Annotated in this window: 55 protein-coding genes and 1 pseudogene (2 of these 56 running past the window's edge); 22 read left to right on the top strand and 34 right to left on the bottom strand. The window is 48.4% G+C overall.

Features of this window, described 5'->3' with window-relative positions; translation table 11 throughout:
- Both ACO0KW_RS11700 and ACO0KW_RS11695 read left to right on the top strand, forming a co-directional pair.
- A protein-coding gene (locus ACO0KW_RS11700) for an alpha/beta fold hydrolase (protein WP_423053250.1) crosses the window boundary here: on the top strand, positions 1–451 show its 3' portion. It extends 311 nt beyond the left edge of the window; only the last 451 of its 762 coding nucleotides appear in the window; its start codon lies beyond the left edge, outside the window; the stop codon is at positions 449–451.
- A gap of 31 nt (positions 452–482) precedes the next feature.
- On the top strand, positions 483–893 hold the full coding sequence (locus ACO0KW_RS11695; RefSeq protein WP_423053249.1) for a DUF1801 domain-containing protein: 411 nt from the start codon (positions 483–485) through the stop codon (positions 891–893).
- A 108-nt stretch (positions 894–1001) separates the two neighbouring features.
- On the opposite strand, the gene ACO0KW_RS11690 is transcribed toward ACO0KW_RS11695, so the two are convergent.
- Together ACO0KW_RS11690 and ACO0KW_RS11685 are read right to left on the bottom strand one after the other, a co-directional pair.
- The gene (locus ACO0KW_RS11690) at positions 1002–1274 is read right to left on the bottom strand and encodes a hypothetical protein (protein ID WP_423053248.1); all 273 of its coding nucleotides are present in this window, start codon (positions 1272–1274) and stop codon (positions 1002–1004) included.
- A gap of 127 nt (positions 1275–1401) precedes the next feature.
- A complete protein-coding gene (locus ACO0KW_RS11685) occupies positions 1402–2181 on the bottom strand; it encodes a DUF4349 domain-containing protein (RefSeq protein ID WP_423053247.1) in 780 nt (259 codons plus the stop codon).
- A gap of 310 nt (positions 2182–2491) precedes the next feature.
- Between ACO0KW_RS11685 and ACO0KW_RS11680 the strand changes: the two genes are divergently transcribed.
- Positions 2492–4234: a hypothetical protein gene (locus ACO0KW_RS11680; RefSeq protein ID WP_423053246.1), complete on the top strand. Its 1743-nt coding sequence runs from the start codon at positions 2492–2494 to the stop codon at positions 4232–4234.
- 14 nt (positions 4235–4248) lie between these two features.
- Here the strand turns inward: ACO0KW_RS11680 and ACO0KW_RS11675 are convergent, their stop codons facing one another.
- From ACO0KW_RS11675 to ACO0KW_RS11655, 5 genes are all read right to left on the bottom strand, one after another.
- Positions 4249–4806: a GNAT family N-acetyltransferase gene (locus tag ACO0KW_RS11675; protein ID WP_423053245.1), complete on the bottom strand. Its 558-nt coding sequence runs from the start codon at positions 4804–4806 to the stop codon at positions 4249–4251.
- Positions 4807–4982: 176 nt separating this feature from the next.
- Complete coding sequence (locus ACO0KW_RS11670; protein WP_423053244.1) at positions 4983–5417, bottom strand: hypothetical protein; 435 nt, start codon at positions 5415–5417, stop codon at positions 4983–4985.
- Between the two features lie 155 nt (positions 5418–5572).
- A complete protein-coding gene (locus ACO0KW_RS11665) occupies positions 5573–6820 on the bottom strand; it encodes a DUF1501 domain-containing protein (RefSeq protein WP_423053469.1) in 1248 nt (415 codons plus the stop codon).
- 38 nt (positions 6821–6858) lie between these two features.
- Positions 6859–8484 (bottom strand): DUF1800 domain-containing protein, encoded by a 1626-nt coding sequence (locus ACO0KW_RS11660; RefSeq protein ID WP_423053243.1) that lies wholly within the window; start codon positions 8482–8484, stop codon positions 6859–6861.
- 253 nt (positions 8485–8737) lie between these two features.
- Positions 8738–9598 carry a head GIN domain-containing protein gene (locus ACO0KW_RS11655; RefSeq protein WP_423053242.1) on the bottom strand — a complete coding sequence of 287 codons (861 nt, stop codon included), beginning with the start codon at positions 9596–9598 and terminating at the stop codon, positions 8738–8740.
- 288 nt (positions 9599–9886) lie between these two features.
- Between ACO0KW_RS11655 and ACO0KW_RS11650 the strand changes: the two genes are divergently transcribed.
- The 3 genes from ACO0KW_RS11650 (at position 9887) to ACO0KW_RS11640 (ending at position 13053) form a co-directional block, all read left to right on the top strand.
- Positions 9887–11194 carry a dicarboxylate/amino acid:cation symporter gene (locus ACO0KW_RS11650; RefSeq protein ID WP_423053241.1) on the top strand — a complete coding sequence of 436 codons (1308 nt, stop codon included), beginning with the start codon at positions 9887–9889 and terminating at the stop codon, positions 11192–11194.
- 174 nt (positions 11195–11368) lie between these two features.
- Positions 11369–11806: a helix-turn-helix domain-containing protein gene (locus ACO0KW_RS11645; protein WP_423053240.1), complete on the top strand. Its 438-nt coding sequence runs from the start codon at positions 11369–11371 to the stop codon at positions 11804–11806.
- Between the two features lie 2 nt (positions 11807–11808).
- A complete protein-coding gene (locus ACO0KW_RS11640; protein ID WP_423053239.1) occupies positions 11809–13053 on the top strand; it encodes a type II toxin-antitoxin system HipA family toxin in 1245 nt (414 codons plus the stop codon).
- 394 nt (positions 13054–13447) lie between these two features.
- Here the strand turns inward: ACO0KW_RS11640 and ACO0KW_RS11635 are convergent.
- Positions 13448–13729 (bottom strand): annotated as a pseudogene (locus ACO0KW_RS11635) (IS3 family transposase); the annotation flags it as partial.
- On the bottom strand, positions 13707–13985 hold the full coding sequence (locus tag ACO0KW_RS11630) for a transposase (RefSeq protein ID WP_423053238.1): 279 nt from the start codon (positions 13983–13985) through the stop codon (positions 13707–13709). The pseudogene ACO0KW_RS11635 and the gene ACO0KW_RS11630, both read right to left, overlap by 23 nt.
- A 155-nt stretch (positions 13986–14140) precedes the next feature.
- On the opposite strand from ACO0KW_RS11630, the gene ACO0KW_RS11625 reads away from it, so the two are divergent.
- The 4 genes from ACO0KW_RS11625 to ACO0KW_RS11610 all read left to right on the top strand — a co-directional run bounded on the left by ACO0KW_RS11625 (position 14141) and on the right by ACO0KW_RS11610 (position 18179).
- Positions 14141–14836 (top strand): helix-turn-helix transcriptional regulator, encoded by a 696-nt coding sequence (locus ACO0KW_RS11625; RefSeq protein WP_423053237.1) that lies wholly within the window; start codon positions 14141–14143, stop codon positions 14834–14836.
- A gap of 81 nt (positions 14837–14917) precedes the next feature.
- Complete coding sequence (locus ACO0KW_RS11620) at positions 14918–15289, top strand: VOC family protein (protein WP_423053236.1); 372 nt, start codon at positions 14918–14920, stop codon at positions 15287–15289.
- Positions 15290–15304: 15 nt separating this feature from the next.
- Positions 15305–15799: an EVE domain-containing protein gene (locus ACO0KW_RS11615; RefSeq protein ID WP_423053235.1), complete on the top strand. Its 495-nt coding sequence runs from the start codon at positions 15305–15307 to the stop codon at positions 15797–15799.
- Between the two features lie 70 nt (positions 15800–15869).
- Entirely contained in the window at positions 15870–18179 is a 2310-nt protein-coding gene (locus tag ACO0KW_RS11610; RefSeq protein ID WP_423053234.1) for a M28 family peptidase, read from the top strand.
- A 223-nt stretch (positions 18180–18402) separates the two neighbouring features.
- On the opposite strand, the gene ACO0KW_RS11605 is transcribed toward ACO0KW_RS11610, so the two are convergent.
- Positions 18403–18885, bottom strand: a complete 483-nt coding sequence (locus ACO0KW_RS11605) for a low molecular weight protein-tyrosine-phosphatase (protein ID WP_423053233.1) — start codon at positions 18883–18885, stop codon at positions 18403–18405.
- 120 nt (positions 18886–19005) lie between these two features.
- Here ACO0KW_RS11605 and ACO0KW_RS11600 point away from each other — a divergent pair, with 120 nt between their 5' ends.
- On the top strand, positions 19006–20520 hold the full coding sequence (locus ACO0KW_RS11600; protein WP_423053232.1) for a tetratricopeptide repeat protein: 1515 nt from the start codon (positions 19006–19008) through the stop codon (positions 20518–20520).
- Here the strand turns inward: ACO0KW_RS11600 and ACO0KW_RS11595 are convergent.
- The 4 genes from ACO0KW_RS11595 to ACO0KW_RS11580 form a co-directional block, all read right to left on the bottom strand.
- On the bottom strand, positions 20517–20801 hold the full coding sequence (locus tag ACO0KW_RS11595) for a hypothetical protein (RefSeq protein WP_423053231.1): 285 nt from the start codon (positions 20799–20801) through the stop codon (positions 20517–20519). The two genes, ACO0KW_RS11600 and ACO0KW_RS11595, sit on opposite strands and share 4 nt — an antisense overlap.
- A gap of 88 nt (positions 20802–20889) precedes the next feature.
- Positions 20890–21111, bottom strand: coding sequence for a DUF2798 domain-containing protein (locus tag ACO0KW_RS11590; protein ID WP_423053230.1), 222 nt, complete (start codon positions 21109–21111; stop codon positions 20890–20892).
- A 20-nt stretch (positions 21112–21131) separates the two neighbouring features.
- Positions 21132–21521, bottom strand: coding sequence for an MAPEG family protein (locus tag ACO0KW_RS11585; RefSeq protein WP_423053229.1), 390 nt, complete (start codon positions 21519–21521; stop codon positions 21132–21134).
- Between the two features lie 147 nt (positions 21522–21668).
- Positions 21669–21947, bottom strand: coding sequence for a hypothetical protein (locus ACO0KW_RS11580; RefSeq protein ID WP_423053228.1), 279 nt, complete (start codon positions 21945–21947; stop codon positions 21669–21671).
- A gap of 249 nt (positions 21948–22196) precedes the next feature.
- On the opposite strand from ACO0KW_RS11580, the gene creD reads away from it, so the two are divergent.
- A complete protein-coding gene (gene creD, locus ACO0KW_RS11575) occupies positions 22197–23630 on the top strand; it encodes a cell envelope integrity protein CreD (RefSeq protein ID WP_423053227.1) in 1434 nt (477 codons plus the stop codon).
- On the opposite strand, the gene ACO0KW_RS11570 is transcribed toward creD, so the two are convergent.
- Positions 23627–23779: a hypothetical protein gene (locus ACO0KW_RS11570; RefSeq protein WP_423053226.1), complete on the bottom strand. Its 153-nt coding sequence runs from the start codon at positions 23777–23779 to the stop codon at positions 23627–23629. The genes creD and ACO0KW_RS11570 overlap by 4 nt on opposite strands.
- A 168-nt stretch (positions 23780–23947) precedes the next feature.
- On the opposite strand from ACO0KW_RS11570, the gene ACO0KW_RS11565 reads away from it, so the two are divergent.
- Complete coding sequence (locus tag ACO0KW_RS11565) at positions 23948–27904, top strand: sensor histidine kinase (protein WP_423053225.1); 3957 nt, start codon at positions 23948–23950, stop codon at positions 27902–27904.
- A gap of 107 nt (positions 27905–28011) precedes the next feature.
- Here the strand turns inward: ACO0KW_RS11565 and ACO0KW_RS11560 are convergent, their stop codons facing one another.
- Both ACO0KW_RS11560 and ACO0KW_RS11555 read right to left on the bottom strand, forming a co-directional pair.
- Entirely contained in the window at positions 28012–29970 is a 1959-nt protein-coding gene (locus tag ACO0KW_RS11560; RefSeq protein WP_423053224.1) for a M56 family metallopeptidase, read from the bottom strand.
- On the bottom strand, positions 29967–30398 hold the full coding sequence (locus ACO0KW_RS11555; RefSeq protein ID WP_423053223.1) for a BlaI/MecI/CopY family transcriptional regulator: 432 nt from the start codon (positions 30396–30398) through the stop codon (positions 29967–29969). The genes ACO0KW_RS11560 and ACO0KW_RS11555 overlap by 4 nt, the downstream gene beginning before the upstream one ends.
- Before the next feature lie 232 nt (positions 30399–30630).
- Between ACO0KW_RS11555 and ACO0KW_RS11550 the strand changes: the two genes are divergently transcribed.
- Positions 30631–31818, top strand: coding sequence for a glycosyltransferase family 4 protein (locus ACO0KW_RS11550; RefSeq protein ID WP_423053222.1), 1188 nt, complete (start codon positions 30631–30633; stop codon positions 31816–31818).
- 37 nt (positions 31819–31855) lie between these two features.
- Here ACO0KW_RS11550 and ACO0KW_RS11545 read toward each other — a convergent pair whose 3' ends face one another.
- From ACO0KW_RS11545 to hemE, 8 genes are all read right to left on the bottom strand, one after another.
- Complete coding sequence (locus ACO0KW_RS11545; protein WP_423053221.1) at positions 31856–32716, bottom strand: hypothetical protein; 861 nt, start codon at positions 32714–32716, stop codon at positions 31856–31858.
- A gap of 162 nt (positions 32717–32878) precedes the next feature.
- Complete coding sequence (locus tag ACO0KW_RS11540) at positions 32879–33631, bottom strand: DNA alkylation repair protein (RefSeq protein ID WP_423053220.1); 753 nt, start codon at positions 33629–33631, stop codon at positions 32879–32881.
- Between the two features lie 46 nt (positions 33632–33677).
- Positions 33678–34118, bottom strand: a complete 441-nt coding sequence (locus tag ACO0KW_RS11535; RefSeq protein ID WP_423053219.1) for a GNAT family N-acetyltransferase — start codon at positions 34116–34118, stop codon at positions 33678–33680.
- 111 nt (positions 34119–34229) lie between these two features.
- Positions 34230–34727 carry a GNAT family N-acetyltransferase gene (locus tag ACO0KW_RS11530; protein ID WP_423053218.1) on the bottom strand — a complete coding sequence of 166 codons (498 nt, stop codon included), beginning with the start codon at positions 34725–34727 and terminating at the stop codon, positions 34230–34232.
- Positions 34728–34745: 18 nt separating this feature from the next.
- Positions 34746–35132 carry a VOC family protein gene (locus tag ACO0KW_RS11525; protein WP_423053217.1) on the bottom strand — a complete coding sequence of 129 codons (387 nt, stop codon included), beginning with the start codon at positions 35130–35132 and terminating at the stop codon, positions 34746–34748.
- An 82-nt stretch (positions 35133–35214) separates the two neighbouring features.
- The gene (locus tag ACO0KW_RS11520) at positions 35215–35664 is read right to left on the bottom strand and encodes a hypothetical protein (protein WP_423053216.1); all 450 of its coding nucleotides are present in this window, start codon (positions 35662–35664) and stop codon (positions 35215–35217) included.
- 122 nt (positions 35665–35786) lie between these two features.
- On the bottom strand, positions 35787–37811 hold the full coding sequence (locus tag ACO0KW_RS11515; protein ID WP_423053215.1) for a primosomal protein N': 2025 nt from the start codon (positions 37809–37811) through the stop codon (positions 35787–35789).
- A gap of 522 nt (positions 37812–38333) precedes the next feature.
- A complete protein-coding gene (gene hemE / locus ACO0KW_RS11510) occupies positions 38334–39419 on the bottom strand; it encodes a uroporphyrinogen decarboxylase (RefSeq protein WP_423053214.1) in 1086 nt (361 codons plus the stop codon).
- Between the two features lie 159 nt (positions 39420–39578).
- Here hemE and ACO0KW_RS11505 point away from each other — a divergent pair, with 159 nt between their 5' ends.
- From ACO0KW_RS11505 to ACO0KW_RS11485, 5 genes are all read left to right on the top strand, one after another.
- A complete protein-coding gene (locus ACO0KW_RS11505; RefSeq protein WP_423053213.1) occupies positions 39579–39740 on the top strand; it encodes a hypothetical protein in 162 nt (53 codons plus the stop codon).
- 65 nt (positions 39741–39805) lie between these two features.
- A complete protein-coding gene (locus ACO0KW_RS11500; RefSeq protein ID WP_423053212.1) occupies positions 39806–40306 on the top strand; it encodes a DUF3828 domain-containing protein in 501 nt (166 codons plus the stop codon).
- A 523-nt stretch (positions 40307–40829) separates the two neighbouring features.
- Positions 40830–41453: an FMN-binding negative transcriptional regulator gene (locus tag ACO0KW_RS11495; protein WP_423053211.1), complete on the top strand. Its 624-nt coding sequence runs from the start codon at positions 40830–40832 to the stop codon at positions 41451–41453.
- Between the two features lie 128 nt (positions 41454–41581).
- Positions 41582–42340, top strand: coding sequence for a hypothetical protein (locus tag ACO0KW_RS11490; protein WP_423053210.1), 759 nt, complete (start codon positions 41582–41584; stop codon positions 42338–42340).
- A 138-nt stretch (positions 42341–42478) separates the two neighbouring features.
- Entirely contained in the window at positions 42479–42871 is a 393-nt protein-coding gene (locus tag ACO0KW_RS11485) for an MAPEG family protein (protein ID WP_423053209.1), read from the top strand.
- Positions 42872–42971: 100 nt separating this feature from the next.
- On the opposite strand, the gene ACO0KW_RS11480 is transcribed toward ACO0KW_RS11485, so the two are convergent.
- On the bottom strand, positions 42972–43730 hold the full coding sequence (locus ACO0KW_RS11480) for a substrate-binding periplasmic protein (protein WP_423053208.1): 759 nt from the start codon (positions 43728–43730) through the stop codon (positions 42972–42974).
- Positions 43731–44252: 522 nt separating this feature from the next.
- On the opposite strand from ACO0KW_RS11480, the gene ACO0KW_RS11475 reads away from it, so the two are divergent.
- The 3 genes from ACO0KW_RS11475 (at position 44253) to ACO0KW_RS11465 (ending at position 46259) form a co-directional block, all read left to right on the top strand.
- Positions 44253–44744, top strand: coding sequence for a VOC family protein (locus ACO0KW_RS11475; RefSeq protein WP_423053207.1), 492 nt, complete (start codon positions 44253–44255; stop codon positions 44742–44744).
- Positions 44745–44801: 57 nt separating this feature from the next.
- A complete protein-coding gene (locus ACO0KW_RS11470; RefSeq protein WP_423053206.1) occupies positions 44802–45509 on the top strand; it encodes a hypothetical protein in 708 nt (235 codons plus the stop codon).
- Positions 45510–45734: 225 nt separating this feature from the next.
- Positions 45735–46259 carry a demethoxyubiquinone hydroxylase family protein gene (locus ACO0KW_RS11465; RefSeq protein ID WP_423053205.1) on the top strand — a complete coding sequence of 175 codons (525 nt, stop codon included), beginning with the start codon at positions 45735–45737 and terminating at the stop codon, positions 46257–46259.
- Between the two features lie 3 nt (positions 46260–46262).
- Here the strand turns inward: ACO0KW_RS11465 and ACO0KW_RS11460 are convergent, their stop codons facing one another.
- The 8 genes from ACO0KW_RS11460 to ACO0KW_RS11425 all read right to left on the bottom strand — a co-directional run.
- Complete coding sequence (locus ACO0KW_RS11460; RefSeq protein ID WP_423053204.1) at positions 46263–47612, bottom strand: GH1 family beta-glucosidase; 1350 nt, start codon at positions 47610–47612, stop codon at positions 46263–46265.
- A 21-nt stretch (positions 47613–47633) separates the two neighbouring features.
- The gene (locus ACO0KW_RS11455; protein WP_423053468.1) at positions 47634–48941 is read right to left on the bottom strand and encodes a sugar MFS transporter; all 1308 of its coding nucleotides are present in this window, start codon (positions 48939–48941) and stop codon (positions 47634–47636) included.
- A 247-nt stretch (positions 48942–49188) separates the two neighbouring features.
- Positions 49189–51744: a glycoside hydrolase family 3 N-terminal domain-containing protein gene (locus tag ACO0KW_RS11450; RefSeq protein ID WP_423053203.1), complete on the bottom strand. Its 2556-nt coding sequence runs from the start codon at positions 51742–51744 to the stop codon at positions 49189–49191.
- Positions 51745–52208: 464 nt separating this feature from the next.
- The gene (locus tag ACO0KW_RS11445; protein WP_423053202.1) at positions 52209–53606 is read right to left on the bottom strand and encodes a GH1 family beta-glucosidase; all 1398 of its coding nucleotides are present in this window, start codon (positions 53604–53606) and stop codon (positions 52209–52211) included.
- A 27-nt stretch (positions 53607–53633) separates the two neighbouring features.
- Positions 53634–55133: a glycoside hydrolase family 5 protein gene (locus ACO0KW_RS11440; protein ID WP_423053201.1), complete on the bottom strand. Its 1500-nt coding sequence runs from the start codon at positions 55131–55133 to the stop codon at positions 53634–53636.
- Between the two features lie 237 nt (positions 55134–55370).
- A complete protein-coding gene (locus ACO0KW_RS11435; protein ID WP_423053200.1) occupies positions 55371–55763 on the bottom strand; it encodes a hypothetical protein in 393 nt (130 codons plus the stop codon).
- Positions 55764–55794: 31 nt separating this feature from the next.
- A complete protein-coding gene (locus ACO0KW_RS11430; RefSeq protein ID WP_423053199.1) occupies positions 55795–56832 on the bottom strand; it encodes a LacI family DNA-binding transcriptional regulator in 1038 nt (345 codons plus the stop codon).
- 149 nt (positions 56833–56981) lie between these two features.
- Positions 56982–57671: the final stretch of a tryptophan halogenase family protein gene (locus ACO0KW_RS11425; protein ID WP_423053198.1), read on the bottom strand. Its footprint extends 876 nt past the window's final position; only the last 690 of its 1566 coding nucleotides appear in the window; the start codon falls outside the window, past its right edge; the stop codon is at positions 56982–56984.

Raw genomic sequence — 57671 nt, 5'->3', positions numbered from 1 at the left:
CAGTCTAGCGCCTCACAATCCATTTTATCAACGCCTACGTCCACAAAACTATCCACGTTTATTGCGTACCTTAATATTTGGAAACACCCACCACCGTGAAGCGCTGGTTTTCCAGCTCACCAGCCAGATGCACGACCCAATAAGCGCCCGTGCAATCGTTGATGAATGGATACACTATGCACGTGAGTGCCCGATCAAACGTCGCAATATTCTGCGCCAGTTACGGGCGGCATCGCAATTTCAAGCACCCGAACAGGCCCCGAAGACACCGACCTTACTATTGGCCAGCCAGCTCGACCAACTAGTTGACGTCCATTGTTCGCAGACCCTTGCTGAAAAATGGCAAGCAGAAATAAAAATACATGACCATGCCGGACATGATTTACCTTTAGACGACAGTGCATGGGTCATCAAGGCAATACAAGAATGGCGTCACGAGATTCTTGTATAAAGTCACGAATCAACACCAAGACGGCAAGGCGATGAGCAAAATCAAACACCAGACAAGCAATGACACCAGTGCAGCGGTGGATGTTTTTATGCTGAACTTGGCGCACCCACACAAAGAAGTGATCGCTTCTTTACGTGATCTATTCTTGTCATTGTCGGATCAAGTTGCGGAAGGTATCAAATGGAATGCGCCCAGCTTTCGTACCCAGGAATATTTTGCCACGATCAATCTGCGCGAAAAACAGGGCGTGGGTATCATTTTGCATTTGGGGGCGAAGCTAAAGTCACTCCCAGAAGCGGGGCTGCAAATTGACGACCCCCATTCTCTCTGTCGATGGCTCGCACCAGACCGTGCCAGTGTGGTACTGACGGGAATGGATGATTTAAGCGATAAACAGGCAGCTTTAAAGAAAGTACTGCAGCAATGGATTTTGATTGATTGACGATTATTGATGCGCTCAATAAGACGATGATTTTGCTTCGATCAGAACGTGCGGGGAGACTTGATTATGGCTCGACTAAGGCTCAACTAAGGCTCAACTAAGACTCAACTAAGGCTTGCCCAAGCGTTGACCAAGCGCAAAGCCAAGCGCCAAGATCAACAAACTGGGCAAAGCGAATAGTAATAGAGCGCCCCACAAATAGGTCAACTTTTCATCCCCCGCGTGCGCTGACACCAACAAGGCAAAGACGAGCAGTAACAACAATGCCAATCCACCCCATCCAAGCTGGCTTTTTTTGTACTTGCTACGAGCACGCGATCCCAAGTACAAACCGGTACCAAATACGATCGCGAAATAAACCAACATTAATAGAATCGTCATCGCTTTGTCACCGGTTTGTTGAACGCCAATTATTGCTACGACAAGTAAGTATTTTATGAATAGGCAATGTTGATGCTCTAGTGAATATTCCGACGGACATCATCAAAGCAAATAGCCTATCTAAATTCTATCCGCGCGGTGTGCGTCGACGCCAAACTTTTCGAATACCCCAAACAAGCAGCGCTAACATCAAAAGCCAAGGCACCAAATAGGCACATGCCGTAATGGTCATGGAAACGCCTTGCGACAAATTAAGCCCGAAATCGGAAATAGCCAGACGCACGGGTTTCCAGAAACCGCCTTGCCCCTGTGCGGTGATAGTCACCGTCAATAATTCTGTCTCGACTCTTTGCATCAGATGAGCTTTCTTAGCTTCCATCTCTTCCAACTCACTTTGCACCTGCGCCAACTCGCGATTTACTTTAATCAAAGCGTCGACATCATTGCTGGCACGTAAGCGCAGTGCCTCCAGTTTGCCGCGATAATCCAACAGCATCGCCAGTTTCTTCGCACTATCTTCAATCGGTGCAGCCAAATCTTCCGCCGTGGTCGATTGATCGACAACCGCCCCTTGCTGACGCAAAGCTGACATCAATTGTTGAATACCTTCGGGTTTTGCACGAAATTTAATCGTCGCAAAAACGGAGCGACCGCTATTCAATTTCGATTCCATTACTGTACAGGGCGAGGCAGGAGTATCACGACAGGCGGCGATCATGGCGGCGAATACGCCTGCGACCTTGTGCTCCTCAGTTTCTAGGTAAATTATGCGCTGGTAGGCCAGATAGCGCGCTGTTTGACTTGCTGACTTCGGCGTGAGTCCTGATGACATATCTGCTGCTAATTCCGGTTTTGAACAAGCGACGATCGCCAACACCATGCAAAGCAAACTTAAGTAACGTTTCATCTGAACTACCCTCATTGGTATCAATCAAAATAGATTTGGTCGAAGATCCTAACACACAGAAAAGCTATTTTTATGCTTAGGTTAAAAACAATGATTGACGGCGCTTGTGCGGGTTTAACGGCGATCTGACTTACTGAACCCTCAGGAGAATGAATATACGATGAAACAAATCAAACACCTGCCATTGAAAAAAGTCTTGGGTGGGGAACTTCGAATCAGGTATTCTTAAAGTCTAGTGCTTAACGGCTCATTGAGCATGTCAAACACGGCATCAGTTCACCCTCGTTTCAAAGTCACTACGCTATCCATCATGAATGCAACTACCGCGACACGCAAACAAAGAAGTCAATTGATCGAAGTGAATTTTCAAATGCAGGTCGTGCTTGATCTTGCGCAAACTGACCAATGGTTGACCAGTTTCCTCGATGTTGAGGCCTCTGAATTGCATGAAATGATTAGCCGCATCGCCGCTTCAGAATCGCGCCATGACTTCGCCTCGCGATCATGGTTAGCGCGAATTGTGCTGTGCGCGCAGCAACTGCTACAGCTTTGTCGTCTGCCAGTTTTTGATTCACCGATGATTATTCAACATGCGCACATTGATCCTGACAACCGAAAATCGAAGTCCTTGGTGGCGTTACCGTTAATTGAACATATACCGATCAAGCTCTACCAAATGAGTATCTCGGCGGCGATAGAGACGTGTAACAAATTTGCCAAGACGGAATTCAACGATGAGAATGCCGGATTGATTTTTGGTCGACTCCGGGAATCGTTTATCACGCCATTGCACGCGCAATTGAAAGTCGGCAAATCGACGATGCCTGTTCTACGCAAGGCTTATGAGCGTGATATCCCGTTTATGCATTTGAGCACCGGCATTTATCAACTAGGTTGGGGAAGTCGCTCTCGGCGACTTGATCGTAGTAGCACCGATCAAGATTCGGCTATTGGTGCTCGCTTGTCGCACAGTAAAACAGCAATCGCGCAAATATTGTTTTCTGCCGGTCTACCCGCTGCCAAGCACATAAAAATACAGCGTCAACAAGAACTTGCCGACGCCTGTCGTCAGCTCGATTGGCCGTTAGTGATCAAACCAAATGATAGAGAAGGTGGTGTAGGTGTTAGCGTCAACATCAACGATGAAGCGAGTGCCTTACGCGCTTTTGAAGTAGCACAGCAACAGTCAAAAAGTGGCGAAATTCTGGTAGAAAAACAAGTCAACGGCGTTTGCCATCGTCTCTTTATTTTGGGCGATCAACTCCTGTATGCCGTGAAACGCTGGCCTATTTCTATCAAAGGCGACGGCGTAAAGACAGTACAAGAATTAATCGAACAAGCACGGATGGATCAACAGAATAATCCTGTCTGGAATTCGCCGCCGTTTCCCACACTTGATGCGATTGCACTGGAATGTGTATATAAGGCGGGGTATCAGCCGGACTCTATTGTGGTATTGAATTGTGTCGTTCCCTTGCGCCCTATCGAGTCGACAGAATGGGGCGGCATAGATGAAGACGTGAGTCTTCGCATTCATCCCGAGAATAGGCGAATTGCGATCTTGGCAGCGCGTCTATTCGGATTACAGGTAGCGGGAGTCGATATTATTTCCGACGACATTACCCAGCCTTGGTATACCAATCATGCGATTCTCAATGAAATTAATTACTCCCCACTACTCGGTGGCGGCGAAATTTCATTGCGGCATCTCGATACTTACTTTGACTTTCTATTGAAAGATGAAGGGCGTATTCCGATTTGCATTTTTGTCGGTGATCTGAGTGCCCAAAAAGCAGCGCAAGAATGCTGGCAACAATATGTGTCGCAAGGAGCCCATGCTTACCTGACGGATGCCGAACAGACACGTGATTCTGCTGGCAATCTCGTACATATGCCTCTGCATTCGGGCTACGAACGCGCCATGGCGCTGTGCCACAATCCCATGGTAGACGCTATCGTGATGGTGTTGAGCCGACGTGCATATCGAGGTGAATATGAGGAGGCGCAGGTTCCGCTGGGGCCATCGGTTTCGGTAAATTTTATCGACGACTAAACTGGAGTGCGAACTTATTCTGCGAATGACAAACGCTTCAACAACACATAATCACGTTCAATAATATCGCCGAATTGGTAGTCCATCCATCCCACGTGTTGAAAACCCACTTTTTGGTAATATGCCAAGGCACGTGCATTATGTTCCCACATGCCTAGCCACAAATAGTCAGCACCGAAAGTCAGCGCTGCTTTCTCAGCTTCTGCTAACAAGGGTTGTGCGACCCCTTTGCCATGCCATTCTCGCTTGACGTAGTAACGATACAAGGCGACCGCATTTTCCGCATCAATTGATTCGGGCGCTGGTTTTTTTACGACTTGGGCGAAACCTATCAAATCTTGATCTTGATACGCCAAAATCACGGCGTAATCAGGATTGGCAATTTCTGCCGTTTGCTGGTCTAGTCCAAAATTTTGAGCACAATGTACGCGGATTTGCTCGGGCTCATTTTGCTCTGAATAGGTTTCGATGAAGGTCTGTTCAGCCAGAGCGGCCAGGGCGACGGCGTCAGCGCTAGTAGCGCGACGGAACTGCAGTGACAACTGTGGTGTTAGTGTTATAGAGGAAGACATAGGCAGATAGCTTTAAAAAGCACGGCAAAAAATCACAGTGACGAATGAATCATGCTTGCTATCTTACTGGATTCTCTGCCTTACATCTATGGCGCTCAGACCCACTATCGAAAAGCCGACGCTGACATCTGCAGGATGATGAGTCAGCCTATCGATTGCTTGTTGACGACAAGGGCTTATTTCTTAGTCGCCGTTTTTTTTGCTGGCTTCGCGCAATGCATTTTAGGATTCAGAGGACCAAATACTTTATGGGTCCCCGCAAAACCGCCAATTTGTACGATGTAAATTTGCTTTTGATCTGCACTCACGTACAAGGAATGACGATAACCATCACGAATGCGGCCAACATCATTGAGCTGATACAAATGTCCGGGGCCGCTCAAGTCTGGAACCGGATTCGCTAATGGCAAATCATGTTCTAATCCGACGGCACTGACGCAGGGCTTAAACACTTTTACCAGGGGATGTTGATCTGCCACTTCTAATGGCAGGGAAGTTTGGGCGGATGCAGACAAAGCGATAGGTCCTAAAGTCGTTAATGCAATCATGCTTAAGCCGCTCGCTAAGTGTTGAATAGTTCGCTGCAACATCCTCTGCTTCATACGCTTCATATGCTTCCCATGTTGAAAATAGAAAAATTGCACTATTCAACAACATAACAGTTCGCATCGACAGCGGCAAGTCAATTGTCGAACCCAACTTGTAAAGCGCAGCCTACGAAAGTTGCCAGCTACCAATGTTGTTTGCGCACTGGCAGCAAGGTCCACTACAACAAACCCAAATCCATCCCTGGTACACCAGTAAATATACTATCGACTTGCTTTGCATTTAAGCCATACGCACGGGCGAAAAGGCCGCCGAAAACACTACGATATTCGTTTAGGACGGGGTAATCCCGATTCTGAAATAAGCTGGTAGGCGTCAGGGCAATTTGTTCGCCCACCACTCGGCCACCTTTTACACCGCCACCCAATACCCAATACGCGCTTCCATGACCGTGATCGGTACCACGCTTACCATTTTCGCGGAAGGTACGGCCAAATTCACTGATCACGACGACTGTGGTGTTCTTCCACATACTGCCCATTTCTGCTTTATATGCAGCTAAGCCGCGGCCTAATTCTTCCAATTTATTCGCTAATGCACCGGTCGCAGCGCCTTGATTGACGTGCGTATCCCAGCCACCGATATCAATAAAACCTAAGGCATACTTGTCGCGCATCATTTTGCCTATGCGCCTCGCTTCTAGCTCAAAGCCTTTGCTGGAAATCGCATCACGGTTACCGTCGTTATTCGCACCTGCATTCGCACCTGCACTCGCACCCATAGTCGGATTCATAGATTGTCGAGCGGCGTCTTCCGCCTTCATATTTTGTACCACTTCACCCCGCACCGCGAAGCCGTTTTCTACCTGCGACTCAAGTTTGGTATTGCCATACATCTGCGCAATAATTTTGCTTTGTCTTTCGTCCAAACTATTCTTGCCTGCTTTGAGCAAGCCCACATTCGCGACCTTGGTGTCGCCACGCATAATGATAGGTAATTGGTCGGTAAAGGACATCGCGCTGCCAGCATTTAGCTGTGCAGCCAGACGATTCAAGAAACCCGATTGAAAATTACGGCTACCACCCAGATCTTGTCCCATTTCTATACTATCCTGCGTCTCAAAATGACTACGCGATAGATCGTGAGTACCAGCGAATGGAATAAAGGCCGCCTCGCCCGCCTGAAACAGTGGATAAATTGTGTCGCGCAGCGCCGGATGCAAGCCCCAATCTGCATTCAACGCCAACGCCGCATGTGGATCACTGCCCGGTTTGGCAATCGCAATATTCGGACGGGACTCATAATAGAAACTACTAGAGGTAGGAATCACCACATTGCTGGCATCGTAAGCACCGCGCAGAAATACCAGCAAAAAACGCTGCTGGGCAGCAGGGGCTGCAAATAATTGTGTGCTAAACGATGTAGCCGACAATGCAGCGAAAGTCTTGAGTAAGGTGCGACGGTTCATCATAGTTTTGCCTGAAAAAAATATTAAATGAAAATCAATTAACGACGCATCATCTCTGGACTTGCCAGCAAAAACGCATTCCACTCTTGTGCTGAAGAGGACTGGCTCAAGGCTTCCTGCGAGCTAGTGCTAAAGCGACTACTGATACTCTTAACGTAGGCGTTTTGTGCGAAACTATTTTTGGCTAATTCACGATGTTCAGCAGTGGTTTCTTGTTCATCGTTTTTGAATAAATTTGGCGCGCCACGGGCAATCAATTTTGCCACATCAAAACGTGCCGTCATCTGTGCTGGGCTGGCCCATGCCATTTCTTTCAGTGGATAGCCATCAGGGGTCTGATGACCATTCGCTTGCTGCCCCAAGGTGTTGATCCAATTGAGTATCGGTCCCGTGTTGGCAATCACTTTATCGGCATACGCCAAGCGTACCGAGGACAACACATAGTGCATCGGGTCTTTAAATTTTTTGCCTAAAGAAGCGACAAATTCCTGGCTCTCAAACATGGTTTGCAGGACGCTGGGAATATCACCATCAGTCTTTAAAAATTGCGCCGCCATGCGTTGCACCAGAGCGCCGGATGGTTCATCTGCCACAAAATACTGCGCGAGTTTTTGACTAATAAACGTCGCCGTTGCGGGTTGTCGTGTGAGCAGATTCAGGACCTGATCCAGTTCGGCAATCCCCTTACCGCTGATCTTCGTGCCTAAAATCATCTTGTCACCAAAATCGTGGCGGGCGGGGTTGAATTCGGTCAATCCCAGTCGGCCATAACCAACCTGGGTGCGCACCCGAGGACGCGCGTTGTCAGCCCTGAGATTGACGCCCAATCCCGTCAGTACGCGTGCCAATTCTTGCACATCAGTCTGGGTGTAACCGCTGCCGACACCCATGGTATGCAACTCTAATAATTCACGTGCGTAGTTTTCATTAATTTTATTCACAGCATTATGTTCGTTATCGAGATAACGCAACATCGCTGGATGCAGCATGGTCGCACGTAGAAGGTCACGGAAATTTCCTAAGGCATGTGGACGTATCGCGCTTTCCTCAAAATCGCCTAACATTGCACGCAAATTTTCTTTGCGATTGGAGATATTGAAATGGTTCATCCAAAACCAATCCATTTGCTCGAATAGCTGATTCGATGAATACACGGCGCGCAAAGTAGAACGCGCTGCGGCTTCACGTGCAATTCGTGTCAATTCTTGTTGATAGGCTTTGCGCAAACTATCGTCAGTTCCCTTCATCTTGGCCGAGGCTTCGCGTTGTTGATCGAGTTCATGCATCATCGTCACAAAGTTTTTTTGCGAAATCGTCATCGCATCAATTTGCGCTTGAATCGCGACCGGCAACTGCGCCTGTCGAGCTTGCAATTGCTGGATCAGGTAAGCATCTGGGCCAGATTGTTTAAGCTGCGCGAGGCTTGCACTAGTCCCGCCCCAGGTCAGTCTTTCCAGTAAGGCATAGGAATCGACGGGTGTTTGTTGGAAAAACTGTGTCGCCGCCAATGGCACTTGCCGCGCAACGCTCACCGCAGCCATGCTTTCAGGTGGCGCAGCAGATCCTGCTTGTTCAGGCGTTCTGGCCTGATGACTGCAGGCACCGATCGTCAATAGCAAACTGAGCGAGAGCACCCTTTGCATACTTGGGAAGTTATTTGGCATTATGCGTTTCCATCAAATTGAAGATTCAGAATGAAGTCTTAGCATAAATCCAGCATCAGCAAAATGCACGACGTATTTGGTAACTTTTAGCGGCGACTGGTAAGAACTTGTAACAAGCATCAGATATGCCTGTCACAATTCATGGCCTAGCACTGCCTGAAAATCTTCTATACGCCAATAACGTAGTAGTAAAAAAGCAAAAAGGCGACAGAACTTGCTGTCGCCTTTTTGACTTACCTGAAGACTTAAAACATCAGTTGATGAAATTAACCCGACGGCCATTCACATTGCGTTGTGCCGGATTGCCGTACACATTGACGCTACCAGACCCATTGCTTTGCGCATTTACATTTTGTGACACTGCTGCCGTCACAGAGCCAGAGCCATAACTATTCAAATCCGCACTCAAGCTCTTCACCGCAGAGAGATCTGCCGAACCAGAACCGTGAGTCTGTGCGACCAGATTGCGTACGTTACCACTGGCATGGACTGAACCGGAACCGTTCACGGTGATTGCCAATTCATTGCCATTTACTGCGCCCAGGTTCAAAGAACCAGAACCTTGCAAATTAATCTTTGCATCTTTACTCATCAAGCCTAAGGCATTGATGCTGCCTGAGCCAGTATTCACGATGTCGATGCGACTCACGCTACCATCCAGATTCACGCTACGGGAACCATTGTTACGTACCGCTAAATTGCCACCGTTCAATCCGTTCACCATCAAACGGCCAGAGCCGTTGGAAGTAATCTCCGTCACAGCTGGTACGGTGTATACAACACGAATAGGATTAGTGCTATTAAATTTTTCGTCGATCCAGATTTTTTGCGTTTCACCGCTGACCTGAGTCTGTACCAGGTTGAGCAAATTACTATCGCCGATGATTTCCAAAGACGGCGCGGCACCCACTCTGACTTCGACTTGCAGTGGACCGCTGACGTTCAATGCAGTCATGCCATTCACCTGGCGTTTGTCGCTTGTAACATCGCCGTTTCCTTTAATCGCATTGCTACTCCAGGCGGATTCAAAACGGGCATCGTTACCGTCTGGTGCGATGATAATGGCGCAACCAGAGAAAGCTAAAATCGAGCAAAGTGCAAAAATAGTACGCATGGTAAGTCTTCCTAATTAAGTTAATTGTGTGCAGAAATTGCGTTGAGGAGTGCACTGTATCGAGGCGTATAGTCCGTTGCCAGTGCAAAGCGATGAACTGTGGAGAATGAGGTTTGAGTTGCGGAAAATTGGGTTCTAAGGGAAAACCCCAATGCGGTTATCCACAATAGACGCTGCCCGCGCCACTCCTGATAATGGGCACAAGGATCGTTCGGCAATACCTTGTTTGATGTGACGAATCATCCTGTTCACCATGTTCAACATGGTCACAATTATCAGGAGACAAGCATGAAACGCTTCACCGGGCATCTTTACTTTTGGGTTTTACTCGCCATTTTTTGTGGCGGTCTATTCGGCTTCCTCGACGCTACCAATGCCGTCAAACTAAAACCTCTCGGTGATGGTTTTATCGCTCTGGTCAAAATGCTGATCAGCCCCGTGATTTTCTGTACCGTCGTGCTGGGTATTGCTGGTGCTGGTGATATGAAAAAAGTCGGTCGCGTTGGTGGCAAGGCTTTAATCTATTTTGAAGTCGTATCGACACTGGCCTTAGGAATCGGCCTAATCGTCGTCAATGTTATACGTCCTGGCGCGGGTTTTAACGTTGACCCAGCCACACTCGATGCGAAAGCCGTCGCCACCTACGCCAAGGCGGCGCATGATCAAAGCACGGTTGATTTCTTGCTCCACATCATTCCTAAAACTTTTACTGATGCCTTTACCGGTTCTGGCGATCTATTACAAGTCTTGTTAGTCGCCGTCTTATTTGGTTACGCCATGATGCGTATGGGTAAAACTGGCCAAGCTGTCCATCTTTTCATCGAAGAAGCCTCACATATTTTCTTTGGCATGATGAATGTCATTATGAAATTGGCGCCACTCGGTGCTGGTGCTGCCATGGCTTTCACCATCGGCAAATACGGTCTCGCCTCTTTAAAACCTTTGGCCGCATTGATGGGCAGCTTCTACCTGACCTGCGCCCTATTTGTGATCATCGTCCTCGGGTCGATCGCCATGCTCGTGGGCTTTAACATCTTCCGCTTCATTGCCTATATTAAAGAAGAATTACTCACCGTATTGGGTACATCTTCTTCAGAGTCGGCCTTAGTACCTTTGATGAATAAGTTGGAAAAAATGGGTTGCTCAAAATCCGTCGTCGGTCTGGTTGTGCCATCAGGTTATTCCTTCAACCTGGACGGCACCAACATCTACATGACGATGGCCGCCTTGTTCGTAGCGCAAGCCTTAAATATCGAACTCACGCTGACCCAGCAATTGACCATGTTAGGTGTCGCCATGTTGACCTCTAAAGGCGCGTCTGGTGTGACCGGCGCAGGTTTCATCACCCTCGCCGCAACCTTGGCGGTCGTACCAACGATTCCTGTTGCTGGCTTAGCACTGATCCTGGGCATCGACCGCTTCATGTCAGAAGCGCGCGCCCTCACCAACTTCATTGGTAACGGGATTGCGACTGTCGTCGTATCGCATTGGGAAGGTGAATTGCAGCATGATGTGATGCATAGGGAGTTGGGAAAACCAAGTACGGTAGCAGTTACAGTGGAAAACCCTATGCTGACAGATAAATTGCCTGCATAGGTTACCCAAATAAGTTTCCTACTTAAGTCGTAAAAAATATGCCACATAAAATAAGCATTAATGTTTTAATTGCCTATTTTATGTGGCACAAATATTCTAAGCGATTTAAAAAATCTCATCAATTGACTCATATAATTGACAAAATTAATTATTTTGCCTACGATATAAGTCATCATGGCAAAAAAATCTCTCACTCTTTATCCAAACCAAACCGCTCAAATGACGGCCTTAGGCGAACGCATTCGTCTTGCCCGACTACGGCGTAAGCTCACCACGACCTTGTTTGCTGAGCGTATGGGTGTTTCAAGAGAAACCTTGCGTAGGGTTGAAAACGGTGATCCCACTGTTGCATTTGGCTCGTATCTAAGTGCACTACAAACGTTAGGCTTGGCGCACGATATCGATCACCTAGCAAATGAGGATGTATTGGGGCGCAAACTACAAGATGTAAGCCTAGCTACAAAATCTAAGCGAAGCAGCATCAGTTCAACATTAAAACTACCCCGCAATACTGGCGTGACTGAAAATACTTTTCAGGTAAATGCACCATCCTTAATCAATCAAATCATGGCGAAATATAAAAATAAGCCCTCATCAGACGATAAGGGATAAACATGGCAAGTCCGTCTACTCTTGTAAAAGTCTGGTTAAATGATGTTGGCTTCATACAGCCAGTATTGATAGGAGAGTTACGGATTTCTGATCACACAGATGCGCCAGCCTCTTTTAGTTATGAAAGCACATGGCTGCAGCACAAAGATGCCTATGCGATCGATCCTTATCTCCCACTGGTCAGTGGACATCAATATCCAGTTCGCGGCACACTCGCAGGCATCTTTCGGGATTCTGCACCAGATCGGTGGGGCCGCGTCTTGATAGAACGCCGAGAATCTTTAAACGCCATCAAAGAAAAAAGAACCAGCAAGACATTATTTGACATCGATTTTTTACTCGCAGTACAAGATGTCTCTCGCATGGGCGGTTTACAATTTCAGGATGGTCAAGGTAGCTTTATTGCTGCCGCAGAATTTGCCGTTCCGCCTGTCAGTCAACTACGTGAATTACAAGCATTGGCAACACGGATACAAGAAGTTGGGATTGAATCTCTACCAGAATACGAGCAATGGCTGGCGATGCTGATGGCACCAGGCTCATCGCTCGGTGGCGCGCGACCAAAAGCCAATTTTCAAGACATCGATGATAGCTTGTGGATTGCCAAGTTCCCCGCACAGGAAGATCGCTACGACATAGGAAAATGGGAATATCTGGCACACCGCCTGGCAAACAACGCTCGCATTCAGGTTCCCCATGCCCGAGTCGAGCAACTCGGTTCTCAGTATCACACCTTCTGCGTGCAACGGTTTGACAGACTTAATCATCAACGCCGCATGTATGCCTCTGCCATGACCATGACGGGCAAACAAGATGGTGAATCCGGCAGCTATTTAGACATCGCTCAAGTCCTCACAGAACACGGCGCACGCGGCTCTATCGAAACCGATTTAGCACAACTATTTAGACGGCTTGTGTTTAATGTCGCCATTGGAAACAGAGACGATCATCTGCGCAATCACGGATTTTTAAGAGACGATTCAGGCTGGCGACTTGCACCTGCCTTCGATATGAATCCCAATCCAGCAAAGCGCGAACACAGCTTACATCTGGGTATCGCAACGACACCAGAAAATGCGCTAGAAGCAGTTGTTTCTACCTATGAATTTTACCGTCTGAACGAACAACAAGCGGCGACCATTCTTGATGAGGTACTCGGTGCTGTGCAGACTTGGCGGGAAGAAGCGAAGAGTTTGCAAATTGCAGCGGCTGAAATTAAACGTATGGAATCTGTGTTTATGATTTAAGTGAGTAGTTAACGGATGCGATGCTACCTCCCCCTTTTTTATAAATTTGAAATGTCAATTCTTAGCGTCCTGAATCTTAGAAAACTGCCCATCTGAAAATAAATATACCCACTTGGTCACGGATTTCATTAATCCATTGCCAGCGGCTTCATAAGTAGTCAGTTGCAGACGCAGCTTCAATTTAGAACATTGAATTTCTGTGATGGAAGCACCTAGTTTCCTCGAGAGTAAAGCACTTAAGTTGGAGTTCGTTAAATCGACAATCATTGTGCGGTTTGTAAATTGGTGTGTGAATTCCAGTTTCTGGATTTTTGGCAAATATCGAAGTTCATAGTGACTATTCTCACAATCCGCTCTTTGTACTATGGACTTCCCCTAATTTCGTAGACAACACTTAACTTCCAAATTGGCGTTGCTCGAATGCTAGGGGACTCATTTGATTGAGATAGCTATGCCGCCGTTTGCGATTGTAGAACACTTCGATGCAATCAAAAATATCTGATCGTGCTTCTTCCCTTGTCGCATAGATTTTTCGTTTGACACGTTCTTTCTTTAGATTACTGAAGAAGGATTCAGCAACTGCATTGTCATAACAATTCCCACGTCGACTCATACTTGGAACAAGTTGATGCTCTTTACAACAGCGAGCAAAATCATCGCTGCCAAATTGACTTCCCGGCCTTTTTTAGGATATCTCGCTCCTCGGTCGTTCTTTTTAGCTCGGCTTTTAAACGTGACATTTCGGCCTTCAAAGCAACAACATCATCGTTTGACGCTATCGATTGCTTTCCGCTACTTTGCCTTAACCATAGATAGAGACTCTTATCTGAGATACCTAACCTTTGCGCTACATCGACCACCTTATGACCACGTTCCTTTATCTGTTTGATCGCTTCAGCTTTAAATTCATCGGTAAATCGACTTTTTCTCATGATGCACTTCCTTCTCAGTTTTTGACGTTATTAAATGTCTACTGAATTAGGGGAAGTCCATATGGATACATCCTCACATCCTGCCAATTTTTGACAGGATAGGCGGATGAGTACGCTACACTATTGCTTCCGTATAGGTAAAAGTGTAGAAAACCATGTCCCGCGCTCAACGCTTACTAGATCTGATCCAAATCTTACGTCGTCATCGTTTTCCGGTGACTGGTACGCAATTAGCGGAGGAATTGGGGATTAGTTTGCGTACTTTGTACCGCGACATTGCGACTTTGCAGGAGCAAGGGGCGAGTATTGCTGGTGAGCCGGGTTTGGGTTATGTACTCAAACCCGGCTTTATGTTGCCGCCTTTGATGTTTTCAGAAGAAGAGATCGAAGCGCTGGTGTTGGGTTCGCGGTGGGTGGCGGATCGTGGCGATGACAGACTGGCAGTTGCGGCGCGCAATGCTTTGCATAAAATTGCAGCCGTCTTACCTGCTGATTTGCGTGAGTCATTAGATACGACCACCCTGCTCGCAGGACCTGACCAGACTAAGGCCGATATCGACACCGGTTTGCCGCTGTTACGTTCGGCGATCCGCAATGAGCGCAAGATATTTCTAAGCTATAAAGACGGTAAAGGCCAATTAAGTCAGCGCATGATTTGGCCGTTTGCACTAGGCTATTTTGAACACGTGCGGGTCTTAATTGCCTGGTGCGAACTGCGACAAGAGATACGACACTTTCGCAGCGATCGTATCGAAGCGTTTGAAGTCTATGACCTGCGTTACCCCAAACGCCGCCAAGCGCTGTTGAAAGAATGGCGCGCTATCGAAGGCATCACTACTGACAGAATCTGACAGTAGCACCCAATATGATGAAAGCTAGTTCACACCAATCGCGGTGTGAATTCACCTTAATTTTTGTTGATTGGGAAAACCATGCCACATCCAAATTTCATCTTGCTCTACGTTGAAAATCCAACGCTCAGCGCCCACTTTTACGCCGATTTACTTGGTACCGCTGCAATTGAAAGCTCACCGACTTTTGCTATGTTTGCCTTAGATTCCGGCGTCATGCTTGGTCTGTGGGCGAAGCACATGGTATTGCCAACTGCCATCGCGGCGGCAGGTAGCCATGAGCTGGCGCTTGCTGTTGAGAATAATCAGGTCGTCGATACGATGGCACAAGATTGGCAAGAACGCGGCATCCATTTAGCGCAGACGCCAACTGTGTTGGATTTTGGCTATACCTTTGTGGGACTCGATCCTGACGGACATCGCTTACGTGTATTTGCCCCTGCCAACAATTAAGTACGGAGGCGTGTCATGAAATACTGGATTGCTGTCGCGTGTGCCGATCATGTAGCGATCGGCCATGCACAAGGCTTCATGCAAGTCTGCCACGGTAAAGCAGGACCTTTGCGGCGCCTGCAGCCAGGCGATTGCGTTGTCTATTATTCCCCAGCACAGACGATGGGCACAGCGCTTGGTAACAAAAACAAATTGCAAAACTTTACGGCAATAGGGACGGTGCGCGAAGGTGCGCCGTATCAAGTCGAGATGGCACCAGGGTTTTGTCCGTTCAGACGCGATGTCGCTTGGCTGAGCTCGCAGCCCACATCGATCTTGCCACTCTTAGATCAATTAGAATTTTCACGCGGGAAGAAGAATTGGGGCTATCAGTTCCGCTTTGGTCTATTTGAAATCAGTGCTCATGACATGGCCTTGATTGCGGCGGCGATGTCGACCAGCGCGCACATGTCAGCACAACAAATGCATCGGCAAGGCGATCTGTTGTTAGAAATCCTCGAAGAGAGCTAGCTGAGCGAAACTTAATTTGCAAGCAGTCGTATTTGGGTCAGAATGCATGCACCACTCTTCGGGAGCTTTCATGTCATTCTTCTTTCCAGCTACTGCCAAACACAAGCACACCTTGATCGCCGTGCTACTGACCTTGTTTTTATTGATCAGCTTTGCTTTATCCAGCGTGCAACCGCCCGCATCCGCGCTGATACCCACGACGCCGGCTACGAATCAATTCTCTTTAAAGGCGGCGCAAACCCAATTGCATGAAATCACGCGCGAGCGGCATCCGGTCGGTAGTCTTGCGCACGACGTGGTACGCGACTATCTGTTGGCAGAAATCAAAGCCATGGGCTTGGAGCCGCAAATCCACAACAGTTTCGCCAGCTTTGAAAAAGGTACGGCAAGTGGTCAGGTACAAAATATAGTCGTGCGGCTACCGGGTCGCAATGCTACGCAGGATCAAAGTAAAAAAGCCTTATTGCTGGTCGCGCATTACGATGCGGTGCCAAATAGTTTTGGTGCGGGCGATGATGGGGTTTCAGTGATTTCTATCTTGCAGACTTTGCGTGTCTTGAAATCGCAAGCCCCTCTAGCCAATGACGTGATTTGTCTGTTGAGCGATGCCGAAGAAGTTGGTTTGCTCGGCGCGGCTGGCTTCGCGAAAGACCATGCATGGATGAAAGACGTCGGCATGTTGCTCAATTTCGATAATCGCGGCAATGCGGGGCCGGTGTTGATGTTTGAACCATCAGCAGGCAATGGCCAATTGATCGCAGGTCTGGCACAAGCAGTGCCAGGCGTGATCAGTAATTCTATGATGTATGAAGTGTATAAAGCCTTGCCGAACGACACGGACTTTACGGTATTTCGCAAGCAAGGAATACCGGGTTTGAATTTTGCGATGATACAAAATATTTCCAGCTATCACACCCGCTATGATCGCTCTGAATTAATTAGTCCGGCCTCGCAGCAGCAACAAGGGGAAATGATGCTGGCATTGGTGCGGCATTTTGGTAATCAGGATTTGACTCAACTCACCGCGGACGACCATGTGTACTTTAGTTTCCCTTTGCTGGGTTTGGTGCATTATCCCGTCACTTATGCTTTGCCGATTGCCTTATTGATCAGCGCGCTGGGTGTTGCGTGTTTTTGGTTGGCGCGTAAGAACGGACAAGTGCGTAGTTTGGCAACTTTGGGCGCGACTGTCGGTTTGTTGCTTGCGCTGCTGGCAATTGGCTATGTCGTCCAAAAGGTGTGGAATTTGGTATTCCACATGTATCCTGCGTATATGGAAATGCATGATCAAGACACTGGCCATTTTTATCTGCTCGCCATGTTATTACTCAGCGCACTGGGATTCGGATTATTACAAAAAGCCGCCAGTCGCTGGATACGTCTACAAGAATGGGCGTACGGCGCGGCCTTAGTCTGGATCGTAATATTGCTGCTGACGAGTGCGCGTTTCCCCGGAGCTAGTTTCTTATTTGCTTGGCCTTTATGTGGCGTTCTGCTTTCCTGGCTGGTCATCAATGTGCGCAAAATAGGGGAAGAGAAAACCGCCTATGTCTGGATCATAGGTGCAGGTAGCGTGGTGGGTATCGTCTTGTTCGCACCTTTGGTGCTACTGTTCAATATTGCTTTGGGGTTCCATTCCATCGGCGTTCCAGTGCTTTTGTTCATCATCCTATTGAGTCTACTAACACCGCTCTGGCAATGGATATTGCAAGAATTACGGGCAGGTTATTTTTTGCTGATTAGCGTCGTCGCCATTATCGCTGGCGCGTTCACGACAGCCGCTTTCCATCGTGAGTTTCCGATTCCACCACAGTTAGTCTATGTCGCCATGCCACAAAGCCAACTCAGCTACTGGCTGACGCCGCAACAGGAAGTGAACACCCAGCTGTTACCGATGTTATCTGGCAACCCTGAACACCGTGCCGTACCAGAATTATTCGGCAAAAACGTTCCGCGTGGCGAATGGGTGTATTGGTTAAAGCCAGCGCCCGAGGCTGGTATCTCGGCACCGGTCTTGAAGTTGGTTTCGGACCAGATCGTCGGTGAGCAGCGTGAAATCACCATCCATATCAGTAGTCCAGACAAAGCGAATAACGCCAGAATACAAGTTGAAGGTGGCAGTGTTTTATCGGCGCGCTTACAAGACTTGGTATTAACTAAAGAAGCGAAAGAAAAATGGGCGACCAGTGTGCACGCTATGCCTGCCGAAGGCGTCGATTTGCACTTGCAGATCGCCAAAGATCAGGCAGCTGCGAGTATGACACTACGGGTCACCAATAGCTTTTATGTATTGCCGCCTACAGCAAAAAATATCGTTGCGCCACCAGCGACTGCGGTGGATTTTGTGGCACAGACGATCAGTAGCTTACAGATTCCTTAGGGCTGGTAATTGGAGCGCGAAGATGCGCATGATTTGAGCAAGAATATCGTCGCTCCTGCGTAGGCAGGAGCCCAGCATCTTTACTTTCTCAACAAACGTCACTGGATTCCTGCCTACGCAGGAATGCCATACTTTACTGCTATTTCGCGACTCTTCTTCGTTCATAATGTCGAAGGATTTGTATAGATCCCTGTGCCTTGAAGTGGAGAATGTTCACACTTTGTCACTCGCTTTTAAGCGCTTTCATCAATCCCTCTGCCGCATCTTCCAAATAATCCAACACGGTATCGAAACCGCGTCCGCCACCATAGTAAGGATCAGGTACCACGTCAGACGGGCTATGACTGGCGTACGACATCATCAATTTCAATTTATGTTGGAACTGCGCTGGGCAAAGTCTTTGTAAGTTGTTCAAATTGTCTTTATCCATCGCGAGAATCAGATCAAATTGTTCAAAATCCTTCTTCGTCACCTGGCGCGCGCGTTGTGTCGATAAATTGTAACCGCGTTTCAAGGCATATTCTTGCGAACGCAAGTCTGGTGCTTCGCCAACATGATAAGCGTGCGTACCTGCAGAATCGATCTGCAGCCGATCCTGCAAACCCGCTGCTGCCGCCTTGCCACGAAATACCCCTTCGGCGGTGGGCGAACGACAGATATTGCCCATGCAAACGAAGAGAATTGCAGTAGCTTTATGTTGATTCATGGTGAGATCGCGGTAAATAAAATGATTAATGATTCTAGCGCGAATTGGTGGCTGCCGTTCTTGCTCTGTGATCTAATGCCAGTTCCATCGTTTTAAAATTTGATCGCTCTCAATACAAGCATGTCTTCTCCCATTCTCACCTTGCTACAACAAGCCATCAGTCACCACCAGCAAGGGCGCTTGCAGCAGGCTGAAGATCTATACGTGCAAGTCTTACAAATCGATCCACGCCAGTTTGATGCCTTGCATCTAATCGGCGTAATCGCCAAACAGCGTGGCGACACCCAAAGTGCGCTCAATTTTTTCGCAAAAGCCATTGCCGTCGATGCGAAGCAAGCGAAAGTCCATTGCAATCTGGGCGCCATTTTTCAAGAAATCGGGAAGGCCGCACAAGCGCTGGCTTGCTATGATTTAGCGCTGAGTCTGCAACATGACTATGCGCTGGCCTGGAACAATCGCGGCAATGCCTTGCGCGAATTGAAACGCTATCAAGAGGCCTTGGAGAGTTTTACCCGTGCGATGGAAATTCAACTCAATTACCCCGAAGCTTTTGTGAATCGCGGTATCTGTCTGCAAGAACTAGCCGAACACGCACAGGCGTTGACCGATTTTGAAGATGCCCTCAAATTACGTGTGGCGTTTCCAGCCGCACATTTTGCCCGTGGCTTTAGTCTGCAACAAATGGGGCTGTACGAAGAGGCGCTGAATGCTTACACGCTGGCTATGCAATCCCAGACTGCGCCAACCGTAGCGAATTTAGCGGCGCTGCACTGCAACCGTGGCATGGTTTTGGCGAAGTTACAGCGCTATTCAGAAGCATTGCTGGATCTGCAACAAGCACAGACATTGCGGCCAGATTTTGGTAATGCCTATCTGCAAGCTGGGCATGTTTATCGCAGTCTGCAAGAACCGGAAGCGGCGATCCAAGCCTATCAAGCCGCTTTACCACTGGCGCAGGATAAGGCACAACGAGAGCAAATTGAATATTGTCTTGCCAGCTTGGGCGCTGTACCAGCGCCGAGTGTCGCGCCGCCGATGTATGTGAAAGAATTATTCGATCAATATGCAGCGCACTTTGATGCACATCTACAAACATTGGCGTATCAGGTCCCACGCTTATTGCAAGATGCTGTGCAAGCGCTTGACGTCACTGAGGTACACCGTGCGCTAGATCTGGGCTGTGGTACAGGCTTATGTGGTGATTACTTGGCTTCTATTTCAGCGCACCTGACGGGAGTCGATTTGTCAGAAAATATGCTGGCCAAAGCACGCGCGCGCAAGGTCTATAAAGAGCTAATTTGTGACGATATTCTGCATTATCTTGCACTGCCTGCAGCGCACTACGATCTGATCGTGGCAGCCGATGTGCTGGTCTATTTTGGACAATTGGATGATTTATTCGGGCTGATCAAAAATAAGCTCACTCCCGGCGCGCACTTTGCATTTTCAGTTGAAGAATCAGTAACTGGTGACTTCCGCCTGCAAGTTTCACAACGTTATGCGCATTCGGCGGCTTATCTCCAGCAACTTGCAGAAGGACATGGACTACAGCTTCGCCACAGCAGTCGTCACAGCGGACGACACGAAGCGCAGCAAGAGGTGCAAAGTTTAATCGTCGTTTTGCAGAAAAATTAGTGTTCCCGCCAGTAGAACAACAGCGCGCACAGTGCCACGCCAACGATCACTAACAGGCGCGTATCATTTCCGATCAAATAGGGGTAGAACATCAACGCTAAGCCACCCCATTTCAGGCGTGGATTGGGCTTCTTACGCCCATACTGAAAACAGTAAAGCCCGATCACGCCAAAGATAATCGACAAGACGATATACGTGGGGCTGGGTAACATGCCGATCATCTCGGCCAGTAGTGCTTCTTCATTCATCATAGAGGGCATCCTTGGAGAATTGGGGTTCACAGAAAGAAACGCCCGCTATGATACTAAACCAGACTGATGGCCAAGAGATAAAAACAGTCAAATTAAGACGAACGGTCGACGTAATTGGCTAGGGCAGTAAGCGCGCCACCAATTTACGGGTGAACGGCGCAAACAACAGCACTAAGGGGAAAGCGCAGGCCCAAGCCACCAAAAAAGCGCGCATCCAACGTAGTACGAAGCCATAGTCAAATCCGGTATTTAAGGCAGTCAAAATACCAGACATACAAAACGCCATCAGCATAGACATGATGAAGGCAAAACTCAGTTGCTGTTTCTTTTCTTTGGTCATCGTGTAAGGGAACTCAGCAATTATTGAAAAAATAGGGCAACACTCACACCCAGACCACCAAACCAGATCAGCGAACGGAGTGTGGCGCGATTACTCAAGTACGCAGCCACATACAAGCATCGGAAGAGGACGAAGGCTATCGCCAAACCGTCCACAGTCGCTTGGTTCGCCTGTGCCTGCTGCGCAAGCAAAACGCCGGCAATAAACAAAGGTAAGGCTTCAAACCCATTATTCTGTGCGGCGATCGCGCGTTTCTGCCAGCCGTCGAGTTTTGCCTCCCACTCGCGCGGTTGCGCGTTGTCGTATCCGCCGTTGCGGCGTGAAAGCTTGCGTCCACTAGCTTTTGCCAGCGCGACAGTGATCACCGGCAGCAAACACGCCGCTAGCACACTCCAATTTGCGATACTCATTTGATAGTCTCCTCTTATAGATTTAACCTAGCCTGTCACACTTGTCACACTTATCACACTAGGGGCACCTATCTTAATGGAATTTGGCAACGTCATTTCGAGCGTGTCTTCTAATTCACTGACACGGTTTGACAGGGACGACTCCCCTCAGTTCGCTTGTGGAGCTGGCTTACGGCAGCCCGGTAATTCCGCACGCCAAGCTTTATAAGCGCAGGTGATGGTCGCCAATATCCAAACGCCGCTCAACGCCGTATCAATGACACTGTCGCGTGTGCTGCATTTTGCATCTAGCTGACAATCGACGCTGACGAGTAAAGCTCCGAGCAATGAAATGCCGGCAAACGCACCGCAGGCATAGCCAAGCGCACAAAGTACACGGCGTGCGACGGAAGGATATTGACGATCTGAATCGAGTTTGGCATTCATACTTTGCATAGCAGGATTAGAAATTATGGTTACAAATTATCACTATCAATCATTCCATCATAACGCTTTCTCAGGGCGATCGCCAAGTTGCGCATCCGTCTAACTCGCTGAACTTCAACATATTTAACAATGCCACTAAGTCCAGCCTAACATCGCTTCACATTCAGCACACAAACTTAGGGTCTCACTTCATCTTCAGCACATTCGCGTTTTCTATAGTAGCGGCTCTTCTTTCACATGGAGTTCACGATGCAAAAAACCTTATTCATAAAGTCACTGACTGTCGGCTTATTAATGCTCATTATCGGTATTCCATTGATGATGATAGAAAATACGATTAACGCTCGCCTCCAATTTCGCAACGAAGCGGTACGGAGTATTGCCGCGGATTCAGTGGGACAACAAAGCCTGTTGGGACCGATTTTAGTGATTCCTTACAGCGAACATTATGAGGAAGAGGAAATTATTGATTCGGGCACCAAACGTAGTGTGATACGGCAACGCGTGTTAACCAAACGCCTATTCGTGTTTCCGAATACGCTCAAGATGCAATCGAATATCGATACCGATCAACGTTATCGGGGCATCCATAAGGTCCTGGTGTATAACAGCCTGCATAAACTCAACGGCAGTTTTCATCTACCCGATCAATCGGCATTTGTACGTGAAAAGGCTGCCTCGCGCCTGCAATTCGATACGCCGTTCGTCAGTCTGGGCTTAAGTGATACCCGAGGTTTGAAAAATGTTCCCACCATCGCATGGGATGGGCGCAACTACGAATTCCAACAAAATAGTCAACTACATTACTTTAAACAAGGCTTACATGCGCCACTGGAAAAACTCGATCTCAGCATCACCAGAGATATCGATTTTGAGTTTGACCTGAGTATCGATGGCATAGAACAGTTCGCACTCATCCCCATCGCCAAAAATAATCAAATCACCGTGCGTTCAAAATGGCAACATCCACAATTTTTCGGCCGTTTTTTGCCCTCGCCTAAAGACCGCAAAATCGATGTGAATGGCTTCAATGCGACTTGGAATATTTCTTCTTTATCGAGCGATGCACAACAACAATTCTTAGCGACACAATGTTGCCAGGCGGCTGAAAAACCAGCGTCTGCCAATGTCGACGGACTCGTTACCCCAGCACAAAATGTGGGACAAATTGATAGCTTTGGGGTAGCGTTTATCGAACCAGTCAATATTTACAGCCAATCAAACCGCGCTATTAAATATGGCTTGCTATTTGTTGCCTTAAGTTTCTCTGCCTTCTTCTTGTTTGAAATTTTGAAGCAACTGCCTATCCACCCTGTGCAGTACGCCTTAGTCGGGCTCGCACTGGTCTTGTTCTTCTTACTGTTAGTCAGTTTGTCTGAGCATATTCAATTTATCTGGGCCTATGCAATTTCCAGCTTTGCTTGTTTAAGCCTGATTAGTTTCTATCTGTGTTACGCGCTACGTAGCTGGCAACGAGGTATAGGTTTCGGCGCAGCGCTAAGTTTGCTGTACGGTGCCTTGTTTGGCTTGCTGCAATCAGAAAATAACGCACTAATTCTAGGTAGTATTTTATTGTTTTGCGTATTAGCCGCGATCATGTTGGTGACGCGCAAAGTCGATTGGTACCAGGTTGGAAAAACGATTCCCGCGACGCTCACATCAAACGGGGTAGTAGGTTCTTAATATGCCTTAAATTCTGGCACGCCCTCTCCCAGATCTTGCAACATCAAAGGAGAGGGTTTCTCCCTATCATTAACAGCGGATGCCTTTATCCACGCCAACGTGGTTTCAAAGGCAGGATCGCGACATTTCAAATTAACTTTATTTTTCAATATTCCTCTGTGCGCCCTCATACGCTTTTTTTCGAAAAAGCCACGATTCAGAAAATGCAGATGCATCGCCTGCATTTGTGGTCTAAGATACTCATAGACAACCATAGTCTAGGTGCCTTTTGTCCTTAATCTGTCTAGCTCAATCCACACTCGCAAGCATAACTTTTCATGAAGATAAGTTTTCAGCTGTTTCGATTGCTGTCTCACTGGCACCGTCTGTTTGCGCTGCTGGTGTGTACGTTCACGTTACAGCTGAGTTTTGCAGCCAACTTAGGTTCACTGCGTTTTGAACACGTCGGTCCTGAACAAGGTTTTCCCTACCAATCCATTTCGGCGATTACCCAAGATCAATTAGGATTCATGTGGCTTGGAACACAAGCTGGTCTGATCAAATTTGATGGATATCGCGCGACAGTATTTCGAAGTGATCCGCTCGACCCACGATCCCTCAGTGACAATTTTATTTCTGCCTTGTATGTGCATCATGACGGCGGTTTGTGGATAGGTACTCAATCTGGATTGAGTCTTTATGATCCACAGCAGAATCGCTTTACTAATTTTCAACGTCGCGGTAAGAATGCTAGCTTCACTGGAAATTACAAAATTTACGCCATTGTAAATGACGGTAATGATGGTCTATGGCTCGCCACAGATTACGGCCTCATGCATTTTGATATGCGCCAACAGAGCTTTGAAGACTACCGGCATGATAAAGATAATGAAAATAGTTTACGTGATGACCTGATCACCGATTTAGTGCGTGACGCGAATAATCAACTTTGGATAGGCACACCAGTTGGTCTTGATAAATTTGATCCTCGTAGCAAAAATTTTGAACACATCAATACCAACTTGAACAATCGTGCAACGCTGCGCCAGAACAATATTGTCTCGATCTCCATCGATAAGAATCAATTGCTCTGGATCGGCACAGATGCAGGATTGGCAAAACTAGATTTAACGAACCAGGAAAGGACCATTCAAGCAGTTGGTGATCAAGAAGGTTTTGATCTGTCACATATTCAAACTTTGTATCATGATCAAAACGACACCTTGTGGATAGGAACGGTCAATCAAGGGTTGATGCGTTATCTCAAACACAGCGGACAGTTTGAACTATTTCGCCATCGTCCCTTAGATCCCAACAGCCTGTTACACAATCATGTCAGTAAGATTTTTCAGGATCAGACAGGCGTTTTATGGGTGGGGGCACGCTCCTCCGGTTTGAGTAGAGTTGATCTCGTCAGTGGCGGTTTCGACCGCTTTGTACAGCTGCAGGATGATGCTACCGGCACCAGTGATAACCGGATACGCGCGATTACCTCAGCGGGCAAACATCACCTTTGGTTAGGCACCTATGCTGGTGGACTATTAAGGATGAACTTACTGAACCGTCAGGTCGAAGTCTGGCGTAAAGATACGAACAAAAAATGGGGCTTACCAGACAACCAAGTCGCTAGTTTTTTGCCACAAAAAGACGGCAAGATCTGGGTCGGCACGCGCTCAGGCCTAACGCTGTTTGATCCTGTTCAAAATACGTTTTCCCCTGCGTATATCAGCGACGACACCAATGATAACTACATAGAGCGGATGATCTTTGACCATATCGGCACCATGTGGGTCACTAGTCGCGGCGGCTTGCATCGTCGGTTGGTGGGGCAACAACACTTCACTACCTTTCGCCATGATACAAACGACCCTGACAGTCTGGTGAATAACTGGGCGCTGTCGATTTTAGAAGACTCACGCGGCACGATCTGGATAGGTAGCATGAACGGCCTCGATTACTTTGATCGGGAAAATGAAAAATTCATCCATTTACGCCACGATGATAAAGATAAAAATAGCCTGAGTCATAATCGCATCCACGCCTTATTTGAAGACAGCAAAAAGCAACTTTGGGTCGGTACCTCGGGTGGTTTAAATCGCTTGGAGCAGATGGCGGATGGAAAAATTCGTTTTCACTTTTATCCGACCAGAGCCGATGGTTCTGCAGAATCGGTTGGCGGCATCTTGGAGGATAAGTTCGGCAACATCTGGATCAGCAGTACCGCTGGCATTTCCCGCCTTGATGTCCGTACTAGCCACTTCAAAAATTACACCGATAAAGATGGCATGATACAGGGATCATTTTTGATCGGTTCTGTCTATTTGTCAGACGATGGCACCATGAATTTCGGAGGCTGGAACGGTATTACGCGTTTCAAACCAGAGAACATTTCAGACAATGCCGTTCCACCACGCGTCATCATCACCGATTTCTTATTATCAAATCAATCGATCAACAAACTGACAAGAGACGGTGTACCCCGTCTGCAAGGATCGATACACGATGTCAAAGAAATTCATCTGAATTATCTTGATTCGATTTTTTCTATTGAATTTGCCGCCTTACATTTTGCCGATCCTGGCGAGAACCACTATGCCTATCAACTGATAGGCTTTGATCCTAGCTGGGTCGCGACAGATGCCAAAAAACGTTTTGCGACCTATACTAACCTCGACCCGGGGCGTTATGTATTTCGCGTCAAGGCAAGCAATAAAAATGATGTGTGGAATGACGAAGGCATTTCACTCGTCATTAATATCGCGCCGCCGTTTTGGAAAACATGGTGGTTCAGATTAGTTTTGATCATATTGCTCATCAGCCTCACCTATGCGTTTTTCTTGTTCCGGGTACGTCAATTGCTCCAGCAAAAATTGTTACTAGAAGAACAGGTCATTCATCGTACGCAAGAATTGCAGAATCAAAAAATCGCGGTTGAAAAGCAAAAAGAAACGCTGGAGCATGCCCATAGAAATATCTCTTTACTGAGCGAAATTGGTAAAGAAATTACCGCCACTTTAGATACCAATGCGATTATCGAATTGCTGTATCGAAACGTGAATGACTTGATGGATGCCACCGTTTTTGGCATTGGTTTTTACGATCCCGAACGCGCCGTCATAGAGTTTCCTTTTGTCATCGAAGCTGGCAAAGCCTATGCGCCTTATACGCGTGATTTTTCAAATAAGAATCAATTTCCCGTATGGTGTATCGAGAATAGAAAAGAGCTCTTCATTTCGGATCTGTACAGTGAATATCACCTCTACATTCAGGATCTGGCATTTACAGAAAATCCAGAGAGTTGGGGTGCGGTAATGAAGGACGGCAAGAGCACAACGAGCACGACGACCCCGCTCTCGATCTTGTATGTTCCATTTTTCGTTAAGGGCAATATTCGCGGTGTTGTTGGTGTGCAAAGCTATCAAACGCATGCCTACCAGTTAACCGATCTGGATATTTTGCGCACCCTTGCGTCCTACTTCGGTATCGCTCTCGATAACGCGGAAGCGTACCGCCAATTACAAGAGACCCAAGCGCAACTAGTAGAACGTGAAAAACTGGCTGCTCTCGGATCACTGGTGGCGGGCGTCGCGCATGAACTAAATACCCCATTGGGCAATAGCTTGTTAATTGCCAGTGCGATTGAAGACAATATTCACCAGATCACCGAAAAAATTGATGCCGGCCCGGTGAAACGCTCGGACTTCAAAAATTTTGCCAATCGCTGCCTAGAAGCCTGTACGCTCTTGATGCGCAGCCTACACACCAGCGCCAATTTGGTCAGCAGCTTTAAGCAAGTTGCCGTCGATCAGGCCAGTGCACAGGCGCGTACTTTTAATTTGAAGATAACCACCACGGAAATCATCGCCACCATGATGAACCAGGTGCGCTTATCAGAGCACCAGCTGCAGATCGATATCCCCGAGGATATAGAAATGCATAGTTATCCGGGACCGTATGGACAAGTGCTGATTAATCTTTTACAAAACGCGATCCTGCATGGGTTTGAAGGCCGTACGCAAGGCCAAATGAAGATCAGTGCGCAAGTGATTGCGACTGACCGGGTGCAAATCAAATTCGAGGACAATGGGGTCGGTATCAAGGCCGATAATCTGCATCGGATTTTCGAACCCTTCTTTACCACCAAGCTCGGTCACGGCGGCTCGGGCTTAGGTTTGAACGTGACATACAATATCGTCACATCATTACTCGGCGGACACATCCGTGTAGAAAGCGTGATCGGTGAAGGTACCGTCTTCACGATGGAATTACCACTCAATGTAGACGGCGAGAGCTGATCCGCTAAGACTGACCGAAGAGATAGACACCACAGGCGCAGCGCATACTGAGCCTATGGTGCTGTCTCACCAACACAAATTAACTACGACCAAAGATTCGCCAAGACTCAAGCACCAGCAGCTGGCGTGACTGGCAGCGCCAAGCGTTTTTGTTTGGCATTCTGAATTAATTCCAGAATTTGTTTTTCAGCCTGTTGCGACAGCGCTTCCATCTTTTTGCCCAACTGGTCCATTTGCTTACCTAATTCATCCATGGGCTTGGCCGCTTCTTCCATCTTCTTACTCAGTTCTTGCGCAGGTTGCAGTGATTGTTCTAGTCGTTGCTGAGTTTGTAGCTGTTGACGTTGCATCAGCTTGTCGTTCCTGTGCATCTTAGCGGCGACAGCTTGGAATTTTGCTTGTTGCTGCGACAAGTTATCCAATGCTTGTTGACGCGCTTGTGGTGTCGTCGCCTTTTCTACTTTGGCGGCGGCAGCTTCCAGCTTCTCTTCATATGCGGCGAGCTTCTTTTCATACGCACGCAAACTCGCTTCCACTTCGATATCAATTGCACGCTCATCCACTGACAGAGCCGCCATTTCAGCACCCAATTTCTCCATTACTGTGCCGTATTGCTCCATTTTTTTGCCATGTTGTTCCATTTGTAAGCCTAACTCTTCAACTGGCTTATACGCGGCTTCCGCTTGACTCAAAATTTCTGGATCCTTGATCCAATAAGATTGACCCTTTTCAGAGAACCACAAAAATTCTTCCGCATGCTGGCGCTTCAATTTTTCGATTTCTGCCATACCACTTCGACTAGTATGAACAAAAGTATTGTGTTCACCACGCTGTTTCACCAAAGCAAAATTGGTATCTTTATCGGACACTCGACCAGATTTTGTCGGAGTCGCGGTGGGCTTATTGATATCAGGATTGGCGAGATTGGTACTTAAACTTGCCCCCGAGACGACGCTTGAAGTCGGGCTCACTGCGGCGGTCGCAGTAAGGCTCGATGGTGTACCTAAATTGGTGTTCACAGTATGCGCTTGCGCAAATAATGCAAGACAAGTTGCGCCTAAGGCTAAACCCGGAAAGACAATTTTCCAACCCGCGGTATTGACTGTTGAATCGGGTTGAACCAGACGTTTGATACGTAACATAAGATTTCCTCCATGTGCCACTTGGGCTAGTTGAGGGTGGGTGAACTGGTATCGCTCCAGCTCGGATAATGCAAGTGCAAGGCGCCGCGGTTCGCCTAACAAGCTTGCGGCTAAATCATCGGCGATTTGTTCGCGTTCTTGCCGGATTTGACGAGACAACCACCATACTGCTGGATGGTAGAACAGGACAATCTCTATCAAGCTCTGCAACAAATTCACCAGGTAATCAAAACGCTTAATATGTGCCACTTCATGCGCTAGTAAAGCTTCTATCAATTCGACCGGCATCCCCGTCAACAAGGCACTCGGCAAAATCACCATCGGGCGCCACCAACCTGCCGTCACAGGAAATTCCAAACGATCTGACAAGCCAAAACGCAATGTCGTCGTCATTCCCATCGCTGCCGCCATGCGCTGTAACTTTGCCTGCCAGATGGCATCCGGCTGTTGGGCGGCTAGCTGCACTTGCTGCGTTACCCAACGCACCCCCGCCAGCATGCGCATCAGTAAAACCAAAACGCCACTCAACCAACCCAAGACGAGATGGGGAAGGTAGTCAGGCAAGCCAGACAAGGAGGCAAAATTCATTAGGGAATTGATGGACGACTGAGCCGACCCCATCACAGATTCCGTGCCAAGATCTTGCGCTCGCTGCGCGAAAACGTCCGTCGGACCAGAAGCAACATTGCCGATTCCCGTATTGCCTGCATCGAGGATCGTAGGGGCATGCTGCAGCAAATACAGCAGCGGTAACAACAGGCACAATAAGAGAGCGAAACAAGCAAAGGCATAACGCGTTTGCGCTGAATGGCGGCGCAAGAGTCGCAATACGACCGCGCTCGCCGCGACGATCACACAACCTTGCCAGACAAAATGCAGCAGTGCCATCGCTAACACGGCGATCCATTCTTGGAGATGCGTCATGATGATTTATCCTCATGCAAAAAGGCTTGAATTTCAGCACGGTCTTCTTCGCTCACATGTTCTTTCAAGGCCGCCATAATGAGCTCTTTGCCAGAGCCGGAGAATGCACGGTGAATAAAATCTTTGAGCAAATTAGTTTGCAATTTTTCTTGCGGCTGCGCGGCGGCATACACGTGCGATCGGGCGCTTTCGTCGCGGCTTAACAAACCATCGGTGTGCATGATTTGTAACTGACGCAATACGGTCGCCTGATTAATTTCAGGTCGATCTGCCTGCACTCGTTCGAACACTTGTTTCGCGGTGGCAGGGCCGTCACGCCATAAGACGCGCAACAAAGCGAGTTCGGCCGAGGTCGGCTTACGACTGGCCTTGCTCAGTGTCGTGTTCGGTGTCGCCGTCTCGGCAGGTGTGTTTTTTGTGGTGCGCATACTATTTCCTTAATCGATATGGATAGCATAGACCATCTAGAAGATTTTTTCTAGAACTATTTTTCTAGTTGGTGATATTTATTTTTTTGAGGGATAGACATTCAACATAATCTTGATTCTGTGCGAAGCAGAAAGCCTCAAAAAATTAGTCGCCCGAAGCTTGCAAAAATATCTGACAATACGTCTTCGCCATCAAGCAATTTGATTCGTCCGACAAGCACAGTAGAGCCTCATGCAGAATTCAACCCCCACCATCTTGCACATGCAAGGCTGGCGACAATACACACAATCGCTGTCATTATTATTTCAAAATTATGCTATCGAGTTATTGGCGTATCCTGAGTTCAGCGTCTTCCACCAAGAATTGCCACAACCGCCATTTAACAAGTTATTCCATCGTCAGAAGCCTTGGGATAAGGCTGAGCATATTCTTGGCGCTGAAAAAGATCTGGCAATACGTACGATTCCTGACTGCACCGATTCACTCTCGGCTCCCGACTATACCTTGCGTATTGGTGCGCCTTTTGAGCTAAAACCCGCCGAACACGGTAAAACCTTGGTCTTCGCGATCTCTGAAATTGACCGTTTGCCGGAGATCTATTTGGGCTCTACAAAACTGGCCGACATTGCCGATGATCACCGCATCAAGCTATTAACTCCTACGGCTTTTTCGCGCCAAGCCTTGATCAATAGTGGTGTGGCGCCAGAACAAATACTCACCGTGCCATTGGGATATGATCCAGAACTGTTTTTCCCCTTGTCCGAGACAGAAAGAACAGTCTTACGCCAGAAGTTCCAATGGGCAGATCATTTCGTCTATCTGTCGGTCAGTTCAATGTACAAACACAAGGGCATAGATCTTAGTCTGAAAGCCTTTGCACAGATCGCCGCCGAAAATCCCCATGCGCTATTGGTATTTAAGGGAAATGAAAGTACGTATAGCTCGGAATTATCCTTGCGTAGTGCAATCACGTGCCTGACTGCAACGGAATGGGAACGCATCCGCCATCAAATCCGCTACATAGGCAAGGCAACGAGCATGCAACAAATTGCCCAGTTGTATCAAGCAGCCGATGTCTTGATTTCTCCTTACCGCGCGGAGGGATTCAATTTGCCCGTGATCGAAGCAGCTGCTTGCGGCTTAGCCATACTATGTACCGCTGGCGGACCGACAGATGAGACTACGCACACGGATTTCGCGTTGCGGATTCCGAGTACGACGCTCGAGATGACGAGTGGCTTATGGCAAGGCAACTCACTACAACCGGTGTTGCCGGCATATGTAGAACTCATGCACAGAATATTGCATGACTCGGACTTCAGAAACCAAGCGAAGCATGCAGGTCCAAGCTTTGTTGGACAACGCTACACCTGGCGACAGGTAACACGACAACTGGTGGAAGGCATGCGCGCATTCTGACAACGTGGTGCTACCGCAAGGATTTTCACTGGCAGGCTTAGCGGGCCGACAAGAATCCTTGCAACATCGCGTCGATCACTGCTTCCCGCCGTGAACTATCCAGTATCCAGTAAGGCTGCATGCGGCTCTGAATGCCCTTTGCCTGCAGCGCCTTGAGTAAAATTTTATAGTCTGGAGCGAGTGCATAATTACTCTCTTCATCTTTACCGACATCGCTAGCAACACCATTACGCACATCAATTTGCAGATCGGCATCACGATAGAAATGCAGAGAATCTGCTGTCAACATAAACACATGGTTGACGCAGGCTTGATCCTGCCAAACTGGCAACCACGGCCCCGCCCCTTCGCAAACTATGGCTTGTGGCTGCCACGTTTTTAAATAGGCGAATGCCTGCTCAGCCTTTTCTCGCCCCACGGCGCTTCGAGGCCTAGCAATGGGCTCCAGAATGCGTGCTTGCGCAAAAGGCAGATTCATCTTCTCAATTAAATACGCTACATCTGCACGCTTTGCCAATGCCTGACCCTGCTCGTTCGTCCATACTTCAACATTGTGCAAAGTTTGTGAACCTGTACGAAGCAGAAAAGTGTCGCGCACACTGTCTTTAAATATCAATTGGCGTGGCACGACCACATCCACGTATTCACCTGCAGTCAGAGGTGAAGCCTGACTCAACAAGGCACCGTCAGAAAACGCCATGCGATGATTCAATTCACGCGATTGGCTGCTCAAAAAATCCACACCGTCACGTAATCGCATTCCCGCAAAAGGCTTAAATCCCACCGTAGGACAACCCAAGGCATTTAAGACCCGGATTAAGGCCGCCGCCAACGTGGTTTTTCCTGCATTTGTATGAGTGGCTACGACCCAATAGATTTCTGGTGGTTTGTTTTCCATATCTCAGCACACGTTCTGGGCAAGTCCCAACAACATCATATCGCCCACGTTTCTTCTGGCAGTAACTAAATTGAGAAATCGCATTTGCATTTGCATTTGCATTTGCATTTGCATTTGCAAAAATCTACTCGTTGAACGAGCGACTGTTCATCCAAACTCATCCTAACATTTAGCCGTCTTCCGCTTCTTGCCCAAACTGCCACGTTGTGCGACTTTGTTGATGTAATCTGGCGCAAACGGCACTTTGCAAGCAGTGTCACCAACATCAACCGTTACCTCACCAATGGTCTGACCTGCCTGCAACGCCGCTGCGCTCAGTTCACTGACATACGAACCCAGTGCAATGACAAAAGCATTCATGCAATAACAAACCCGATTCGGAGCGCGATGTATGTCGGCCTGCACTTTTTTAAGCAGTTTTTTCAACATACCCATATCCAAATCCGCATCCTCAGTAATCGCGACATAACTACTCAAGGTACACCAGCCTGTTGCAGCGATCGCTTCATCTCCAGAGGCGATCCATGCCAATGCCAGTTCTTCCGCATGCGCGCTCTCCGCCGCCACCCACGCCACGCTAAATTCCCGTATCCCGTGTGAGTTCGCTGTCATAACCCAATGTTGCAATTGATCCGCACTCATCTGACGACCATCGGCCAGCAAACCCGCCATATACTGCGCGTCGTAAATCCCGGTATCAAACAAAGCACAAGCGAAGGCTAGATCGTTCTTAAAGGGCTTCATCAGCTTCTTCATCTCTTCGATCTTGACCCCAAACACCGGCTCTTGCGCACCATGCTTGCGAATCGTATTACGGTAAGTTTCAAGTCCCAAAGCCTGCAGTTGTTCAACCACGGTTGCAACAGATTTTGCGACTGACGGTGATGTAGACTGAGATGCAGATACTGTGCTCATACTGAACTCCCTAGATGAATACCGAAACTGTATTGAATACCGAATTTTAGGACACTGGCAACGCTTTGGCCAAACGTAGACTAGTCGTGGTGTATCCGAGTTGCTGATAAAAAGCATGGGCGTCGACCAGACGTTGATGACTGGTAATTTCGATCAAACCACATCCGATCTCAGCGAAATGCTTTTCCGCCGCAGCCATCAACGCGCGCCCGATACCCTGCCCACGCAGAGCACTGTCCACCACCAATGCAGTCACCCGACCAACTGCCCGTGGTCGGTGCAGTACGATCATGCTATGCAAAGTAATCAAACCGAGCACGCTGCCATCCGACTGCAGCGCGAGCAAAGCATGATTACCCTGCTCAACCCACGCTGGCCAACGCATACGTACCTCGGAATCAGTGGTTGGATGGCCCAGTTCAGTCAAAAGGCGCGCTATGGCGGCGCTGTCTTCACATCTGGCGGAGCGTATGGAATGGTGTGGCATGACTAAGCGCGAAATTGGATTGGGAGTTTTGTGTTTCCGTTACGGGCAAAAGTAATCTTCCGAATTACTATCAATTTTTGCGATTACGCTACTTCCTTACTAGTTACATATTCAAGCAAGTTCAGCGACTTGCAACGATACTTGTTTGCTCCCATTCGCCACCCACTGCGTATCAATTTCTTTAAATCCAAATTTGTCATGAAATTTTTGGGATGCTGGGTTTGGTGGTTGAATATTATATTCACAGGTGACCATCGCGATGCCATGCGCACGCGCGAAATCAAACAAGTCTGTGTACAACAAACTACCAATTTTAAGTCCGCCAAATTCAGCACTGACAACGATGCGGTCGACGTAAATAAAATGCGGATAACGCGCCGCGAACCAGCGATAATTTTCGCTCTGGTACGCGGTGTTCTCTCGCATTGCCAATAAAAAAGCGGCGATTTTGTCATCAACCAGTGCGACCTTATGATAAGCCGACAGTGATGCCAATTGACTCAGCTTTTGAAAATCCATCGCACTAGTTTGCTGCACTTCTGCATCGTTGAGTGCGAGGATACTTTCGAAGTCTTTTGGCAATGCGTCGCGCAGTATGATTTTTTTCATAGTCGAAAAATCCTAAACTCACTGCCCTGCAGGTGGCTGCCATAACTCCACCTTATTGCCTTCAGGATCGATCACCCAGCCGAATTTTCCGTATTCAGAATCATCGACCTTCTCCAACACTTCACAGCCTTCTTCGCGCAAAGCCTGCAGTAAGGCGTGCAAATCATCGACCCGATAATTGACCATGAAACTCGCTTTACTAGGTGCAAAGTGCTTGCCATCGGCGGCACCAATCGACCACACGGTGGTTCCTGCTGTGGGCTTGCCGTCGGCATCCGCCCAGCTAAACGCCGTGCCACCCCACTCTTGCACATCTATACCCAAGTGTCGCTTGTACCAAGCGTGCATCGCGGCCGGGTCATTTGCACTGAAAAAAATCCCGCCTATGCCTGTCACTCTTTTCATGTTGGTCTCCTAATGTACTTTTGATGGATGGTTGAATTTACAGCTTAGTGTAATGGTGAGGCGACAGCAATCGTATTTGTGCTCATGCTTGCTCGAGTGCGGATTTAATGTCCATCAGATCTTGCATCAGCGCCTTTTTCGCCACACCTTTGAAAAATAGACGCATGGGAATCGCCATCAGCTTCGTCTGCCAAGTTTGAGGCTGAGAATCATGCACGCTGATTAAACGCATGACACCGTGTTCTTCTACGATGCGGGTGGTGGATAAAAATATAAAGCCATCACTTTCCGCACGAGTTTGATAAAACTCATTTTCCACGGCATCGGCAATCCATTTTTCCGCCGTCGCAGGCTTACCAAATAGGATGCGCGTCTCACGCCACCTAAGACCAATCAGGCCAGTAGCCGGCTTGTTCACAATCTCAATTTGTTCGATGCCGCGAATGATCTTTGGCGTGTTTTCCATATCAGAGATCAATGCCCAAATCGCCGACTTGGATGCCTGAATGCGGACTTCTACTTCGACGTTCATGGTTAGCCCTAGGTTTGTGTAGTGCGCAGAAACGCATAAAAACAACTTAGTCCAAGCCTTAGCTTGTTCACACTTAGTTTATTCTTCAACCGCAATCGAGAGCAATGCTAACCAAGAACTGACTAAATATCCACAGGATCAATTTCCACGCCCCACTTCACGCGGCTTTTCATACTGCGTAAGGTGGCGATCCATTCTCTCAAGAAAGCTTGCAAAGCCGGACGGGAGGTGGATTCGACCAGTAACTGCGCGCGGTCGACATTGTGAACGCGGGTCATGGTCATCGGGATGGGATCGTTAATCGTAATGCCTTGCTGCGCGGTGCAGGTGGCGGCTTCTTTCAGAAACTGGATCGCGGTTTCCAATTCTTTGGCTTCGGCGCGCAATAAGGCCTGATAAATAAAGGGTGGCATCGCGGCTTGCTGGCGCTCTTCTAATAAATCATCAGCAAAGCCCTGATAATTGTGCGCCATCAAGGCATGGTAGAGCGGATGATCAGGATAGCGCGTTTGGACCAAGACTTCACTGGCGTTGCCGCCTTCGGCTTGTGCCGCTCGACCGGCACGTCCGGCCACTTGCATCAACTGAGCGAACAAGCGTTCACTGGCTCGAAAGTCTTGCGAGAACAAGGCACTGTCAGGATTCAAAGCGGCGACCAAGGTGAGATTTTTGAAATCATGACCTTTTGCCACCATTTGTGTGCCGATCAGAATATCGACTTCACCGCGATGCACGGTATCGAAGGCCGCTTCAGCGCTACCTTTTAAACGAGTGGAATCGGCATCAATCCGAAAAATCCGTGCTTCTGGGAATATCGTTTTTAAACCTTCTTCCAATCTTTGCGTCCCGCGCCCTAAAGGTTGCAGGTCGATATTGCCGCACGTAGGACAAGCGCGCGGGATACGTTGCTCTAAACCGCAATGATGGCAACGCAGTTTTTTATCCAGTTTGTGCATCACCAAATGCGCGGTGCAGCGCGTGCAATTACTAATCCAGCCGCAGGCATCGCAATGAATCACCGGCGCATAACCACGTCGATTCAAAAACAGGAGTGATTGCTCGCCCTTCTCCAAACGTAGGCGTATCGACGAGATCAATCTTTGAGTTAGACCTTCGGAGGGTTTTTCACGCTCGGTGTTGATGATTTTGACAATGGGTAAAACCGCCGCTTTGACCGCACGTTCTTGCAGCGTCAACTTTTGGTAACGCCCCGCTTTCGCGTGTTGCCAAGTTTCTAAAGATGGGGTGGCAGAACCCAATATCACCGGAATCGCCAGTTGATGTGCGCGCCACACAGCGAGGTCGCGCGCCGAGTAGCGCAAGCCTTCTTGTTGCTTATAAGACGGATCGTGCTCTTCATCAATGACGATCATCTTCAGATACGGCAGTGATGACAAAATTGCCAGACGGGTGCCGAGAATAATTCTCGCCTGCCCTGTGTGCGCGGCTAACCAGTGAAGCAGGCGCTCACCTTCCGCCATGCCACTGTGCAAAGTAGCGATCTGCAAACCCGGAAAGCGACTACGAATATTGCCTTCCAATTGCGGTGTCAAATTAATTTCTGGCACCAAAATCAACACTTGCGTCTGTTCACTTTGTGCCAACACCCGGGCGGCTGTTTGCAAATAGACCTCGGTTTTGCCACTGCCCGTGACGCCGTGTAATAGATAGGCAGCAAAGCCGCTAGTCCCAGAAATGGTGTCGACCGCTTGTTGCTGCTCGGTATTAAGAACGGGTTCCAGATGCGGACTCGCATCTTGCGCGGCTGGCATTTTGCTGAGTTTCTTCAGATTACGCTCTAAAGACGTGATTTTCGGCACGCGCAGATTTTTGGGCAAAGCCGGAATCGCAACCTCGCCCAAAGGACGTTGGTAATAATCGGCGGCAAAACGGCACAGATTTAGCCAAGCCGGTAACAAGGGTGGACATAGCTGGCGCACCGACAGCACCGATTTGATCTTATCGGCAGGGACTTCCGTTTGATGCGCGATGGCAACGATCAAACCCGCGATCTCTTGCCTGCCAAACGGCACCAAGGCAATTTGCCCGACCTGCGGCAAGGCTTCGCCCGCGACAGGCTCCCAACGGTAATCGAAGAGTCTGTCAAGGGGGGTATCTAAAGCAATAGTGAGGTAAATAGGTTCCACGAACTTAATGTAAGGCTTGAGGTAATGCGCTAACTATCGGTTTCATAAGCTCTTTTTACTCTATCCACAATAACTGTGGATAACTTTGTGGACAAACACGTCTTGACAAGCCTACAGCCTAGATTCTATGCGGGTTTCAACAGAATGCCCATTTGCGATGCACAAAAAAACCCTTTTAAAAACAACGACTTACAAAAAACCATTTGAGGCAAAAAACAAATTTGCATATTATTTTTTTGTGTGACTTTTTTTGTGAATAACTACTAAAAAATCTAGTACAAATCACGAGTTGTCCACCGCTACCAATATGGTTTTATCCCCACTTTTGCCCGCTAAGCCGCAGCCCTGTTATGTTTTGCATAGCAACATGACGAATCGTCAATGCAGGGCATACGGTCTGGGTATTTAGAACTAGACTTTACGGCAATTGCGGCAACATTGCTGAGTCACTTGCATGCCAGCAAGCGACCCAAGCTAGTCCACAATACAAAGACATCACAAGCACAATTCGCTTGATTGTATTTAAGCCTGACGTTGCTGACGGCTAACTTCATGCACGGTTTCCACCAAGACAGTCACCGCATCCGGCGAAGTAAATTGGGAAATCCCATGTCCCAGATTGAATACATGGCCGTGACCAGCACCAGGTTTGCCATAAGAATGTAAAGCCGCAGTCACTTCTTTGCGGATCTGATCTGGTTCGGCAAACAAGACTGCTGGATCCAGATTACCTTGCAATGCCACTTTGTCACCTACACGGGCACGCGCCTGACCTAGATTCACAGTCCAATCCAGACCGAGCGCATCGGCACCGATATCCGCGATTTGCTCTAACCACAAGCCGCCGCCTTTGGTGAATACGATGCAAGGAATACGTTTGCCATCTTTTTCTTTTTGCAATTTGCTGACCACGTCTTGCATATACTTCAATGAGAATCGCTGATATGCACCATCCGCCAGTGCCCCACCCCAGCTATCAAAAATCATCACAGCCTGCGCACCAGCATCGATTTGCGCATTCAAATACGTCGCTACCGCTTCTGCATTCAAACGCAAAATGCGATCCATCAAATCGGGGCGTTTGTACATCAGGGTCTTAATGCCATGAAACTCACGCGAGCCCTGACCTTCGACCATATAACAAGCCAAAGTCCACGGACTACCGGAAAAACCGATCAAAGGCACACGACCATCCAAGGTGCGGCGGATCTGCGTGACCGCATCAAACACATATTGCAAGCTACCTTCTACTGGCACTTTCAAGTCCATGATGGACTTTTCATCCTTCAATGGACGTTCAAACTTAGGGCCTTCGCCTTCTTCAAAATACAAACCCAAGCCCATCGCATCTGGCACGGTCAAGATATCCGAAAACAAAATCGCCGCATCGAGCTTAAAGCGATCCAAAGGCTGTATCGTCACTTCGGTCGCAAAATCAGGATTTTTCGCCAAACTCATAAACGAGCCAGCCCTCTTACGCGTCGCCCGATATTCCGGCAAATAACGCCCCGCCTGACGCATCAACCACAATGGTGTGTATTCAGTCTCTTGACGCATCAAAGCGCGTAAAAAAGTATCGTTTTTAAGCGGAGCAAATTGGGTAGACATAGCGGGCTTTCGTAGTGCGAAATAGGTAATCCGCTATTATCCCCGATCTCAGCCCAAACCGCATACGTAAAATGTCAAAGCACGTGCGGGTGATAAATTGAAGGCGACGGAAGGAAATAGCGAAGACCACTATTTTTCACAACCGCCTCGTCAGGAACAATGCTTAGCGCACCAAAAAAACAATTGCTTGACCCGATCAAACGACTTGATAGAATGACCATCTTTATTGATGACGCTTTTCATCTTTATTTAATTGCTGCTGAAAATGGCAGAAATAAAAGGAAAGCGCCTGCTCACGCGGGTTTGCAGGGGATTACATGAAAAGTGTTATGCGTCACGTTAAATTATTAGGCGACATTGTGTCGCCTAAATCTAGTTAGGTTTCTATGCTGAGCATTCGAGTGCTACTCGCTGCACTGTTATTTGGTTTAAGCGTGACTGCGACCGCTGAGACACCCGAGGCAGTCGTCGCGGCTTTTTACGATCGCTTTATTCATCATTCCCCAAAATATCGCGGTAGACCATACTACGAACGAGTGGCCGACCTCACTACTTCGCAGTTGCTCGCCTCACTGAAGGCTCAGTACAAGTACGAGCGATTCTGCGCAAAGATTGCGCCACCAGACATAAAACCCCACATGATCGACCAAAATCCGTTCTTTCTGGCCCCGGACGGAGTTGCGCAATACTTTGGGGCGAAAACTACGCTCGTTGAGAGATCAGCGAGAGTTGTTGCACATTTGAGCGATGGCTATATCAAGTGGCATGACACTGTGGTGCTCGTCCAAGAGAAGGGGCGTTGGCGTATTTCAAATATTGAGTGGGAGGGTGACGGCACTCTTGCGCAGCGCTTGAGTTCTTTCATGAGCTATCGCTGCGAAACCTAACCATTCATTGCAGCGGACCTGCGCCAGCTGCGCTGGCTGGTCCGCTGAATTCAAACGTTGGACCTGTTAATGAACTCAATATCATGCCCCGCGTGTAAAGCGAACAAGGTGTCAAGATCATCCTTGGTCATGACCTCGCTTGGCGGTATCGCAGTTTGCAAAGGGTGCGGACAGCCCATTACAGTGTCACGCGTATGCAAACATATTGTTCTTGTCGTGTCCGTGCTATCCATAATTATTTCACTGGGTGTGGCCTACGACGCAAATCAAGTGTTCCATTTTGAAAGAGCTATTTTCACCCTAGTCGTGCTTGAAGGACTTATTGGTTTCTGTGTTTATTTTTTTGCCGCGCCTGATCGTACTAGACAGATTTCGCCGTTGGCGCGAGCCGTCCCATGGATTCTATTTTTCTTCTGTTGCTCGGCGGCGCTATACTGGATGCAATATCGATAGGAATTCGTCCAACCATACATTCCAGCCGACGCCTTTGGCGCGGCTGAATTTTTACGTTGGAAAGGGAAGTATGTACATACCAAAGCACTTCGAAGAATCTAATATTAATGTATTGCATGAATTTATTAGGTGTAATCCATTTGCTATATTGGTTACAAACATTGATAGTGGTCTTAATGCAGATCACATTCCGGTCTACTTAAACACCGAGAATATAAATAGAGTTTGCTTGCAAGGTCACATTGCTGCATCCAACCCTCTTTGGAAAAACTTATCTGAAAATCAAGAAGCTCTACTTATCTTTCAAGGTGGTAATGCTTACATCACACCAAGTTGGTTTCCATCTAAAAAATTGAATGGTAAAGTTGTTCCTACATGGAACTATTCAGCTGTTCATGTTAAGGGAAGTATAGAATTTATTCATGAGCCTACTTGGAAAATAAATTTACTTAATAATCTAACTGCGCATCAAGAAAAAAAACTGGAAATGCCTTGGCAGGTTTCAGATGCCCCATTGGAATATATAGAAAAACTACTTCCTGCTATTGTAGGTTTTGAAATATTAGTGAATGAAATTTTCGGTAAATTTAAACTTAGCCAAAATCAGTCGCAAGAAAATAGAATTGGCATCGCAGAAGGTTTAGAAAAGCAAGGGCATGAAATGGCAAAGCGAATATCAAAAACTAATTTCTAACAAGTCGTTGCAGCCTCAGTCGCTGCGCTCCTTGGACAGTTTTTAGGTCGCAGTTTTATGGTTTGCTGCGCAAATATTTCCATAAAACCACAACTTAAAAACTGCCGCTGAACTCAGCGCTAGGTATCATGCGATTCCATCACTTATTCGCCTACTTGATCTTTGCAGTTAGCACAGCTCACGCGCAGGAGCCAAGCGTAGCACGGGCTGCTAAGATTCAGGACGCTATTGATGCTGTCTTTCCAGGAAAGCAGTTCGTCATTTGGAATAGCATCGAAGGTGACTTCAACGGTGATGGCGTCAATGACTTCGCAGCGGTTGTCGTGTCGTACACAACAGAGGGTGCGCGCGAAGAAAGGCTGTTGGTAATGGCGGGCGGCTCGGACGGCCGCTTCACTCCTTTATCTGTTTCGGGCGAGTTCTGCAAAGTCGATAAGTTCTACAACCTATCTGCGTCACCGGCTGGCAAATCGTTCGAGGTGGAGGGTGTTGGATCAGCGGATGCTACGCACTCGGGCAGTTTTACGTTCAAATTTAGATACAACACTAAATTACGTGATTTTGAGCTTATCGGTAGAGAAGATCATTCCGTCGACTACGATGCGAACTCTAGCTACAAAGTCAGCGTCAACTATCTGACGAAAGAAATCCTTCTTGCTCGTCAGTTGGGCAAGAACTACATTGATCGGCACACTGCAGCCGATGGAAGCGAGAAAATTATTGAGCGCACGCGCCGCGCGGCTAAGCTCAAAGAGGCCAAAATGCGATTCGACAGTTCGATGCTGTTTCGCTTGCAAGGGTTCGACTGCGCACGCTTCTGGGATACCGATCCCGCGGCGAATCCGCCGCTTTACATTGACGAAAATTTCAAGATTCAGAGCCAATGAAGATCACAGGAATGCAACTAATTAAGTGATCAAGTTAGCCACCGTGAAGATACTGGCTTCAAGTTTCACCGCCTATGCACGAGCACCGTATTTTGCTTGCTAGGCGACAAAGTCCCTCAACCCTCAATCGAAAAAGCGATGCACCATCCACTTATCCTACCAATGACAGCTCATGTTCTACTCTCTGCACTACTTTATGTTTTGCTAACAGTCGCGCGGGCACCTAAAGTTTGGGGTGTAGGAAAACGAGCGGACGGTTCGAATCCGTGGACGGCGTTTGAGCCGCGTATTAGCGCGAATTTGTCGAACCAGTTTGAATGGCCGCTGTTCTTTCATGTCGCCTGTTTGTTGTTTATCGTGAGCGGAACAAGTAACCCAAATGTAAGCGCATTAGCATGGATTTTTGTAGTCGGACGCGTTGTACATAGCCTGATTCAGATTTGCACCAGTAACATCCGTTTACGCGGACTAGTGTTCACCATTAACTTCTTAGCGGTGATCGTGCTTTGGTTTATGTTGTTGTGGACCTAGAAGCGCGGTTCTGTGTTGAAGCGTCAACACTTCAAGCTGAACAAGCTTCGTCAGAACCTTTTACGCTGAAATAGACCCATAGCCGGCGCAGTCTATATTGCTACTTTTTTTGCGCATCTTCTTTCCACATCTTACTGATCTTTTGCAGTGACTTATCTTTCACCATGCTGGCAAACGCAGCGTTGACGCGACTGATCAAATCTGGCGGTGTGCTTTTACCAAAAGCAAAATAGAGCGCTGAGTCACGCGGGACTTGTACGGTTTTTTCGATGTCGTTCATGCCGAGTTCGCAGCTTTTGGCAAATTCTTCGACGCCATCCGGATCGAACGGGATGAGATCGACTCGCCCCATTTTCAATTTCCGGCAATTCGATTGCATAGACGGTGCCGTATCAACTTTAATACCAAGGCGCGTGAACATGGGAATACTTGCGTTGTTGGCTTCATCCCCGACCAAATAATCACGCGCATCGTCCAGCGTGCCTATCTTAATTTCGGTGCGTCGCTTTAATTTATAAAGCCATTCTTCACTACGCGTAACTGGACCTATCCAATAATAATTTTTCTCGCGCGCTGCTGTCTTTGCCACGGTAAAGAGCATCACCGATGCTTGCGTTTGTGCCGTATGCAAAGCTCGTGTCCACGGCAGCACCTCAATTTCTAAGCGCATACCAAGACGTGCAGCAAGCTCTTGTGCGACGTCGACACTCAAGCCTTGTACGCGCTGGTCTTTGACAAAGTTATAGGGGAAATTGATGTCACTCGTGACCACCTTCAGCACTTGTTTTGGCGCAGCAAAGCCATACTGCGACGACATCAGCAGTAAAGAAAAACATGCGAACAAAACCCGTTTCAACAAAGGGACTCCAGAACTGATTAAATTGTATAAATTGACTAATGATGGGGGGAGATTTTTAAGCGATCAAGAGCGCTGCAGACCATTTTTACCCGTCTTGAAATCCTCTAAGGTGCTAGCAAAATTGCACCATCGCAAAGGATCATTCAAATTGATACATTGTATAGTTAAGTCTATCTTTTCACCCCGATTTGAGGGCACATTTTGCATGGCGATACAAGGTTTAACAATCTTCTGTCCAGACTTCGTCTAATTGCTTAGAAAACTGTCAACGATCCCACATCATTCGCTAAGTTGGTGGCACGAGAAAATGCGCTGAAGCGCAGCATGCATTGCGGGGTCGCGCAGAGTGGACCCGCTCGCTAGTATTAATTTATGTTAGCTACATTGCTTAAAACTAATACAAATTGTTTTTGGGTCCGACAACTAAACTTGATAAAATGATTCCCCTAGCGCGTAGCATTTCTCTCTCTAATTCGGTCGCGCATCGCTGGTTTACCATCATCAACGCGGAGAAACCCCATCATGAAACACGCAAAAAACACGATTTGTCTTTGGTATAACGGCGATGCGGAAGAAGCGGCGAATTTTTATGCGCGGACTTTTCCGGATTCTTCGGTTGAAGCGGTGTATCGCGCGCCGGGGGATTATCCTTCGGGTAAGCAAGGAGATGTTTTGACGGTGACCTTTACGGTCCTGGGTATTCCTTGTCTCGGATTGAATGGCGGTCCGGCTTTTAAGCATAGCGAAGCGTTCTCGTTTCAAGTGGCGACCTACGATCAAGAAGAAACTGACCGCTACTGGAATGCGATCATTCAGCATGGCGGCAGTGAAAGCGCATGTGGTTGGTGCAAGGATAAATGGGGCTTGTCTTGGCAGATTACGCCAGTCGCTTTAACTGAAGCGATTACTGATCCAGATCCCGCCGCGGCCAAACGCGCTTTCGAGGCGATGATGGGAATGCGTAAAATTGACATCGCGGCGATTGAGGCTGCGCGTTTTGGTACTGGCAAATAAGCTTTATTGACGTGCTTCGCCATTTTTAATGGTTACACAAAACTTGTTGGAGACATCATGCGTTTAGCACATTGCGTTTTATCATCCTTACTCCTCGGCTTGGTAATACCCATGGCCTCAGCGGTAGATACGATTCCAACCGAGATCATGCAGGTCGGCACCTTCCATGGTGGCGAAGTGCCCAATGTCGCTGGCAGAAATTGGTTCGCCTTGATGGTCGATGGAGAACATGCGGAACTGAAGACTGCAGCACCCAAAATCAAAACGGTGTTTGACGGCATCATGGACGATGAAAAAGACAAAGCTTCGTATTCAGGAAAACAGGTCGAGATGAAAGGTCCAGAACCTTTTTTGCTGATCAGAAGAGAAGGTCTAAAAACCGGCATCGTAAAACAAGCCAGCATTATCGCCACCGACAAAGGTCAAACCATCACGCTGGATAAAACGGTGTACACGGTTGAGCACCAATGCAAAGAAAAAGGCAAAGGCGAAGAATTTCACGCATGCAAAGTCTATCTAGTTGGTAATAGCAACGGCAAAAGCATTAAGCAATGGTTAGGCGATACCATGGAAAATAACGACAGCGATTTCGCCGAAACGATTAGCGTCTCGTGGGCTGGCGACATCGACCGCGATGGCAAAATCGACCTCGTCATTGAAAAATCGCGATACAACAATTCAGATACGGTTTTGCTGTTGTCATCAGCAGCGAAAGCTGGGAAGCATTTGCTTGAGGTGGCTAGGTTGTCTCGGCAGGGGTGTTGAGGTTGGCCTTGTCTTTGCGTGAAACGCATGAGCCTGTCGATTCTGGGGATATCAAGGAAGCATGGTGCATTGAGACTACGTTGATACAAACAGAGGATGTTTTCGATAAATCGCAGCATCGATTCGATTGATGCAAACCCTTGCCAAGCTCTAAGAAACTGCGACAACTAACTGGCAAATTTACCCCAGCATTTCAACGTAGAAGTCTTAATCAATCATCCTGCTATGCGTGAAAATTCATCCCTTGGATCTCGCATCCTAAAAGTCAACCATGCCGGCGAGCAGGGGGCAATTTGTATCTACGCTGGGCAGATTATTGCAGCCCGACTCACGGCGCGCGGTATGGTAGCCGAACTTAGAGAATTTCAATCACACGAAAAAAGGCATCGCGCAATTTTCTGGTCGGAGTTGCAGCGCCGCGGTCAGCCACGTTGCCGCAGCTATTGGCTCTGTGCATTAGGTGGATTCGTGCTCGGCCTGAGCACTGGACTATTCGGGCGTAAAGCAATCGCAGCCACGACTGTTGCGGTCGAACGTGTTGTGCTACGCCACCTTGAGCATCAGTTAGAACAACTGCGAGACAAAGACGATGCTGCGGTTGTGGCTATCTCATTGATCATGGAAGACGAACGTCTGCATCACGATCATTCGGCATCGCATTTACAGGGTGGCGAATTTTGGTCGCGATTGCTTTCGCCAGTCGTTGAGGCGTCTACAGAAACCGTGATCTGGATAGGCATGCGCGCATGAACCCTAAGCCACCAGGCCCCGAAACTTCTGCACAAAACCTTTAAACCAAATCGCACTGTCCTTCCAAATTCGACGCTGACTCACATAGTCGACATAGATCAAACCAAAACGGCGCAGATAGCCTGAATTCCATTCGAAATTATCGAGCAGGCTCCAATAAAAGAATCCCTTAATGTTGACGCCTGCAGCGATGGCTTTGGCGACTTCGTGGAAGTGGCGTTGCATATAATCGATGCGTGGGCTGTCGTGGATTTGTTCGCCGTCTAGTTGGTCTGCAACGGCCATGCCGTTTTCTGTGATGTAGATCGGTGGTAGTCCCAGGTCTTTGTATTCTTCGTGTATGCCGATCAAGAGGCGGCTTAGGCCTTCTGGATAAATTTCCCAACCCATGTCGCTTAAGCCTAGTTTGGCTTCCGGCAGGCGCGGTGGGGTTTCGGTGCTGACGTAGGCACGGAAATAGTAATTCACACCCAAGAAATCTAGGGGTTGATGTATTGCCTCCAGATCGCCAGGGGCCACTACAAATCGAGATTGATCGATTTTGGCAAGTGCAAGTGCTGGGTAATGTCCGCGAAAAATCGGGTCCATAAACCATTGTACTGAGCGAGCGTATTCCCACGCGGCGGCGGCACAATCCGATTCACTTTCCGTGGCCGGATCGGCGGTCCATTGATTGAGAACGATGCCTAGCTTGGCTTTTTTGTTTTGCCTGCGCATCGCTTGTATCGCGAGGCCATGCGATAACAGGAGGTGATGCGAGACCTGCAAGGCGGCGACTTCGTCCTTCACGCCGGGTGCAAATTGGCCGTTGCCGTAGCCGAGATTGGCGGTACACCAGGGCTCATTGTGGGTCGCGATACTGGCTAGCTGATCACCAAAGCGTGCCGCCATTTCTTGTGCGTAGCGGGCGAAATGGTCGGCGGTGTCACGATTGAGCCAACCACCCTGCTCTTGCAAGGCTTGCGGCAAATCCCAGTGGTACAAAGTCATGTGCGCGCTGATATTTTTTTTCGCTAAGGCGCTGATCAGGCGCGCGTAGAAAGCCATGCCTTCTTCGTTCCAGACACCGCTGCCATCGGGTTGCACACGTGACCACGATACCGAAAAACGATACGCATCGAGGCCGAGATTAGAGATATGTTCGACATCTTCGGCATAACGATGGTAGTGGTCACAGGCTACGTCGCCGCTGCTGTGATCGAGTATCTTGCCGGGAGTATGGCTAAAGGTATCCCAGATCGAAGGTGCTCTGCCACCTTCATTGGCAGCACCTTCAATTTGGTAAGCACTGGTGGCAACACCCCACACAAAACCAGCGGGAAATTGTTGAGCTAAGCTTGTTTGTTCCGGCATGACGCTGTCCTTGATTGATTTTCAGAATGCAGGTTTATCGTACATACCCGCATATTTCACGCCGAAATAGCAGATGAAGACGTAGCAAGCTGCAGGTACAAAGAATGACCATTGCAAGCCGATTTGATCCGCTAAAAATCCCTGTACGAAGGGCACTATCGCGCCACCCACAATTGCCATACACAAGACGCCAGAGCCTTGTCCTGTGAACTTGCCGAGGTCTTTTAACGCCATACTAAAGATTGTCGGAAACATGATGGAATTACATAAGCCCACGGCAATAATCGCCCACATCGCCACACTGCCCCTGGCAAAGATGGCAGCCAAAATCAAGGCTATCGAGCAGGCGGCATTAAATGCCAAAGCTTTACCCGGGCTAACTTTACGCATCACCACAAAACCGAGGAAGCGTCCCACCATCGCACCACCCCAGTAGTAGCTCACATAAGGTGCCGCGTCTGCAGCGCTCAAGTTAGCAACCTGACTTTCGCCTAGGAAGTTAATCAAGAAGCTACCAATACTGACTTCGCCACCAACATAGAGAAAGATGCCAATCGCGCCTAAGACCAAATGCTTATGCGAAAAAACTGAGGCATGCTGACTTGACGCAGAGGCGCTGATCACGAACTCTTCTTCATGGGAAATTTTTGGTAAGCGTGCCAGCGCAAACAAGATCGCCAGAACTAAAAGCGCTGCCGCCAAAGCCAGATAAGGACCTTGGACTGCCGCAGCTTCTTTCGCTCGGTGTGCCAATTGTTCGGCAGCGGGCAAGGCATCAAACTGCGCTGCGGTCAGCACCACACCGGAGAGAATTAAGAATCCACCTAAAGCAGGTGCGATGGTCGTGCCGAGAGAATTAAATGCTTGCGTTAAAGTCAAACGACTAGACGCGGTTTTAGCATCGCCTAAGACCGTGACATAAGGATTTGCTGCCACTTGCAAAATCGTGATGCCAGAAGCCAGAACAAAAAATGCCAGCAGAAACAGACCATAGCCGCGCGTGGCGGCGGGATAGAACAAAGCGCAACCGATAGCGGCAATCACCAAACCCGCTACGGCACCTCTTTGATAACCGATCCGCTTAATCAACATTCCTGCTGGCCAAGACACAATAAAATAGGCCCCGAAAAAACAAAATTGCACTAACATCGCTTGCACGTATGTCAGCGTGTAGATGGACTTCAAATGCGGAATGAGGACGTCGTTCAAGGAGGTTAGCAAACCCCACATGAAGAACAATAAGGTGACGATCACCAAGGCGGAGTTATTGTTTTTAACCGCACTACTCACTTCACCATCGATCCGGTGGGGGATGGCATTACTACCCATTTGACTTGCCATGTTGTGTCTCCTGATTGTTTTAGTTTGTTGTTTTTTTTGCTGAAAATCTTGTCGTACATAATGTAGGGCGGGTGCAACCCGCGCGGTTCTTAGGTCGATCTCGCGTGCAATAAGTTTTGGCGGCGCGGGTTGCACCCGCCCTACCTATTTTTCTTGTTGCTTGACGTTTGCATCCTTGCTGAACCACCCTCACCCTAACCCTCTCCCGCTTGCGGGAGAGGGAATCTAAAATCAATTACTTCAAGCTCTGGCAGGACAAAGCATCTGCATCTTTCGCCGCGCCAGCTACGATTTTGATGTCGGCGAAAGCCGCTACAAAACTTGCGTCGGTACTGACGTTAAATGGTGTTTTGACTTTGCGCATATCGACGCCTAAAGCACTGAAACAGGACAAAGGGATTTTCACAGCCTTAGGACCTGCACCTGCCATATTTTTGAAGGTAGAACTAAGGTCGAGGCTGGCGGTACAGGTGTCACCACATTCCATCGTCATGCCAACTCTGCCAGCGGGTGCGGTTTGTACTTGAGCCAAGAATTGCAATGCGCCGTCTGGTACCAGATTAGCTGGGATCGGCGTGGCGAATGCCGCAGCCGCTTCGAAACGTCCTTTACCAGTCCAGCTGATTTGCTTACCGCTGACCGCACCGACTTGGACTGTTTTTACTGCGACGGTATCGTCAGGTTTACTCAAAGCCATTTCATTACCTAGCGTGACTTTGCGTTTGCCTGTGGTCACGGAAAGTGGGTAACTAGTCTGGTCTTGCGGATTCGAAATGATCATGTTGGACGCTACATTACACGCGGTGCTGGTATCTTCTGGCAAGGCTGCCATGCGGGGTACTTTACCGTAATGCAAACCATAACCATACTTGAACAAAACCTCGCTGCCGCCTCTTGCTGCTGCTTGGGTTAATGTTGAGGATAAGCATGCTTTCGCTGGCCAAGAAAATGACAAACGGCCTTTGATAGGATGCGCCACTTTGCCTTGGGCATTTTTGAACAAGACATCGGCAACGCCTTTGCCTTCCGTGCCCGGTAGCCAAGCAGCGACAAAACTGTCGGACAAGTTCAGCAAATCATTGGCATACACGGCGCGACCACTCAACAATAAAGTGACTACCGGTTTTCCTTTGCCTGAGACTTTTTTCAGTACCGCTAAATCTTCTTGAAACTGCTGACTATGGCTCAAGCCACGACTAGCGGCCACATCACCAAAACCTTCGGCATACGGCGTTTCACCCAATACGGCGACAACCACGTCGAATTGAGCGACATCGACATCATCACCGTTAGCGCTGTAATGCACGTTGACCGCGCCTGCGGCTTCTTTAATGCCGGTTAGCAGCGTGTCGCCAGGGGTGTAGTCGCCTTCTTTATTTTCTGTACCTTGCCAAGTGATAGACCAGCCGCCGGATTGATTGATCATGCTATCGGCACTCTTGCCGACGACCAGAATTTTTTTACCGCGCGCCAATGGTAAAACACTGTCATTATTCTTTAACAGCACCAAGGATTCACGCACTGCCTGACGAGCGATGTCGCGTGCTTGCAGCGCTTCTTGTTTGCCTGCGTATTGATTGTCAGATGGTTTTTTGCCAAACAAGCCAGCGCGTAATTTGACGCGCAGAATACGACTCACTGCATCATCGATACGCGCCATAGGGATTTCGCCGCGTTCCACTTGCGCGATGGTATTTGCGATAAAGGATTTCCAATTATCGGGCACCATCACCATGTCGATACCCGCATTGATCGCTTGCGGACAGCTGTCGTTACTACACCCGGGCACCTCGGCGATACCATCCCAGTCCGACACGACAAAACCATCAAAGCCCATTTTGTCTTTCAGAGCGTCCGTCAATAATGCCTTGCTGCCGTGCATTTTGCCGTAGTTCACATTACCCGCGAGGTCATGCCAGCTGTTATACGATGCCATGACGGTCTGCGCACCAGCGGCAAATGCGCCATAGTAGCCTTGCGCATGCTGGTTCAACATCTCGCTCAAAGTCGCTTTGTTGACGCCGCGATCTACACCTTTATCGGTACCGCCATCGCCGATGAAATGTTTGGCAGTGGCGACGACGTTCTTGTCATCTTTAAATTTGCCTTGTAGGGCTTTGACGTAGACCGCGCCGTATTCTTTGACCAAGCGACCATCTTCAGAAAAGCTCTCATAGGAACGTCCCCAGCGAGCATCCCGTCCGACGGCGAGTGTCGGCGCGAAGACCCAGGCGATGCCGGTGGCGCGCACTGCTTTGCCGACTTGCTCAGCCATCTGTCCGACTAGCTTAGGATTGCGTGCCGCACCCAAGCCGATGTTATGCGGGAATAAGGTGGCGCCGACCACATTGCTATTGCCGTGAATCGCATCAATGCCCCAAATTACGGGCACTTTGTCGGCCATATCGGTACTCATTGAGGCGGCGTAATATTGATCAGCCAGATTGACCCAGTCCGCAGCGGTGGAGTATTTATTCATCTTTGGCCAGCTGCCGCCACCATTGAGCACCGAGCCCAGATAATATTTACGCACATCATCTGGTGTAATGAATTTGATTTCGGGCTGCGTCATTTGCCCGACTTTTTGCGCCAGCGTCATGTGGCTGACCATTTTGGCAATCTTCGCTTCCATTGCTGGATCTTTGGCGATTGAGCTCTTGATGTGCGGCCAGTCTTTAATGGTCGCTGAAGTTGCGGAAGGAGCGGAGTTCGCAACGTTATGAAAACCCACACTACACAGTACGGCTAAAGCGAGCTGCAAGCTGGTCAATTTTTTTGTCGTAAGTTTCACTTTTTTGTCTCTCTGATGGTTTTTCTAAGGCCTTAGTTTTAAGGCTCGATTCTTTATGCGATCTTGTAGAGCGGGTACAAGCCGCGCGGTTCATAGGTCGGTCTCCCATGCACTGTGTTCTGGCGGCGCGGGTTTCACCCGCCCTACACGTTTCTAGTAATTTGAGCAGTCTTTTGAACTGCTTAGGCACCAATTGGTAACGTTTCCGTTTTATTCTAAATGAATTTTGGAAACGTTACCAATTATTTTTAAAAAATGTTTTGCGGATGTGAAAGAGATACAACTTAGGGACGGAAAGCTGGGAGAAATAGCATGTGGACAAACCATACTAGTGGGTAAAACTAGCGTTTAGAATGCGAGGCGAACGACGAATCAGACCATGCTGATTGCCATTCGCCTCCACTCTTGCTTACTTCTCCCCCCCGGGACAAGTAGTGCACAAAACGGGTAGCCGCAAATCGCGACTATGTCATATCAAGTGGTGAGACTGCATTTTGATGTAAAAAGTTTCGGAACCAATGACCGCTTTGCTTCACCGTTCTTTGCTGCGTAGCAAAGTCGATGTAGACCATGCCAAAGCGCCGCAAGTAACCTTCGGCCCATTCAAAATTATCCATCAGACTCCAGGCAAAATAGCCACGTACATCCACACCTTGTTGCTGTGCTTGGTGTAATGCATGCAGATGGCGAATGAAGTAATCGCGGCGGGCGGTATCTTGTATCTGTCCATCAGCCTCGACCTGATCGTCATAGCTGGAGCCGTTCTCGGTCAGATAGATGGGAATCGCCGGATAATCTTGGGCGATTCTTTGTAGGAGTTCGCGCATACCATCAGGAGCGACTTCCCAGCCAAAACCGGTGCGTTCGCGACCTGCGATTTCTTTCAGCGCAGTATGCAGGGGCGGATTATCCGGCGCGGATGCGATAGTTTCGGGAAAGTAGTAATTCACCCCCAAGAAGTCTAGCGGCGCGGCGATCACGTCGACATCGGCTGAGCTTATCTGCGGCAAATACTCTGCGCAATGCGCCAACACATCAGCTGGATAGCCGCGTCCAAACAAGGGATCGAGAAACCAGCGATTGCGCAAACCGTCATGTCTTTGCATCGCGAGCAGATCTGCCTCGCTATCACTAGCGGCACGCAAAGGATGCAGGCTCAGTGCGATCCCGACCTTGGCGGCAGGCACATTCGCGCGTATCAGCGGCACTGCCAAACCATGCGACAGCATCACATGATGGCTGACCTGCAAAGCGGCTTTGAAGTCTTGTTTGCCTGGTGCGTGCATGCCATCCCAATTACCGTGCATGGCCGTGCACCAAGGTTCATTATGCGTGATCCAATTTTTGACGCGATCACCCAGATGACGCGTCACCACCTCGGTATACGCCAGAAAAGCATCGACGGTAGCGCGGTTTTCCCAGCCACCAACGTCCTGCAGATACTGCGGTAAATCCCAGTGATACAAGGTCGCCCAAGGCTGCAATCCACGTTCGAGCATACCGTCGACTAAGCGCGAGTAAAAATCCAGCCCGCGCTGATTGGGCGTGCCGCTCGCGTCGGGAAAGATACGCGGCCACGCGATTGAAAAGCGATAAGCATTCATCCCGAATTGACTGGCCAGATCTAAATCTTCGGGCCAGCGATGGTAGTGATCGCAGGCCACCGTCGCGTCACTTCCGTCGCGAATCTTGCCGGGCTGTTGGCAAAACTGATCCCAAATCGACGGTGTGCGTCCATCGACTGCGGCCGCACCTTCGATCTGAAACGATGAGGTTGAACATCCCCACACGAAGTCTTCAGGAAAATCGGAACGTGTTACCAGTGCTAAAGTATCTTGTGATTTCACGGGCTTATCAGACATAGAAAAGTAATCGAGAGAGAGTTGTCATTAAGGATGCGCAAACGGATCGGGTGCGACAGAGCTTGTCATCCACGCCATCACTGCTTGTTGCGGTTCGTAAGGTATGCTGCCAAAACTGTTAAACAGGGCTTCGATCTCGGCGAGGCTGGCGGTCTGAAAATTAAGTGCGGGAATTTTTTGCCCACTTTGATTGGTGACCAAACCCCAAGTGCCATTGCCCTGCCCGCCGTTATTCGATAAGAGTTTGTACGACCAACTAGTCGCGGCCCATCCATAGCTGGCATAAGTGTCATAGGTAACGCGAGTAATTTGCCCACCCAATTCAGCACCCAAGCCTGCCCATGGCTGAAATTCACCGATGAACAGTGCCGTATTGAGTTTGCTTAGTCGCGTATTCCATTCACACACCCCTGTGCTACCTGTGACGCCCAAACCGCCGCAGCGCAACCAGTCTTTATGCACTTGCAGATTCGGTTCGCCCCACCCAAAAAATCCGGGATAGGGATGAATTTCGAATGCGACATTGTGCATACCCTGATCGGCTGGTTTGCCATAGGCATCGATGCCGCTAGCATGCCCGGGTAAGATAATCACATGATTGGCGTCAAGTGCGCGAACTGCTTGATATAGTCGCGCCACCTCTTTCGCCATCACCTCAGGACTAGCGCCCCAAGGTTCATTTAGCAAGCTATAGCCCGCCACCGCCGCTCTGTCTTTGTAGCGGGCTGCGACTTGTTGCCACAACCAGATCGTGCGTTGTTGAAATTCCGGCGTGCTCCAATATAGATTTTTTCCTGCACAACCCGAATGGTGTTCCCAGCCCTGACTGCCAACCGCCCCATGCAGATCAAGTATCACATGCAGTCCACGCTGCTCGGCTTGATTGATCGCATCATCCAAATAATCCCAAGCATCCGCGCGCAGTTGCCCCGGACGTTTTTCGTCTTCGATCACACTCCAGATGAAGGGCAAACGCACCAGATTGAGTCCGAATTTTTCTATCAAATCCCAATCGCGACCACGCATCCAGTTTTGTCGAAACATACGATACAGGCGTTCTCTTTCGGTGTAGCCGAAGCGTTGATCCAACACTGCTTCAAGCTTGCATTGGTCATCAATGGCATTCGAGCCCTGCCCCATCATCCAAAATTCTTGTATCAGCCAATTGCCGAGATTGACGCCTTTGAGGATTTTTTGAGTGCCATCGGCACGCACCCAGCGTGTGCCTTCGGTATGCAACATAACAGGATTTTCGCGAACAATGGTTTGTGGAACGGGGACGATGACATTGCTGACTGGATTTGTTAGCGGATTTGTGTTGCTGGTGTTGGCTGTGCTGCTGGCACTACTACCGCCACAGGCGCTAACGCAGATGCAAATGCAGATACTAAAGAGGCTCGCGAGCAGCATGCGGACAGGCCAAAGCAATACTGCAGTGGTCGAGCGTATTGCTTTCTTTATCTTGATCATCTTGTCCTCTCTATTGACTGCATTTTTCTCGATACTTAGCGCTTGGTGATACTGCATTTCTTTGCCATCTTGTAGGGCAGCTGTAAGCCGCACTTCTGCGATGTATGCGGCTTGGCGGCACGGGTTACACCCTCCCTACAATTTCTAATTTTCACTCTCGCAAATGGAATCGTTTCCATTTGACATTCAAAAAAAACACGCTAGATCGCATGTTTCTTTTTTTTAAAATTGGTCAAAAATTACTGGGCTTGCATCAATCTAATGATTGTTTGTTGTATTCGCTAATTGCATTCGTTATTGCGTTAGCTTACTAACTTTCGCTAACCACTCGTCGTACCGTTCGCCTTCACTTTCAAAAATCGAAACGATTTGACCACCGTCTTTATTCACGAAAAAGATCCCAGACGTCAACGGCTTTGGCTGTACGGCTAGACAATCGCCTACTCTCACTTTCAGCGACGCCTTCGGATTTCCCACAAAAACCTTCGTCACCACCACGGTCAAATTTTGTGATTGCGTATCTTCAGAAAATTGATTAGGTTCCACTTTAAGAAAATGACTACCAGAAATTTGTCCAATAAATATTTGCGAATACTTCGATAAATCTTGATTCGGTATCTGCCTGCCAAAACATGCATCGGCATTACTACTCAAACACAATATGAATGCCAACAAGCATTTCTTCATACACGTTTCACCCAATAATTATTCATGTAAACTACTCCACCAAACGCTTACGGAATGAACTGCGTGCTGCCTTTTCAACCGAACTACGCCAAGTCATGCTGACCGGGAATTTGCGCTCCACCGGACGCTCTAAATCGTAGCAACGATTCAGCAAAAAACTCAAACCATTCATCGTCATTTCACGCCAGGCGATATGTACGGAAGATAAGCGCGGCGCTGAGAATGCGGCGGTTTCGGTATCATCGTAACCGACCACGGAGACTTCGCCGGGCACATTAATTCCCGCGTGCTGAAAGTACGATAAAGCACCAATCGCCATTTCGTCATTCGCACAAAACACCGCAGTAAATTCATAGCCCGATTCGACCAGCTCTTGTGCCGACGCCCAGCCACCATCGGGGGCGAAGTTACTTTCCGCTACCCACATCTTACTAGTATCAATCCCATTCTGTTCTAATTCATGCATGAAACCGCCAATACGATCCACGTTATCTGGGGCGCTGGCGGGTCCTGCGATCACGGCAATTTTTTTATGTTTGTTTTTGAGCAGCGCTTGTGCGGCCATTCGACCACCGAGGTTATGATCGGCAGTAAAACATTGATCAGCGATGCAGTCATAGCGATGATTTAAGACTGCTAATGTATTTTTCTTTGCGCCTAAAATTTCCAGATCGGCATCTTGCAAGGCATTGCTCATCACGATCAACCCATCACAACCACGCTCGATCAAAAAATTGATGCCATCGATCGCTTGTTCGCGCAGATCACCCGCACCGACACCAAAAGCAACCACCATGTGCAAACCCTCGGCGCGTAACTCATTATCGATCGACTGCAAAATCGGCATATAGAACGTACCCTTTAATAGCGGGATATACACACCTATCATTCGGGTAGAACCAGACAGCAAGGAACGCGCCGCATGAGAAGGCCGGAAATCTAATTCCTCTATCGCTTTTTTTACTTTTTCTAAAGTCGCAGGCGATACCGAGCCCTTGCCACTGACGACGCGTGACGCTGTTCCTAATCCCACTCCCGCTAAACGGGCTACATCTTTAATGGTTGCCATAATCTCTTATTCTCTCGCTTTCCTCATAGAAAGGATGTGCGCTGAAAAACTTACTCCCAGAAAGGGCTATTGTAACGCGCTCTTTCGCCGTTTCGCTCAATCTGATACGAACTACGCCACAGCTTCATTCTAAGCACATAGCATCGTGCTCAGGTGCCATAGCGCGGCTTGTTCATCATGCTTTCCACTTGACCTTTTTCCGCAGCGCAAGTTGCTGCAATAAATTCTGCATGCGTGGGCATTACGTCCACGCATTTTTGTATCGTTTTTTGTACCTGATCGAGGAAATAACGAATATCTTCCTCACTGCGCTGATCGACCAGCGGATGATAACTCTGCGCCCGCAAACCCTGACCATGCATGACTTGCAACCAGCTAGCATCGGCAAACAGCTCTTCGCCCAAACGGAAAATGCGTCCGTGACTGCGATACAAATCAATCCGATGTTGAACTTCTTTCGGCACCTCCATCTCACGGCAATAGCGCCAGAAATCAGAGTCCTGATGATCATTTACCTTGTAGTGCATGATCAGAAAATCGCGGATACGCAGATACTCTTCATCATTTTGGGCGTTATAAGTATCGATGTCGACCTGACTAAAAGCACGATCCGGGAACAGGCTCAGCAAACGCATGATCGCGGTTTGTATCATGTGGATGCTGGTCGATTCCAAGGGTTCCATAAAGCCACCCGCGAGACCTATCGCTACACAGTTTTTGTTCCATGCCCTCTTACGCTTGCCCGTGGCAAAACGGATGAGGCGCGGTTCAGCCAATGCTTCGCCATCCAAATTGTTGAGCAGTATATGTTGCGCTTCATCGGCACTCATAAATTTACT

Origin of the sequence: Undibacterium sp. Ji22W, from assembly GCF_049340305.1 — a bacterium.
Classification (GTDB): Bacteria; Pseudomonadota; Gammaproteobacteria; order Burkholderiales; family Burkholderiaceae_D; genus Undibacterium.
Note: the sequence above shows the minus strand (reverse complement) of the source record. Positions and strands in the feature narration are given on the sequence as shown.

Bases quoted from the DNA above. Each gene is read 5' to 3' on its own strand.
- ACO0KW_RS11695 (WP_423053249.1), top strand. From the start codon at position 483: ATGAGCAAAATCAAACACCAGACAAGCAATGACACCAGTGCAGCGGTG.
- ACO0KW_RS11690 (WP_423053248.1), bottom strand. From the start codon at position 1,274: ATGACGATTCTATTAATGTTGGTTTATTTCGCGATCGTATTTGGTACC.
- ACO0KW_RS11685 (WP_423053247.1), bottom strand. From the start codon at position 2,181: ATGAAACGTTACTTAAGTTTGCTTTGCATGGTGTTGGCGATCGTCGCT.
- ACO0KW_RS11680 (WP_423053246.1), top strand. From the start codon at position 2,492: ATGAATGCAACTACCGCGACACGCAAACAAAGAAGTCAATTGATCGAA.
- ACO0KW_RS11675 (WP_423053245.1), bottom strand. From the start codon at position 4,806: ATGTCTTCCTCTATAACACTAACACCACAGTTGTCACTGCAGTTCCGT.
- ACO0KW_RS11670 (WP_423053244.1), bottom strand. From the start codon at position 5,417: ATGAAGCGTATGAAGCAGAGGATGTTGCAGCGAACTATTCAACACTTA.
- ACO0KW_RS11665 (WP_423053469.1), bottom strand. From the start codon at position 6,820: ATGAACCGTCGCACCTTACTCAAGACTTTCGCTGCATTGTCGGCTACA.
- ACO0KW_RS11660 (WP_423053243.1), bottom strand. From the start codon at position 8,484: ATGCCAAATAACTTCCCAAGTATGCAAAGGGTGCTCTCGCTCAGTTTG.
- ACO0KW_RS11655 (WP_423053242.1), bottom strand. From the start codon at position 9,598: ATGCGTACTATTTTTGCACTTTGCTCGATTTTAGCTTTCTCTGGTTGC.
- ACO0KW_RS11650 (WP_423053241.1), top strand. From the start codon at position 9,887: ATGAAACGCTTCACCGGGCATCTTTACTTTTGGGTTTTACTCGCCATT.
- ACO0KW_RS11645 (WP_423053240.1), top strand. From the start codon at position 11,369: ATGGCAAAAAAATCTCTCACTCTTTATCCAAACCAAACCGCTCAAATG.
- ACO0KW_RS11640 (WP_423053239.1), top strand. From the start codon at position 11,809: ATGGCAAGTCCGTCTACTCTTGTAAAAGTCTGGTTAAATGATGTTGGC.
- ACO0KW_RS11630 (WP_423053238.1), bottom strand. From the start codon at position 13,985: ATGAGAAAAAGTCGATTTACCGATGAATTTAAAGCTGAAGCGATCAAA.
- ACO0KW_RS11625 (WP_423053237.1), top strand. From the start codon at position 14,141: ATGTCCCGCGCTCAACGCTTACTAGATCTGATCCAAATCTTACGTCGT.
- ACO0KW_RS11620 (WP_423053236.1), top strand. From the start codon at position 14,918: ATGCCACATCCAAATTTCATCTTGCTCTACGTTGAAAATCCAACGCTC.
- ACO0KW_RS11615 (WP_423053235.1), top strand. From the start codon at position 15,305: ATGAAATACTGGATTGCTGTCGCGTGTGCCGATCATGTAGCGATCGGC.
- ACO0KW_RS11610 (WP_423053234.1), top strand. From the start codon at position 15,870: ATGTCATTCTTCTTTCCAGCTACTGCCAAACACAAGCACACCTTGATC.
- ACO0KW_RS11605 (WP_423053233.1), bottom strand. From the start codon at position 18,885: ATGAATCAACATAAAGCTACTGCAATTCTCTTCGTTTGCATGGGCAAT.
- ACO0KW_RS11600 (WP_423053232.1), top strand. From the start codon at position 19,006: ATGTCTTCTCCCATTCTCACCTTGCTACAACAAGCCATCAGTCACCAC.
- ACO0KW_RS11590 (WP_423053230.1), bottom strand. From the start codon at position 21,111: ATGACCAAAGAAAAGAAACAGCAACTGAGTTTTGCCTTCATCATGTCT.
- ACO0KW_RS11585 (WP_423053229.1), bottom strand. From the start codon at position 21,521: ATGAGTATCGCAAATTGGAGTGTGCTAGCGGCGTGTTTGCTGCCGGTG.
- ACO0KW_RS11580 (WP_423053228.1), bottom strand. From the start codon at position 21,947: ATGAATGCCAAACTCGATTCAGATCGTCAATATCCTTCCGTCGCACGC.
- creD (WP_423053227.1), top strand. From the start codon at position 22,197: ATGCAAAAAACCTTATTCATAAAGTCACTGACTGTCGGCTTATTAATG.
- ACO0KW_RS11565 (WP_423053225.1), top strand. From the start codon at position 23,948: ATGAAGATAAGTTTTCAGCTGTTTCGATTGCTGTCTCACTGGCACCGT.
- ACO0KW_RS11560 (WP_423053224.1), bottom strand. From the start codon at position 29,970: ATGACGCATCTCCAAGAATGGATCGCCGTGTTAGCGATGGCACTGCTG.
- ACO0KW_RS11555 (WP_423053223.1), bottom strand. From the start codon at position 30,398: ATGCGCACCACAAAAAACACACCTGCCGAGACGGCGACACCGAACACG.
- ACO0KW_RS11550 (WP_423053222.1), top strand. From the start codon at position 30,631: ATGCAGAATTCAACCCCCACCATCTTGCACATGCAAGGCTGGCGACAA.
- ACO0KW_RS11545 (WP_423053221.1), bottom strand. From the start codon at position 32,716: ATGGAAAACAAACCACCAGAAATCTATTGGGTCGTAGCCACTCATACA.
- ACO0KW_RS11540 (WP_423053220.1), bottom strand. From the start codon at position 33,631: ATGAGCACAGTATCTGCATCTCAGTCTACATCACCGTCAGTCGCAAAA.
- ACO0KW_RS11535 (WP_423053219.1), bottom strand. From the start codon at position 34,118: ATGCCACACCATTCCATACGCTCCGCCAGATGTGAAGACAGCGCCGCC.
- ACO0KW_RS11530 (WP_423053218.1), bottom strand. From the start codon at position 34,727: ATGAAAAAAATCATACTGCGCGACGCATTGCCAAAAGACTTCGAAAGT.
- ACO0KW_RS11525 (WP_423053217.1), bottom strand. From the start codon at position 35,132: ATGAAAAGAGTGACAGGCATAGGCGGGATTTTTTTCAGTGCAAATGAC.
- ACO0KW_RS11520 (WP_423053216.1), bottom strand. From the start codon at position 35,664: ATGAACGTCGAAGTAGAAGTCCGCATTCAGGCATCCAAGTCGGCGATT.
- hemE (WP_423053214.1), bottom strand. From the start codon at position 39,419: ATGTCTACCCAATTTGCTCCGCTTAAAAACGATACTTTTTTACGCGCT.
- ACO0KW_RS11505 (WP_423053213.1), top strand. From the start codon at position 39,579: ATGCTTAGCGCACCAAAAAAACAATTGCTTGACCCGATCAAACGACTT.
- ACO0KW_RS11500 (WP_423053212.1), top strand. From the start codon at position 39,806: ATGCTGAGCATTCGAGTGCTACTCGCTGCACTGTTATTTGGTTTAAGC.
- ACO0KW_RS11495 (WP_423053211.1), top strand. From the start codon at position 40,830: ATGTACATACCAAAGCACTTCGAAGAATCTAATATTAATGTATTGCAT.
- ACO0KW_RS11490 (WP_423053210.1), top strand. From the start codon at position 41,582: ATGCGATTCCATCACTTATTCGCCTACTTGATCTTTGCAGTTAGCACA.
- ACO0KW_RS11485 (WP_423053209.1), top strand. From the start codon at position 42,479: ATGCACCATCCACTTATCCTACCAATGACAGCTCATGTTCTACTCTCT.
- ACO0KW_RS11475 (WP_423053207.1), top strand. From the start codon at position 44,253: ATGAAACACGCAAAAAACACGATTTGTCTTTGGTATAACGGCGATGCG.
- ACO0KW_RS11470 (WP_423053206.1), top strand. From the start codon at position 44,802: ATGCGTTTAGCACATTGCGTTTTATCATCCTTACTCCTCGGCTTGGTA.
- ACO0KW_RS11465 (WP_423053205.1), top strand. From the start codon at position 45,735: ATGCGTGAAAATTCATCCCTTGGATCTCGCATCCTAAAAGTCAACCAT.
- ACO0KW_RS11460 (WP_423053204.1), bottom strand. From the start codon at position 47,612: ATGCCGGAACAAACAAGCTTAGCTCAACAATTTCCCGCTGGTTTTGTG.
- ACO0KW_RS11455 (WP_423053468.1), bottom strand. From the start codon at position 48,941: ATGGGTAGTAATGCCATCCCCCACCGGATCGATGGTGAAGTGAGTAGT.
- ACO0KW_RS11445 (WP_423053202.1), bottom strand. From the start codon at position 53,606: ATGTCTGATAAGCCCGTGAAATCACAAGATACTTTAGCACTGGTAACA.
- ACO0KW_RS11440 (WP_423053201.1), bottom strand. From the start codon at position 55,133: ATGCAGTATCACCAAGCGCTAAGTATCGAGAAAAATGCAGTCAATAGA.
- ACO0KW_RS11435 (WP_423053200.1), bottom strand. From the start codon at position 55,763: ATGAAGAAATGCTTGTTGGCATTCATATTGTGTTTGAGTAGTAATGCC.
- ACO0KW_RS11430 (WP_423053199.1), bottom strand. From the start codon at position 56,832: ATGGCAACCATTAAAGATGTAGCCCGTTTAGCGGGAGTGGGATTAGGA.